At 64.0% G+C, this 57671-nt stretch carries 53 protein-coding genes and 2 pseudogenes (2 of these 55 only partly in view); 28 read left to right on the top strand and 27 right to left on the bottom strand.

Annotation, left to right across the window (positions count from 1 at the left end; translation table 11 throughout):
* Window positions 1–1030 carry the 3' portion of an acetylornithine deacetylase gene (gene argE, locus P9255_RS25820; RefSeq protein WP_309790640.1) on the top strand. The gene continues 194 nt to the left of window position 1, outside the view, so the window shows 1030 of its 1224 coding nt (coding positions 195–1224); its start codon lies off the left edge, out of view; the stop codon is at window positions 1028–1030.
* Window positions 1031–1051: 21 nt separating this feature from the next.
* On the top strand, window positions 1052–2056 hold the full coding sequence (locus P9255_RS25815) for a threonine/serine dehydratase (RefSeq protein ID WP_309764909.1): 1005 nt from the start codon (window positions 1052–1054) through the stop codon (window positions 2054–2056).
* A 43-nt stretch (window positions 2057–2099) separates the two neighbouring features.
* On the opposite strand, the gene P9255_RS25810 is transcribed toward P9255_RS25815, so the two are convergent.
* The 4 genes from P9255_RS25810 to P9255_RS25795 all read right to left on the bottom strand — a co-directional run bounded on the left by P9255_RS25810 (window position 2100) and on the right by P9255_RS25795 (window position 6232).
* Window positions 2100–2918: an ABC transporter permease subunit gene (locus P9255_RS25810; RefSeq protein WP_309765469.1), complete on the bottom strand. Its 819-nt coding sequence runs from the start codon at window positions 2916–2918 to the stop codon at window positions 2100–2102.
* The gene (locus tag P9255_RS25805) at window positions 2918–3823 is read right to left on the bottom strand and encodes an ABC transporter permease subunit (RefSeq protein WP_309790639.1); all 906 of its coding nucleotides are present in this window, start codon (window positions 3821–3823) and stop codon (window positions 2918–2920) included. Before P9255_RS25805 ends, P9255_RS25810 begins: the two co-directional genes overlap by 1 nt.
* Window positions 3820–4977 (bottom strand): polyamine ABC transporter ATP-binding protein, encoded by a 1158-nt coding sequence (locus P9255_RS25800; RefSeq protein ID WP_309790638.1) that lies wholly within the window; start codon window positions 4975–4977, stop codon window positions 3820–3822. Before P9255_RS25800 ends, P9255_RS25805 begins: the two co-directional genes overlap by 4 nt.
* Before the next feature lie 121 nt (window positions 4978–5098).
* Window positions 5099–6232, bottom strand: a complete 1134-nt coding sequence (locus P9255_RS25795; RefSeq protein ID WP_309764912.1) for a polyamine ABC transporter substrate-binding protein — start codon at window positions 6230–6232, stop codon at window positions 5099–5101.
* 498 nt (window positions 6233–6730) lie between these two features.
* On the opposite strand from P9255_RS25795, the gene P9255_RS25790 reads away from it, so the two are divergent.
* From P9255_RS25790 to P9255_RS25780, 3 genes are all read left to right on the top strand, one after another.
* A complete protein-coding gene (locus P9255_RS25790; protein ID WP_309764913.1) occupies window positions 6731–8065 on the top strand; it encodes an Nramp family divalent metal transporter in 1335 nt (444 codons plus the stop codon).
* A gap of 88 nt (window positions 8066–8153) precedes the next feature.
* Window positions 8154–9407 (top strand): phospholipase A, encoded by a 1254-nt coding sequence (locus tag P9255_RS25785; protein ID WP_309790637.1) that lies wholly within the window; start codon window positions 8154–8156, stop codon window positions 9405–9407.
* 26 nt (window positions 9408–9433) lie between these two features.
* Window positions 9434–9637 (top strand): DUF1289 domain-containing protein, encoded by a 204-nt coding sequence (locus tag P9255_RS25780; protein ID WP_309764915.1) that lies wholly within the window; start codon window positions 9434–9436, stop codon window positions 9635–9637.
* A gap of 6 nt (window positions 9638–9643) precedes the next feature.
* On the opposite strand, the gene P9255_RS25775 is transcribed toward P9255_RS25780, so the two are convergent.
* The 5 genes from P9255_RS25775 to P9255_RS25755 all read right to left on the bottom strand — a co-directional run bounded on the left by P9255_RS25775 (window position 9644) and on the right by P9255_RS25755 (window position 16588).
* Window positions 9644–10525, bottom strand: a complete 882-nt coding sequence (locus tag P9255_RS25775; protein WP_309764916.1) for a fatty acid desaturase — start codon at window positions 10523–10525, stop codon at window positions 9644–9646.
* Between the two features lie 205 nt (window positions 10526–10730).
* The gene (locus P9255_RS25770; RefSeq protein ID WP_309764917.1) at window positions 10731–12323 is read right to left on the bottom strand and encodes an ABC-F family ATPase; all 1593 of its coding nucleotides are present in this window, start codon (window positions 12321–12323) and stop codon (window positions 10731–10733) included.
* A gap of 226 nt (window positions 12324–12549) precedes the next feature.
* Window positions 12550–13995, bottom strand: a complete 1446-nt coding sequence (gene thrC, locus P9255_RS25765; RefSeq protein ID WP_309764918.1) for a threonine synthase — start codon at window positions 13993–13995, stop codon at window positions 12550–12552.
* A 13-nt stretch (window positions 13996–14008) separates the two neighbouring features.
* The gene (locus tag P9255_RS25760; protein WP_309764919.1) at window positions 14009–15325 is read right to left on the bottom strand and encodes a homoserine dehydrogenase; all 1317 of its coding nucleotides are present in this window, start codon (window positions 15323–15325) and stop codon (window positions 14009–14011) included.
* A gap of 24 nt (window positions 15326–15349) precedes the next feature.
* Window positions 15350–16588: a pyridoxal phosphate-dependent aminotransferase gene (locus tag P9255_RS25755; protein WP_309764920.1), complete on the bottom strand. Its 1239-nt coding sequence runs from the start codon at window positions 16586–16588 to the stop codon at window positions 15350–15352.
* A 433-nt stretch (window positions 16589–17021) separates the two neighbouring features.
* Here P9255_RS25755 and P9255_RS25750 point away from each other — a divergent pair, with 433 nt between their 5' ends.
* From P9255_RS25750 to P9255_RS25695, 12 genes are all read left to right on the top strand, one after another.
* Window positions 17022–17396 carry an Mth938-like domain-containing protein gene (locus tag P9255_RS25750; RefSeq protein ID WP_309764921.1) on the top strand — a complete coding sequence of 125 codons (375 nt, stop codon included), beginning with the start codon at window positions 17022–17024 and terminating at the stop codon, window positions 17394–17396.
* Window positions 17397–17786: 390 nt separating this feature from the next.
* On the top strand, window positions 17787–19460 hold the full coding sequence (locus P9255_RS25745; RefSeq protein ID WP_309764922.1) for a glycosyltransferase family 39 protein: 1674 nt from the start codon (window positions 17787–17789) through the stop codon (window positions 19458–19460).
* A gap of 60 nt (window positions 19461–19520) precedes the next feature.
* On the top strand, window positions 19521–19892 hold the full coding sequence (locus P9255_RS25740; protein WP_309764923.1) for an SMR family transporter: 372 nt from the start codon (window positions 19521–19523) through the stop codon (window positions 19890–19892).
* Between the two features lie 37 nt (window positions 19893–19929).
* Window positions 19930–21087, top strand: coding sequence for a DegT/DnrJ/EryC1/StrS aminotransferase family protein (locus tag P9255_RS25735; protein ID WP_309764924.1), 1158 nt, complete (start codon window positions 19930–19932; stop codon window positions 21085–21087).
* A gap of 27 nt (window positions 21088–21114) precedes the next feature.
* A complete protein-coding gene (locus P9255_RS25730) occupies window positions 21115–22164 on the top strand; it encodes a glycosyltransferase (protein ID WP_309764925.1) in 1050 nt (349 codons plus the stop codon).
* Window positions 22161–23147: a formyltransferase gene (locus P9255_RS25725; RefSeq protein ID WP_309764926.1), complete on the top strand. Its 987-nt coding sequence runs from the start codon at window positions 22161–22163 to the stop codon at window positions 23145–23147. The genes P9255_RS25730 and P9255_RS25725 overlap by 4 nt, the downstream gene beginning before the upstream one ends.
* Window positions 23144–24199 carry a bifunctional UDP-4-keto-pentose/UDP-xylose synthase gene (locus P9255_RS25720; RefSeq protein ID WP_309764927.1) on the top strand — a complete coding sequence of 352 codons (1056 nt, stop codon included), beginning with the start codon at window positions 23144–23146 and terminating at the stop codon, window positions 24197–24199. Before P9255_RS25725 ends, P9255_RS25720 begins: the two co-directional genes overlap by 4 nt.
* A 9-nt stretch (window positions 24200–24208) precedes the next feature.
* Window positions 24209–25105 carry a polysaccharide deacetylase family protein gene (locus P9255_RS25715; RefSeq protein ID WP_309764928.1) on the top strand — a complete coding sequence of 299 codons (897 nt, stop codon included), beginning with the start codon at window positions 24209–24211 and terminating at the stop codon, window positions 25103–25105.
* Window positions 25106–25169: 64 nt separating this feature from the next.
* Window positions 25170–25631, top strand: a complete 462-nt coding sequence (locus P9255_RS25710) for a peroxiredoxin (RefSeq protein WP_309764929.1) — start codon at window positions 25170–25172, stop codon at window positions 25629–25631.
* A 400-nt stretch (window positions 25632–26031) separates the two neighbouring features.
* Window positions 26032–27897, top strand: coding sequence for a PhoH family protein (locus P9255_RS25705; RefSeq protein WP_309790636.1), 1866 nt, complete (start codon window positions 26032–26034; stop codon window positions 27895–27897).
* Window positions 27898–28095: 198 nt separating this feature from the next.
* The gene (locus P9255_RS25700; RefSeq protein WP_309790804.1) at window positions 28096–29220 is read left to right on the top strand and encodes an NlpC/P60 family protein; all 1125 of its coding nucleotides are present in this window, start codon (window positions 28096–28098) and stop codon (window positions 29218–29220) included.
* Between the two features lie 79 nt (window positions 29221–29299).
* Window positions 29300–30106 carry an SDR family oxidoreductase gene (locus P9255_RS25695; protein ID WP_309764931.1) on the top strand — a complete coding sequence of 269 codons (807 nt, stop codon included), beginning with the start codon at window positions 29300–29302 and terminating at the stop codon, window positions 30104–30106.
* Window positions 30107–30171: 65 nt separating this feature from the next.
* On the opposite strand, the gene P9255_RS25690 is transcribed toward P9255_RS25695, so the two are convergent.
* The 8 genes from P9255_RS25690 to P9255_RS25655 form a co-directional block, all read right to left on the bottom strand.
* The gene (locus P9255_RS25690) at window positions 30172–31182 is read right to left on the bottom strand and encodes an anion permease (protein ID WP_309790635.1); all 1011 of its coding nucleotides are present in this window, start codon (window positions 31180–31182) and stop codon (window positions 30172–30174) included.
* Between the two features lie 103 nt (window positions 31183–31285).
* Window positions 31286–31912 carry a DUF47 domain-containing protein gene (locus tag P9255_RS25685; protein ID WP_309764933.1) on the bottom strand — a complete coding sequence of 209 codons (627 nt, stop codon included), beginning with the start codon at window positions 31910–31912 and terminating at the stop codon, window positions 31286–31288.
* Between the two features lie 146 nt (window positions 31913–32058).
* Window positions 32059–33450: a replicative DNA helicase gene (locus P9255_RS25680; protein ID WP_309764934.1), complete on the bottom strand. Its 1392-nt coding sequence runs from the start codon at window positions 33448–33450 to the stop codon at window positions 32059–32061.
* A 123-nt stretch (window positions 33451–33573) separates the two neighbouring features.
* Complete coding sequence (rplI, locus tag P9255_RS25675) at window positions 33574–34029, bottom strand: 50S ribosomal protein L9 (protein WP_309764935.1); 456 nt, start codon at window positions 34027–34029, stop codon at window positions 33574–33576.
* A gap of 28 nt (window positions 34030–34057) precedes the next feature.
* Window positions 34058–34333 (bottom strand): 30S ribosomal protein S18, encoded by a 276-nt coding sequence (gene rpsR, locus P9255_RS25670; RefSeq protein WP_007000150.1) that lies wholly within the window; start codon window positions 34331–34333, stop codon window positions 34058–34060.
* Window positions 34334–34335: 2 nt separating this feature from the next.
* Window positions 34336–34635: a primosomal replication protein N gene (priB, locus tag P9255_RS25665; protein ID WP_309764936.1), complete on the bottom strand. Its 300-nt coding sequence runs from the start codon at window positions 34633–34635 to the stop codon at window positions 34336–34338.
* A 45-nt stretch (window positions 34636–34680) separates the two neighbouring features.
* On the bottom strand, window positions 34681–35052 hold the full coding sequence (rpsF, locus tag P9255_RS25660; protein ID WP_309764937.1) for a 30S ribosomal protein S6: 372 nt from the start codon (window positions 35050–35052) through the stop codon (window positions 34681–34683).
* A 129-nt stretch (window positions 35053–35181) separates the two neighbouring features.
* The gene (locus P9255_RS25655) at window positions 35182–36135 is read right to left on the bottom strand and encodes a LysR family transcriptional regulator (RefSeq protein ID WP_309764938.1); all 954 of its coding nucleotides are present in this window, start codon (window positions 36133–36135) and stop codon (window positions 35182–35184) included.
* A 176-nt stretch (window positions 36136–36311) separates the two neighbouring features.
* Here P9255_RS25655 and gcl point away from each other — a divergent pair, with 176 nt between their 5' ends.
* The 4 genes from gcl (at window position 36312) to lysM (ending at window position 40662) form a co-directional block, all read left to right on the top strand.
* Window positions 36312–38087, top strand: a complete 1776-nt coding sequence (gene gcl, locus P9255_RS25650; RefSeq protein WP_309764939.1) for a glyoxylate carboligase — start codon at window positions 36312–36314, stop codon at window positions 38085–38087.
* Between the two features lie 48 nt (window positions 38088–38135).
* On the top strand, window positions 38136–38936 hold the full coding sequence (gene hyi, locus P9255_RS25645) for a hydroxypyruvate isomerase (RefSeq protein WP_309764940.1): 801 nt from the start codon (window positions 38136–38138) through the stop codon (window positions 38934–38936).
* Between the two features lie 20 nt (window positions 38937–38956).
* On the top strand, window positions 38957–39862 hold the full coding sequence (locus P9255_RS25640) for a 2-hydroxy-3-oxopropionate reductase (protein ID WP_309764941.1): 906 nt from the start codon (window positions 38957–38959) through the stop codon (window positions 39860–39862).
* 305 nt (window positions 39863–40167) lie between these two features.
* Entirely contained in the window at window positions 40168–40662 is a 495-nt protein-coding gene (gene lysM / locus P9255_RS25635; protein WP_309764942.1) for a peptidoglycan-binding protein LysM, read from the top strand.
* A gap of 60 nt (window positions 40663–40722) precedes the next feature.
* On the opposite strand, the gene P9255_RS25630 is transcribed toward lysM, so the two are convergent.
* The 6 genes and pseudogenes from P9255_RS25630 to P9255_RS25605 all read right to left on the bottom strand — a co-directional run bounded on the left by P9255_RS25630 (window position 40723) and on the right by P9255_RS25605 (window position 46802).
* A complete protein-coding gene (locus P9255_RS25630; protein WP_309764943.1) occupies window positions 40723–41736 on the bottom strand; it encodes an asparaginase in 1014 nt (337 codons plus the stop codon).
* A gap of 29 nt (window positions 41737–41765) precedes the next feature.
* Window positions 41766–42692, bottom strand: coding sequence for a CysB family HTH-type transcriptional regulator (locus P9255_RS25625; RefSeq protein ID WP_309764944.1), 927 nt, complete (start codon window positions 42690–42692; stop codon window positions 41766–41768).
* A 41-nt stretch (window positions 42693–42733) separates the two neighbouring features.
* The gene (locus P9255_RS25620; RefSeq protein WP_309764945.1) at window positions 42734–43804 is read right to left on the bottom strand and encodes a sulfate ABC transporter ATP-binding protein; all 1071 of its coding nucleotides are present in this window, start codon (window positions 43802–43804) and stop codon (window positions 42734–42736) included.
* Between the two features lie 8 nt (window positions 43805–43812).
* The gene (gene cysW, locus P9255_RS25615; RefSeq protein ID WP_404980423.1) at window positions 43813–44796 is read right to left on the bottom strand and encodes a sulfate ABC transporter permease subunit CysW; all 984 of its coding nucleotides are present in this window, start codon (window positions 44794–44796) and stop codon (window positions 43813–43815) included.
* Window positions 44718–45602, bottom strand: coding sequence for a sulfate ABC transporter permease subunit CysT (gene cysT, locus P9255_RS25610; protein ID WP_309764946.1), 885 nt, complete (start codon window positions 45600–45602; stop codon window positions 44718–44720). The genes cysW and cysT overlap by 79 nt, the downstream gene beginning before the upstream one ends.
* A 164-nt stretch (window positions 45603–45766) precedes the next feature.
* Window positions 45767–46802, bottom strand: a pseudogene (locus P9255_RS25605) (sulfate ABC transporter substrate-binding protein).
* A gap of 246 nt (window positions 46803–47048) precedes the next feature.
* Between P9255_RS25605 and lexA the strand changes: the two are divergent.
* From lexA to P9255_RS25590, 3 genes and pseudogenes are all read left to right on the top strand, one after another.
* Complete coding sequence (gene lexA / locus P9255_RS25600) at window positions 47049–47717, top strand: transcriptional repressor LexA (RefSeq protein WP_309790634.1); 669 nt, start codon at window positions 47049–47051, stop codon at window positions 47715–47717.
* A 113-nt stretch (window positions 47718–47830) separates the two neighbouring features.
* A complete protein-coding gene (locus P9255_RS25595; protein ID WP_309790802.1) occupies window positions 47831–48166 on the top strand; it encodes a hypothetical protein in 336 nt (111 codons plus the stop codon).
* A gap of 80 nt (window positions 48167–48246) precedes the next feature.
* Window positions 48247–48836, top strand: a pseudogene (locus P9255_RS25590) (DUF2939 domain-containing protein).
* Window positions 48837–48852: 16 nt separating this feature from the next.
* Here P9255_RS25590 and P9255_RS25585 read toward each other — a convergent pair.
* Window positions 48853–49362, bottom strand: a complete 510-nt coding sequence (locus P9255_RS25585) for a universal stress protein (protein WP_309764951.1) — start codon at window positions 49360–49362, stop codon at window positions 48853–48855.
* 343 nt (window positions 49363–49705) lie between these two features.
* Here P9255_RS25585 and nodI point away from each other — a divergent pair, with 343 nt between their 5' ends.
* Together nodI and P9255_RS25575 are read left to right on the top strand one after the other, a co-directional pair.
* Entirely contained in the window at window positions 49706–50620 is a 915-nt protein-coding gene (gene nodI / locus P9255_RS25580; RefSeq protein WP_309790801.1) for a nodulation factor ABC transporter ATP-binding protein NodI, read from the top strand.
* Window positions 50621–50628: 8 nt separating this feature from the next.
* Window positions 50629–51474 carry an ABC transporter permease gene (locus P9255_RS25575; RefSeq protein ID WP_309790632.1) on the top strand — a complete coding sequence of 282 codons (846 nt, stop codon included), beginning with the start codon at window positions 50629–50631 and terminating at the stop codon, window positions 51472–51474.
* A 53-nt stretch (window positions 51475–51527) separates the two neighbouring features.
* Here P9255_RS25575 and gnd read toward each other — a convergent pair whose 3' ends face one another.
* The 3 genes from gnd to P9255_RS25560 form a co-directional block, all read right to left on the bottom strand.
* Window positions 51528–52508 (bottom strand): phosphogluconate dehydrogenase (NAD(+)-dependent, decarboxylating), encoded by a 981-nt coding sequence (gene gnd, locus P9255_RS25570; RefSeq protein ID WP_309764953.1) that lies wholly within the window; start codon window positions 52506–52508, stop codon window positions 51528–51530.
* Window positions 52509–52515: 7 nt separating this feature from the next.
* Window positions 52516–54615, bottom strand: coding sequence for a transketolase (gene tkt / locus P9255_RS25565; RefSeq protein ID WP_309790631.1), 2100 nt, complete (start codon window positions 54613–54615; stop codon window positions 52516–52518).
* 275 nt (window positions 54616–54890) lie between these two features.
* The gene (locus P9255_RS25560; RefSeq protein WP_309764956.1) at window positions 54891–55943 is read right to left on the bottom strand and encodes an NADP(H)-dependent aldo-keto reductase; all 1053 of its coding nucleotides are present in this window, start codon (window positions 55941–55943) and stop codon (window positions 54891–54893) included.
* A gap of 162 nt (window positions 55944–56105) precedes the next feature.
* On the opposite strand from P9255_RS25560, the gene P9255_RS25555 reads away from it, so the two are divergent.
* Window positions 56106–57554: an MFS transporter gene (locus tag P9255_RS25555; RefSeq protein WP_309790630.1), complete on the top strand. Its 1449-nt coding sequence runs from the start codon at window positions 56106–56108 to the stop codon at window positions 57552–57554.
* Window positions 57555–57591: 37 nt separating this feature from the next.
* Window positions 57592–57671: the start of a hypothetical protein gene (locus P9255_RS25550; protein WP_309764958.1), read on the top strand. The gene runs 112 nt beyond the window's last position; only the first 80 of its 192 coding nucleotides appear in the window; the start codon lies at window positions 57592–57594; its stop codon lies beyond the right edge, outside the window.

Here is a 57671-nt window from a genome sequence, read left to right as displayed (position 1 = left end):
ATGGGCCAACCTCTTCGCAACCGTCCCCGCGCACGACGGCCAAACGAACGGCGGCATCGTACTGTCAGGTCATACGGATGTCGTCCCGGTCGACGGCCAGGACTGGGCGAGCGATCCGTTCAAGCCCGAAGTGCGCGACGGCCTGCTCTACGGCCGCGGAACCTGCGACATGAAAGGCTTCATCGGCGCCGCCCTCGCCATGCTGCCGACAATGCAGGCGACCAGACTCGCGAAGCCTATCCACTTCGCGCTCTCCTTCGATGAAGAAATCGGCTGCGCCGGCGCTCCGCTGATGATCGCCGACCTGCAAAAGCGCGGCGTGCGTCCCGATGGCTGCATCGTCGGCGAACCCACGTCGATGCGCCCCATCATCGCGCACAAGGGCATCAACGCATTCCGATGCTGCGTGCGCGGCGCGGCGGCCCACTCGTCGCTGACGCCGAAAGGCCTCAATGCGATCGAATACGCCGCGCGGCTCATCTGCTTCATCCGCGACGTCGCCGATGAATTCCGCGCCCAGGGTCCGTTCGACGAACTCTACGACGTGCCCTTCACCACCGCGCAAACGAGCACGATCAAGGGCGGCAATGCGCTCAACACCGTGCCCGCCGAATGCAGCTTCGACTTCGAGTTCCGCAACCTGCCGACGATGGACCCCGAGCGCATCTTCGCGCGCATCGAGTCGTATGCGCGCGAGACGCTCGTGCCGAAGATGCTGAAGGAAAACGGCAACGCAGCGATCGAATTCTCGAAGATCGCCTCCGCGCCGGGACTCGACGCGACCGAACAGGCCGCCATCACGCAGCTCGTGCGCGCGCTCACCGAGAACCAGGAGAAACGCAAGGTCGCCTATGGCACCGAAGCGGGCCTCTTCGCGCTCGCCGGTGTACCGAGCATCGTGTGCGGGCCGGGCAACATCGAACAGGCTCACAAAGCGAACGAATACGTCGCGCTCGAACAGCTCGCCGCGTGCGAGGCGTTCCTCGGCAAGTTCATTCACAGCATGTCGGTCGAAGCGCAGGCGCGCTGAACCTTCGGATCAACGAGAGCCATGTCCACAGCCACGCAGCATTCCGACAATACAATCGACGGAACACCCATTCCCACGCTCGACGACATCGCCGAGCAGCACATGGCCCTGATGCCCTGGGTCATGCGCACGCCGGTCTTCGAGCGCCAGGACTTTCCGACGCTCGAAGGCACGCCGGTCACGTTCAAGTTCGAACTGCTGCAGGCGAGCGGCTCGTTCAAGGCGCGCGGCGCGATCTCGAACATCCTCGCACTCAACAGCGACGAGCGCACCGCCGGCGTGACGTGTGTATCGGCGGGCAATCATGCGGTCGCGGTCGCGTACGCGGCGCATCGCATGGAAGTGAGCGCGAAGGTGGTCATCACGAAGAACGCGAGTCCGACGCGCATCGCGCTGTGCCGTCGCTACGGCGCGGAAGTCGTGTTCGCGGAAAACGTCGCCGAAGCATTCGAGATCGTGCGGCGCATCGAAGCGGAAGAAGGACGCTTCTTCGTGCATCCGTTCAATGGCTATCGCACGGTGCTGGGGACGGCGACGCTCGGCTACGAATGGACGTCGCAGGCGCCGGACCTGGAAGCGGTGATTCTGCCGATCGGCGGCGGCGGACTGGCTGCGGGGGTATCGACGGCAATGCGCCTCGCCAATCCGTCACTGCATGTGTACGGCGTGGAGCCGGAAGGCGCCGACGCGATGAGCCGCAGCTTCGCGGCGAACCATACGGTGAAGATGGGCGCGATGCAAAGCATCGCCGATTCGCTGATGGCGCCGCATACCGAGCAGTACAGCTACGAGCTTTGCCGGCGGCATATCGATGAAGTCGTCACCGTGTCGGACGGTGAATTGCGGCGCGGGATGCAGCAGTTGTTCAACGAACTGAAGCTCGCGGTCGAGCCGGCGTGCGCTGCGGCCACGGCGGCTCTCCTCGGCCCGCTGCGCGAGCGCCTGCAAGGCAAGCGCGTGGGCGTGCTGCTGTGCGGAACCAATACGGATGCCGCGACGTTCGGGCGGCATATGGCTCACGCGTGAGCGTCATAGGAAGCGGCCCGTCCCGCACGGGCCGCTTTCGCAATCACATCACCGCCGCGAGCCGCCTTCTCTCGCTCCTTTGCATGAAGTAATTCGCGGCGATCACCCCTACCGTCACCAGCGCGATGAACAACGTCGCGAGCGCGTTCATCTCCGGATTCAATCCGAGCCGCACGCGCGAGAACACCACGAGCGGCAGCGTCGTCGAGCCCGGTCCGGACAGGAACGCCGACAACACGAGATCGTCGATCGACAACGTGAACGACAAAAGCCATCCCGCCACCAGCGCCTGCGAAATCAGCGGCAGCGTAATCGAAAAGAACACGCGCAGCGGCGTCGCGCCGAGATCCAGCGCCGCCTCTTCCAGCGACGGATTCAGCTCCCGCACACGCGATTCCACGATGATCGCCACATACGAGATGCACAGCATCACGTGCCCGACCCAGATAGTGAAGAACCCGCGCCCCGCCGGCCAGCCGATGAGCTTCGCCATCTCGACGAACAGCAGCAGGAGCGAGATGCCCTGGATGACCTCGGGAATCACGAGCGGCGCGTTGATCATGCCCGTGTACAGCGTGAAGCCGCGAAAGCGCCCCATGCGCGCGAGGACGAAGCCCGCCCACGTGCCGATCACGACCGACGCGCACGCCGTCAAGAACGCGATGCGCAGCGACAGCCACGCTGCGTTGATGAGCTCGTCGTCGGTCCACAACGCGCGATACCACTTCAACGAAAACTCCGTCCACACCGTGACGAGCGGCGAGTCGTTGAACGAATAGACGATCAGGCTGATGATCGGGATATACAGGAACGCAAATCCGATCCCGAGCGAGGTGATCTGTAGCGAACGGCTCGGCTTGATCATCGTTTCTGCTCCAGTTGCTTCGCCTGGAAGTGCTGAAAGAGCGCCATCGGCACGAGCAGCAGCAGGACCATCGCGCAGGTGACGGCGGAGGCCATCGGCCAGTCGGCGTTATCGAAGAACTCGTTCCACATGACGCGGCCGATCATCAGCGTATCGGCGCCGCCGAGCAATTCGGGAATCACATACTCGCCCACCGCCGGAATGAACACGAGCAGACAGCCCGCGATAATGCCGTTCTTCGACAGCGGCAGCGTGATCTGCACGAACGCCTTCCACGGCTTCGCGCCGAGATCGTAGGCGGCCTCGAGCAAGGTCAGATCCATTTTCACGAGATGCGCGTAAAGCGGCATCACGAGAAACGGCAAGTACGAATACACCATGCCGATATATACCGCGATATTCGTGTGATACAGCTCGATCGGCGTATGAATCAGTCCGATCGACATCAGGAAGTTATTCAGTAATCCGTTGTTCTTCAGAATGCCGATCCACGCATACACGCGAATCAGAAACGACGTCCAGAACGGCAGCATCACGGCCATCAACAACAGATTGCGCGTTTCGGGATTCGACCGCGCGATGTAATACGCCATCGGATAGCCGATCAGCAGGCACAGCACCGTCGAAACCGCCGCGACCAGCAGCGAATTCATGTAGGTCGCGAAGTACAGGTTGTCGGTCAGCAGGAACGCGTAGTGAGAAAAATCGAGCGCGATGTTCATCACGCCTTCTTTCAGCGTCAGCAGTTCCGTGTACGGCGGAATGCCCAACTGGCTGTCCGCGAAGCTGATCTTCACGACCAGCAGAAACGGCACGAAAAAGAGCAGCAGCAGCCACAGATACGGCCCCGCGATGACCGCCGTGCGGCCCGAAAGCCCAAGACGTTCGGCGATCGTCTTCATGATGTCAGCACCACGCCTGCCTGCGCGCTCCATCGCACGTAGACTTCATCGTCGAAGGTCGGCGAATCGATCTCGCCGAGCGCAAGGCTCGTCACGTTGGCGACCACCGTCTTGCCGCTTTCGAGCAGCACGTGATAGAGCGAATAGCCGCCCATATACGCGATGTTCGTGACCTTGCCGCGGCCCCAGTTGAACGCGCCCTCGGGCGGCTTGCGCGTGAGCGCGATGCGCTCCGGCCGCACCGAGATCGTCACCGGCATGCCGAGCGGCCCGGTGATGCCGTGGCTCACATAGAGACGCACGGGCAGTTCCGTCGATTCGACGAAAATATGATCCGGCTCGTCCTCGACGACATTGCCATCGAAGAGATTGGTCGAGCCGATGAACTGCGCCGAGAAGCGGCTGTTCGGATACTCGTAGACTTCATGCGGCGTGCCAAGCTGGACGATCCGGCCTTCGCTCATCACGGCGATGCGGCTGGCCATCGTCATGGCTTCTTCCTGATCGTGCGTCACCATGATGCACGTGACGCCCACCTGATCGAGAATGTTCACGAGCTCGATCTGCGTGCGCTGGCGAATCTGCTTGTCGAGCGCGGACATGGGTTCGTCGAGGAGCAACAGCTTCGGGCGCTTGACGAGGCTGCGCGCCAGCGCCACGCGCTGCTGCTGCCCGCCCGAAAGCTGATGCGGCTTGCGCTTTGCGTACTGCGCCATCTGCACGAGCTGCAGCGCGTTATGCACGCGGTCCTTCAGCTCGCCGCCCTTCACGCCTTCCTGCTTCAGTCCGAACGCAACATTCGATTCCACGCTCATATGCGGAAAAAGCGCATACGACTGGAACATCATGTTCACCGGCCGGCGATACGGCGGCATCTTCGCCAGGTCGTCGCCGTCGATGAGAATCTGACCTTCCGTCACGGACTCCAGGCCCGCGAGCATGCGCAGAAGCGTTGACTTCCCACAGCCGGAACTGCCGAGCAGCGCGAACAGCTCGCCCTTTCTCACCGACAGATTGACGCCCTTCACGGCCACTGTTTCGCCGAACTTCTTCACGACATCGACGATCCGCACGAAGTCGCCGCCCGTGCTCTGGCCGGATGACGGCCCCCCCGATTGTGGCGCTGCCTTCAACGCGCTCGACTGCTCACTCATGATTGCCTGTTCGACTCCTGCGTCTGTCGTTCGCGAGCCCGCCTTCGTTCGGCGGATCACGAACAAAGCCCCCGGAGGTCCGAGGGCTTCGTCGTTTCAATGAATAACCGGCTGTCCCGACTCAGCGGCCGGACTTGAATTCGGTCCACAGCCGCGTCTGCAGGCGCTGGACCTCCGGCGGCAACGGCTTGAGCAGGAACAAGGTCTTGATGACGTCCTGCGGCGGATACACGGCCGGATCGTTCGCCACGTCCTTGTCCACGTACTTGCGCGCTTCGAGATTGGCGCTCGGGTAATAGACTGCGTTCGTGATCGCGGCGTGCACCTGCGGCGTCTCGATGTAGTTGATCCACTCGTGCGCGGCTTCCTTGTTCTTCGCGTCCTTCGGAATCGCCATCACGTCAAACCACACGGGCGCGCCGCCCTTCGGGATGTAGTACTCGATCTTGAACGGCTTCTTCGCCTCGATCGCGCGATGCTTCGCGATCACGACGTCGCCCGACCAGCCGTAGGCAAAGCAGATGTCGCCGCCGACCATGTCGTTGATATAGCCGGACGAGTTGAACTGCGTGATGTACGGGCGAATCTTCTTGAGCATGGCGAGCGCTTCGCGATAATCGGCCGGATTCGTGCTCATCGGATCCTTGCCCATGTAGTGCAGCGCCGCCGCGAACATCTGGTCGGGCGCATCCAGCACCGACACGCCGCACGCCTTCAGCTTCGAGATGTTCTCGGGCTTGAAGAGAATGTCCCAGTTGTTGAGCGCGGTGTTCGCGCCGAGAATCTGTTTCGCCTTGTCGACGTTATAGCCGAGGCCGGTCGTGCCGTAAGCCCAGGGCACCGAGTACTGGTTGCCGGGGTCCGCGCCCGCGACGAGCTTCATCAGTTCGGGATCCAGATACTTGAGGTTCGGCAGCTTCGACTTGTCGAGCGGCGAGAAGATGTTCGCGGCGATCTGCTTGCCGGCGTAGTTGCTCGTCGGCACGACGATGTCGTAGCCCGAATTGCCAGTCAGCAGCTTGGCCTGCAGGGTGTCGTCGCTGTCGTAGTTGTCGTACTTCACCTTGACGCCGGTCTGCTTGGTGAAGTTGGGAATCGTGTCCTTGGCGATGTAGTCCGACCAGTTGTACACGTTGAGCTGCGTATCTTTCGCCGATGCCGCGAGCGGAAGCAGCGTGGCCGCGCATACTAGCGCACCCGCGAGTTGTCCGAGCTTGGACCGCTTCGAAGCGCAAGCCGCCAGTTTTCCGTTCATCCCGTTTCTCCCTTGTTCCCACTTCTCGACGACGTCGCCGCGCGGGTCCGTCGTGCGCGTGCGGCCCGCGGCTCCCTTAAAAACCCGAAAACTACCATTAAACCGAAGGCAGACAAAAAATAATGCGCCGCCTGTCGCGCAAAGCACACGGGCGAAGCGTCTCGTCCTCGGAAAGTGCGCGCATTTTAGCCCCTAATCCGTCGCCGCGGCACTTCATTAAGCCACACTGCGCAAGTGGAGCGCCGCAGTGCCGGCGCCATGCGATGTCATGATGGATGACGGCCGTTCCTTTCCTGCGATCCCGCTCGCCGGCATCGTCCGAAAGAGGAAGGCCGCCAGCCTGACGAATAGCCAGCGGAACAGTCGTTGCTAGCCATTTCGACGTGCGTCGCAAGAAGCGTCGCCATCCCGCACCCGCAACGCACGCAGCCGTGGCACGGCGCAAGAAGCCGCCTGCCCGCGTGCGCCGTTGCACCGCTATTCGAGGCCAACGTCCGCATGAACACCAATCCGTCCGCGCTTGCCCAGCTTTCCGACGCGAAGTCCGGCGCGCCGTCGTCAACGCCTTCCGCGCGCGACGACCGCCCCCGCCGTTCGCGCGGCCGCTGGTACTCCTTCGCAGGCGCGGGCGCACTCGTCGCCGTCGGCTACATGGACCCCGGCAACTGGGCGACGGCGCTTGCCAGCGGCGCCCGCTACGGCTATCAACTGCTCTTCGTCGTCCTGCTCGCGAGCCTGATGGGGATGCTGCTGCAATGGGTCGCGTCGCGCGTGGGCGTCGTCACCGGGCGCGATCTCGCGCAGCTTTGCCGTGAACGCTATAGCCGGCGCACGACCGTCATGTTATGGCTCGCGTGCGAAGTCGCGATCATCGCGTGCGATGTGGCGGAGGTCGTCGGCAGCGCGGTCGCGTTGCAGATGCTGTTCGGGCTCTCGCTGACGGCGGGCGTGCTGTGCTCGGCGGTCGGCACCTTCGCGATGCTCGCGCTGCAGCGCGGCGGCAAGCGGCCCTTGCAGCGTGCAGTCACCGCGCTGATTCTCTTCGTGAGCTTCTGCTTCGTGGTGCAGCTCGCACTCGCGCATCCCGCCTGGCATGAGGCGCTGACGGGCTTCACACCGCCGCCGGCGCTGCTGCGCGATGCCGGCATGCTCTGGCTCGCGGCCGGCGTGCTCGGCGCGACGGTGATGCCGCACAACCTGTATCTGCACTCGTCGCTGGTCAAGGACCATGCGCCGCAACGCGATGACGAAACCATCGGCGTCGCGCTGAAGGGCGTGAACATCGATACGTTCGCGTCGCTCGCGATTGCGTTCATCGTCAATGCGTCGCTCCTGATCGTCGCCGCTGCGGTGTTCCATACGGCGGGCTACACGAAGGTCGATGATCTCGCGGACGCGCATCGGTTGATCGCGCCGCTCGTCGGAAGTCATTGGGCGGGCATCGCGTTCGCGTCGGCGCTGCTCGCGTGCGGTCTCAACGCGACTGTCACCGGAACGCTCGCCGGTCAGGCCGTGATGGAAGGCTTTCTGAAGCTGAAGGTGGCGCGCTGGGCGCGCGCGCTGCTTACGCGCGGACTGGCGATCGGCCCGGCGCTCGTGGCCGTCGCGAGCTTCGGCCAGCATGGCTCCAACGCGCTGCTCGTCGCTACCCAGGTGGTGCTCAGCCTGCAATTGCCGCTCGCGGTGATTCCGCTCGTGCGTTTCGCGTCCGATGCCGGTCTGATGGGCCGCTGGCGCGTCGCCCGGGTGCCGCTCGCGCTCGCCTGGACGTGCGCGGGGCTGATCGTGGCGCTCAATGCCGCGATGCTGTGGCAGGCTGCCGTCGGGCAATGACGCAGGGCTGTGGCGGGCAAGTTCGGCGTCGCGCAGTTACGATGACGCACTCCGCACCCCGCCGCTTTAGAGAAAGGATGCCCGCCTGATGGCTTTCGGTTCACTCAAGGTCCCTCTTCCGCTTCATCGACGCCACGCGCGTCTCGCGTTGGCCCTCCTCGTGTCGACGACCAGCGCGCAGGCGACGGTCGCGGTGCTGCAACCGCCGCGGGAAGCCGCCGCGGCGCAACCGCTCGAACTGACGCTGCTTTATACCGACGACGATACGAAGCCGCTCACCATCGACGTGCCGAAGCAACTCACCGTGCAACTGACCAACGGCGACTTGCCGGCCGAGCCGCTGGCCCTTCAGCGCGATGCCGCGACGCCCGACCGCCTGCGCCTCGCGCCGGGGCAGTATCGCCGGGTGCGCTATTCGGCGCCGTGGCCCGAGTCGGCGCGCGGCACCGTCAAGATCGATCCGGTCGGCTTCGATGTATCGCCGATGCTCGTCACGCTGAACCGCGGCGAGAACCAGACGCAGGTCGTCGCGGCAGAAAAGCGCGAGGCGCAGGCGGCGACGCCCGCGCAACTGGCGAGCGCCGCCGCGCAGGCCGATACGTCGTCCGCAACCGTCGATACGATGCTCGCGGGCCGCTTCTCGACCTTCGAGCCGATCTATTTCGCCGACGGCAAGAACGGCGACAACCTCGCCAAGTTCCAGTTCAGCTTCAAATACCGGCTGCATCTGCCCGACGATCCGCGCTCGCGCGGCTTCCTCGACAACCTGTATTTCGCGTACACGCAGACGTCCATCTGGAACCTGTCAGCGCCGTCCGCGCCGTTCCGCGACACGAGCTATCAGCCGCAAGTGTTCTATTCCGTCGACGACACCGGCTGGAAGAGTCCGCTCTTCTCGCGCATGGGCGTGGCGGCGGGCATCGGGCATGAATCGAACGGCAAGAGCGGGGACGACTCGCGGGCGATCAACATCGCGTTCGTGCGTCCGACGTGGGAGTTTGGCGATGTCACGCGCAATCACCTGACGCTGTCGCCGAAGTTTTACTACTACCTGTCGAAGAGCGGCAACGAGGACATCGCCGATTATCGCGGCTATGTGGACTTTCTCGTGAAGTACGGCAGCCCCGATGGCTGGCAGCTCGCGACCACGCTGCGCAAGGGCACGAAGCACTGGTACGGCAGCATCGATTCGAACGTGACGTATCCGCTCGCCAAGCTGTTCGGCAGCGCCTGGGGTGGCTACGTCTTCGTCAGCTATTTCAACGGCTACGGCGAGGACATACTGGATTACAACCAGCGCCATCACTGGATCGCGCGGATAGGCTACAGTATCGCCCGCTGAACCTTCTTTCACCGACTTCTCCGCTCATGTCTTCGATCCTCCACGACCTTCCCGACAGCCCGTGCATCGGCGTCTGCTCCACGCTTTTCGACGACGTCTGCAAGGGCTGCGGCCGCACGGCGGGCGAAGTATCGAATTGGGTGTTTCTCAGCGACGACGAGAAGCGCGCGATCTGGGAGCGCATCACGCGCGAGGGAACGGCGATGCGGTTCAGGAACGACAAGCTGTGACGCAGCCTAGATCACCATTTTGAGCGGCGAGCCTTTGGAGGCCGCATCGATACGCGCGGCGAGGCGCGGCAGATTGCATGTCGGCACGCGCGGAAACAGGTGATGCTCCATGTGCATGAAGATGTTATAGCTGACGAGTGAGCGTAACTTGCCCCGCACCGTGCGCGACCTGGCGAGCGCATCGTCTGCATCGTGATGCACCGCCCAGACCGCGAAGAAGGAGGTGAGGCACTGGCCCATTGCCATTGCGATGACGTGATACTTCAGGAACGCGCAATCGAAAACACCGAATACGAGCGCGATCCACGCCACGTTCGCCACCGTCTCCGCGATGATCCACGCACGCGTGCGCTGATCGGCCTTGCGGATCGCGTTGCGATAAAGGCATAAAGGGAATAGCGGCCCCATCGAAATCGCCTGCCACCACGGCATGTACGCGCTGGCCGCTTCGAGGTCGTCCGGTCCGAGGGACTTGGCGTGGTGGCGAAGGTGATTGTATTTCACCGAATGCATCGCGCCGAGCAACAGCACGCTCATTACGAACATGAGGAGATCCGTCGCCCTTCGCGATACGCCGAGCGCACCGTGATACGCGTCGTGCACCTGTCGAGCGCCGGTCAGAAAGAACATGAACGACAAGCCGAGCGCGACGACGATCCACCCCCGGTAAGCCGCGAACCAGGATGCCAGCAGCCAGGGCAGCGGAATCGACAGTTCGCGGAGACTTTGCATCCGGGTGAGCGGCACCAGGTCTTTCCATTCGACGGCACGCAGCCAGTCGGGCCGCTGCATTGCAGCGTTGGGTGTGGCGGCCGAGTTGTCCCCCGCCACCCGGCGCTTTCCGCGCTTCACGAGCGATTCGCTCCGACTGCAAGCAGAGATGCTCATTTATCAAGACTCCTGTGCATATGGCGGCAAGTCGATACGCGACATGCGTCGCTCGACGCCGTTTCGAAGTATGCATGCAGGCAGAAAATACAGCCGGGGCATGGACGCTTTATTACGTTGACCGGAAGCAAATTCGCGGACCGCAAACGAAAAAGCCGCACATCGTGCGGCTTTTCCTTGAATTACGACTGAAACAGCGAGACCGTTACTGAATCCCCTGGCTCGCCAGAAAATCCTCGTAATTGCCGCCGAAGTCGCGCAGCGTGCCATCGGTACGGACTTCGATGATGCGATTCGCCAGCCCGCTCACGAACTCGCGATCGTGCGACACGAAAATCAGCGTGCCCTCGTACTTTTCCAGCGCGATCTGCAGCGATTCGATCGACTCCATGTCCATGTGATTGGTCGGCTCGTCCATCAGCAGCACGTTGTGGCGGCCGAGCATCAGCTTGCCCCAGATCATGCGGCCCTTCTCGCCGCCCGACAGCACCTTCACGTTCTTCCGAATGTCGTCCGCATTGAAAAGCAGCCGGCCGAGCGTGCCGCGCACCATCTGGTCGTCGTCGCCTTCCTGGCGATACTGATCAACCCACTCGGTCAGCGTTTCGTCCTTCGGGAACTCTTCGTACGTGTCCTGCGGCATGTAGCCGACGTTGGCGTTCTCCGCCCACTTGACCGTGCCGCCGTCCAGCTCGACGGCGCCCTTCAGCGATTTCAGCAGCGTGGTCTTGCCCGCGCCGTTCTCGCCGATGATCGCGATGCGCTCGCCCGGCTGCACGCTCAGATTGAAATTGTGGAAGATGGTCCGGTCGTATTTCTTCGTGATGCCGTCGGCCACGACCGCGATGTTATGCAGCTTCTTCTCGAAGTCGAAGCGGATGAACGGATTCTGCCGCGACGACGGCTTGAATTCCTCGATCTTGATCTTGTCGATCATCTTGAGACGGCTGGTTGCCTGACGCGCCTTGGACTTGTTCGCCGAGAAGCGGCGCACGAAGTCCTGCAGGTCGGCCACGCGCTCCTTCGCCTTCGCGTTCGCGGCCTGCTGACGCTCGCGCGCCTGCGTGCTGGCGAGCATGTAGTCATCGTAGTTGCCCGGATACACCTTCAGCGTGCCGTAATCCATGTCCGCCATGTGCGTGCAGACCTGGTTCAGGAAGTGCCGATCGTGCGAGATGATGATCATCGTCGAGTTGTACTGGTTCAGCACGTCTTCCAGCCAACGGATCGAGTTGATGTCGAGGTTGTTGGTCGGCTCGTCCAGCAGCAGCACGTCCGGCTTCGAGAACAACGCTTGCGCGAGCAGCACGCGCAGCTTCCAGCCGGGCGCGACGTTGCTCATCGGCCCGTTGTGATCGGCGATATTGATGCCGATGCCGAGCAGCAGTTCACCCGCGCGCGCTTCGGCCGTATAGCCGTCGTACTCGGCGAACTTCGCTTCGAGTTCGGCGGCGCGCATGTAGTCGTCGTCGGTGGCGTCGGGGTTCGCGTAGATCGCGTCGCGCTCGGTCATCGCGGCCCACATTTCCGTGTGGCCCATCATCACGACATCCAGCACGCGCATGTCTTCGTACGCGAACTGGTCCTGGCGCAGCTTGCCGAGCCGCACGTTCGGCTCGAGCATGACGTTGCCGGAACTCGGCTCCAGATCGCCGCCGAGGATCTTCATGAAGGTCGACTTGCCGCAGCCGTTCGCCCCGATCAGTCCATAGCGGTTTCCTTCGCCGAACTTGACCGAAATGTTCTCGAAGAGAGGCTTCGGCCCGAATTGCATGGTGATATTGGCGGTAGACAGCACGGCGCGTCCTTTGAATGATGTACGACGAAAAACCTGAGATTTTAGCAGCTTTTAGCCGCGATTTCCGGCGCGGCCGCGCGAGTCCGGCCGTTCACGGAGCGCACGCGCCAAACATGACTGAACGCGGCGCCAAACGAGGCATCAAAAGCGGCATCAAAACCGGCGCGGGGCGCGGCCCTCGTCGAACCGCGCCCCGCGCGCCGCGCCGAATTGGCGAACCGAACGCTCAGGTGCGCTCGGCGATGAACGCTTTCACGACGGCTGCGTCCGCCGCAACGATATCGAACCGCTGCGGCAGTTTTTCAAGGCCGACGAACGCCGCCGGGCGTTCCGGCTCGCGACTGAGCGCCTCCCGTATGGTCTCGCCGAATTTGATGGGCTGCGCGGTCTCGAGCACGATCATCGGCACGCCGGGTTTGAGGTTCTCGCGCGCAACCTTCACGCCGTCGGCTGTGTGGGTGTCGATCATCGTGTCGTAGCGCTCGAACACGTCGCGGATGGTCTGCACGCGATCGTCATGGCCGCTCTTGCCCGACACGAAGCCGAATTCCCTCACGCGCGGGAAATCGCCGCTCGCCGTCAGATCGAAGCCGCCCTTCTCTTCGACATCGCGGAAAAGTTGAACGACGCGCGCCGGATCGCGGCCCAGCAGGTCATACACGAAGCGCTCGAAGTTCGACGCCTTCGAAATGTCCATGCTCGGCGACGTCGTGTGATACGTCTCCGCCGCGCCCCGCACCCGATACACGCCGGTGCGGAAGAATTCGTCGAGCACGTCGTTTTCGTTCGTGGCGACGACGAGCTGGTCGATCGGCAGCCCCATCATCCGCGCGATGTGTCCCGCGCACACGTTGCCGAAGTTGCCCGAGGGCACCGTGAACGACACGCGCTCGTCGTTGCTCTTCGTCGCGGCGAAATAGCCCTTGAAGTAGTAGACGACCTGCGCGACAACGCGCGCCCAGTTGATCGAATTGACCGTGCCAATCTTGTGCTTCGCCTTGAACGCGTGATCGTTCGACACCGCTTTCACGATGTCCTGGCAGTTGTCGAAGTTGCCTTCCACGGCCAGATTGAAGATGTTTGGGTCCTGCAGCGAGAACATCTGCGCCGTCTGGAACGCGCTCATTTTCTTGTGCGGCGAAAGCATGAAGACGCGCACGCCGGCCTTGCCGCGCATTGCGTATTCGGCGGCGCTGCCGGTATCGCCCGATGTCGCGCCGAGAATGTTCAGCGTTTCGCCGTGCTTCGCGAGCGCGTACTCGAAGAGATTGCCGAGCAGTTGCATCGCCATGTCCTTGAAGGCGAGCGTCGGCCCGTTCGACAATTCCAGCAGCGACAGCGGCGCACCGTTCTCGACGCCGAGGGTCTTCAACGGCGTGATCTGCACGGCGGCTTCTTCGTGGCGCACGTTGCTGTAGACCTGTGCGGTGTACGTCTTGCGCGTGAGCGAGCGCAGGTCGTCGGCGGGAATGTCGTCGCTGAATCTGGACAGCACTTCGAACGCGAGGTCCGCATACGACAGCGTGCGCCAGCGCGCGAGTTCATCGGCGGACACGCGCGGGTACTCGGCGGGCAGATAAAGACCGCCGTCTTTCGCGAGGCCGCCCAGCAGGATGTCGGAAAACGTGTGGCGCTCGTTCATGCCGGCGCCGCGCGTCGAAATGTAGTTCATGTCGCGTACCTGTTTAGTGCAGCACTGCCATGCGCAGCTTCGTGACCTTCGAGACGACCGTGGACAGCGCTTCGATCTCCGCGATCGCCGCGTTCGCGTTCTTTTCCACCGTCTCGTGCGTGATGAGGATGATGTCCGTCTCGCCCTTGTTGCCGCCGTCGACCTGTTCGGATTCCTTTTGCAGGAGCGCGTCGATGGAGATGCCCTTGTCCGCGAGAATGCGGGTGATGTCGGCGAGCACGCCGGTCACGTCGGCCACGCGCAGGCGCAGGTAATAGCCGCTCGTGATGTCTTCGATTGGCAGGATCGGCGTGTTCGACAGGCTGTCGGGCTGGAAAGCCAGATGCGGGACGCGATGCTCCGGATCGGCCGTATGCAGGCGTGTCACGTCGACGAGGTCCGCGACCACGGCGGAGGCCGTCGGCTCCGCGCCCGCGCCCTTGCCATAGTAGAGCGTCGTGCCGACGGCATCGCCCTGAACGACGACCGCGTTCATCGCCCCTTCGACATTGGCGAGCAGGCGCTTTTCCGGCACGAGCGTCGGATGCGTGCGCAACTCGATGCCCTTCTCCGTGCGCCGCGCGATGCCGAGCAGCTTGATGCGATAACCGAGCTCGCCCGCATAGCGAATGTCGATGGCGGCCAGCTTGCTGATGCCTTCCACATACGCGCGATCGAACTGCACCGGCACGCCGAACGCGATCGCGCTCATGATCGTGACCTTGTGCGCGGCGTCGACGCCTTCGATGTCGAAGGTCGGGTCGGCTTCCGCGTAGCCCAGTTCCTGCGCGCCCTTCAGCGCGGTCGCGAAGTCGATGCCGCGGTCGCGCATCTCCGACAGAATGTAGTTCGTCGTGCCGTTGATGATGCCCGCGATGGCCTCGATGCGATTCGCCGTCAGCCCTTCGCGCAGCGCCTTGATGATCGGAATGCCGCCCGCGACGGCCGCCTCGAACGCGACCATCACGCCCTTGGCGCGCGCCGCTTCGAAAATCTCGGTGCCGTGGACCGCGAGCAGCGCCTTGTTCGCCGTCACGACATGCTTGCCGTTGGCGATCGCGCGCAGCACGAGTTCGCGCGCGAAGCCCGTTCCGCCGATCATTTCGCACACGATGTCGATGGAGGGATCGTCGACGACGGCGTGGAAGTCATCGGTGATCGCGACGCCCGCCGCGCCCTGCGCCTTCGCCGGCGTGCGCACGGCAATGCGCGAGATTTCGATGCCGCGGCCCGCGCGCCGTTTGATTTCTTCCTGATTGCGCCGCAGCACCGTGAACGTGCCGCTGCCTACCGTGCCGAAGCCCAAGAGTCCTACTTTGATCGGTTCCATACTGCGCGAGTCTTTAGAGAGAGATTAAGCGGAGTGCCGTTTGCGATAGCCGTCGAGGAAGCGCGCGATGCGGTTGACCGAATCGGCCAGATCGTCGACGTTCGGCAGGAAGACCACGCGGAAGTGGTCCGGCGTCGGCCAGTTGAAACCCGTGCCCTGCACCAGCAGGACGCGCTCTTCGAGCAGCAGGTCGGTGATGAACTGCTGGTCGTCGGCGATGGGGTACATCTTCGGGTCGAGCTTCGGAAACATGTAGAGCGCGGCCTGCGGCTTCACGCACGTAACGCCCGGAATGGCCGTGAGCATCTCATACGCGAGGTCGCGCTGCTTGAAAAGACGCCCGCCCGGCACGATCAGGTCGTTGATGCTCTGATAGCCGCCGAGCGCCGTCTGAATGGCGTACTGGCCGGGCACGTTCGGGCAGAGCCGCATGGACGCGAGAATGCCGAGCCCTTCCAGATAGTCCCTGGCGCGCCGGCGATTTTCTTCGATGAGCCCGGAAATCGCCATCCAGCCCGCGCGATACCCGCACGAGCGATAGCTCTTCGACAAGCTGTTGAACGTCACCGTGATGACGTCTTCGGAGAGCGCGGCCATCGACGTGTGCGTCTTGCCGTCGTACACGATCTTGTCGTAGACCTCGTCGGCGAAGACGATGAGCCCGTGTTCCCGCGCGATGCCGATGAGTTCCTGCAGCAGCTCGTCCGAATACAGCGCGCCGGTCGGATTGTTCGGGTTGATCACGACGAGCGCCTTCGTATTCGGCGTGATCTTCGCGCGAATGTCGTCGAGGTCGGGCATCCAGCCGTTGCCCTCGTCGCACATGTAGTGGCGCGGCGTGCCCGATGACAGGCTCACCGCCGCCGTCCACAGCGGATAGTCCGGCGCGGGGAGCAACACCTCGTCGCCGTCGTTGAGCAGCGCCTGCATCGCCATGACGATCAGCTCCGACGCGCCATTGCCGATGTAGATATCGTCCAGTTCCACGCCCGTCACGCCCTTTTGCTGCGTGTAGTGCATGATCGCCTTGCGAGCGGCGAAGACGCCCTTCGAATCCGAATAGCCCGAGGAGCCCGGCAGGTTGCGGATCATGTCCTGAATGATCTCGTCCGGCGCTTCGAAGCCGAACGGCGCGAGATTGCCGATGTTGAGCTTGATGATGCGATGCCCTTCTTCCTCGAGGCGCTTCGCGTGTTCGAGCACGGGTCCGCGAATGTCGTAACAGACGTTTTGCAGCTTATTGGATTTGAGGATCGGTTTCACGGCGGGCGGCTCTGATGATGGACGAATACGGTGCGGTTCTTGCGGCGTGCGTTCGGCGCAGCTCGCCGCGGCTTGCCGGGGCCTGCCGCGACGATACGCGCGGACGCCGGCGCACCGCTTGGAAGTATCGACGAAAGCGGGTGAAACGGGGTTGTGCGGAACCGACACGGCCGGGATTATCGCGCCTTGCGGCGCTCGCGGATGACGCCTCGCCAGATAGGGCGCGGGCGCTGCCGGCCGGATTGCGTGTCGATGGCGGCTTGTGGCGGCAGGCGAGCGCAACGGTTGCCGCGCAAGCAGACCGTGCGGCCGGAAAGTTATAATTTACCGATTATGGCCCGGTTCCGCAATGCACCAAAGCGCGGCGCGAAGTCTGCCGCGCGGCCTTGTTTGGCAGCCGTGTCCGCCCTTCTTCTCTTGCCGGATCTTCGTTTTGAAACTTCATCAGGAATCGAGCGGCGCACTCAATACGATCACGAGCTACGGAGACGGTTTCGTCGCCATCAATCTGCAGCGGCACGAAGGCAGCGTCATCGTGATCCCCGATGCGCCCGTCGCCGACTGGCCGGTTTCGTCGTTCGACGCGCTCACCCCCGAACATTTCGAGGTCCTCGTTCAGGCCGCGCCGGAAGTCGTGATCTTCGGCAGCGGCGGGAAGCTGCGCTTTCCGCATCCGCGCCTCGTCGCGCGGCTCGCGAAGCACCGCATCGGCGTGGAAACGATGGACTTCGGCGCGGCCTGCCGCACGTACAACATTCTGATGTCCGAAGGGCGGCGCGTCGCCGCCGCGCTGCTGATCGAAGCGTGACGGGATAAGCAGCGTGCCGATAAGCGTCCGTTAAGGCGCCATCGGCGACACTCGCGCGGCGCGGGCGGACGCCGTCCGATCCGGTCCAGTGCGCCAAAATGACGAATCGGGGTCAGGCGTGCGATACACTCCCGCCCGGCGTGCGTCACGCGCCCGTGCCGAGGCACGTGCGCGGCGGCGCGACGCCCCTTTCACCGGGCTTTCCGCTGGTTTCCCGTTGCTTTCCGTCGCGCTTCCCACTTCGAGCGCCGTGCGCGGAAACTTGCGCCGCATTTTCGTGCCTGAGGATGCGGAACGCGCGGGTCGCGCCCTGGCAGGCGGGCACGGCAGCGTCAAACAGCCCATCTCGATTCACTAGCGCCGCATCGCGGCATCGGACAGGTCGACTTCATGAACGATACGCCTTCGCGGCTACCGCTCACACGCCTTTCGCTCACGCTTCTCGTCATCGCGCTCGCGATCGTCTGGTTCGCGCCGCTCGGGCTGCGCCATCTCGTCCCGAGCGACGAAGGCCGCTACGCCGAAATGGCGCGTGAGATGTTCGTCACCGGCGACTGGATCACGCCGCGCTACAACGGCTACAAGTATTTCGAGAAGCCGCCGCTGCAGACCTGGGCGAATGCGCTCACGTTCGCATGGTTCGGCATCGGCGAATGGCAGGCGCGTCTCTATACGGCGCTGACGGGTTTCGCCGGCGTGCTGCTGATCGGCTTCACCGGCAAGCGCGTGTTCAACGCGATGACGGGCTTCGCCGCCGCGGTCATCCTCGCGACGTGCCCGTACTGGAGCCTGATGGGCCACTTCAACGCGCTGGACATGGGCCTTTCGTTCTGGATGGAGCTCACGCTCTGCGCGCTGCTGCTCGCCCAGCGCCCCGGCCTGCCCGCGCGCCACGTGCGCCTCTGGATGTGGCTCTGCTGGGCCGCGATGGCCGCCGCGGTGCTGTCCAAAGGGCTCGTCGGCCTGATCCTGCCCGGCGCCGTGCTCGTCCTCTATTCGATCGTTTCGCGCGACTGGGCGCTCTGGAAGCGCCTCTATATCGGCAGCGGGCTGATCGTCTTCCTGATCGTCGCCGCGCCGTGGTTCGTGCTCGTGCAGATGAAGAATCCCGAGTTCTTCGACTTCTTCTTCATCGTGCAGCAGTTCAAGCGCTATCTGACGCCCGAGCAGAACCGCCCGGGCCCCTTCTATTACTTCGTGCCCGTGCTGATCGTAGGCTTTCTGCCGTGGCTGTCCGTCGTGGTGCAGAGCGTGCGCCACGGCGTGAAGACGCCACGCCAGCCCAACGGCTTCGCGCCCGTCACGATGCTGCTCGTCTGGTCCGCGTTCATCTTCCTGTTCTTCAGCGCGTCGCATTCGAAGCTGCTGTCGTATGTGCTGCCGATCGCACCGGCTATCGCGCTCGTCATCGGGCTGTACTTGCCCTCGCTCACGAAGAGCCAGTACCGCATGCATCTGATCGGCTATGCGGTGTTCCTGATCGCGGCGGCGTTCGGCGCGATTTTCATCGGCCGGGCGGGAAGCGCGGGCACGCCGAACGCGTTGTATCGCGCATTTCAGGTCTGGGTGTATGCGGGCATCGCGGTTGCGTTCGTCGTGACGGTCTTCGCGCTCTGGCTGAACCGGCGCAGCGTGCTGGCGGGCGCGGCGGGGCTCGGCGCGGCGTGGCTGCTGCTCGGCACGATCGCCGGCACCGGGCACGACGTCTTCGGCGCCGAGAGTTCCGGCGTGAAGCTCGTGCCGGCCGTGAAAGCCGCGATGGCGAAGCTGCCGCCGGACACGCCTTTCTATTCGGTCGCCAAGCTCGATCACACGATGCCCTTCTACCTCGGCCGCACGATGACGATGGTGCAGGAAGCCGACGAACTGAAGTTCGGCGTCACGACCGAGCCGCAGAAGTGGCTTCCGACCATCGACGAGTGGGTGCGGCGCTGGAACGCTGATCGTTACGCGCTCGCGCTGCTGCCGCCCGCGCGCTACGACGAGATGCTCGCGCGCGGCGTGCCGATGCAGGTCATCGCCCGCGACGCGCGACGCGTCATCGTGGAGAAGCCGCAGCCGTGACGGCGCACATCGCTCGCGCCGGCATCAGCCATTGAACCGAGTATCCTTATTGTCCAATCGATGAATCCGATTTCCTTCACTTGCATCGTCATCGGCGTATTGTTGAACGCGTGCGCCCAGTTGTTGCTCAAGGCCGGCGTCAATGCCGTCGGCCATTTCGATATGACCCCCGCGAACATCGTGCCGGTCGGTTTCAAGATTGCGACGCAATGGCCCATCATCGGCGGACTCGCGTGCTACGTGATCAGCGTCGTCGTGTGGATCGTGGGACTGTCGCGGGTTGACGTGTCGGTCGCGTATCCGATGCTCTCGCTCGGCTACGTCGTCAACGCTTTCGCGGCATGGTATTTGTTCGGCGAAGTGCTGTCGGTGCAGCGGCTCGTCGGTATCGGCATCATTCTCGTCGGCGTGGCCGTGCTCGCGCGCGGCTGATTCCCGTTTCACTCCCTTTTTGTTAAGCAGACATTCCATGACTCAGACCTCGCGGCCGTTCCTGCCCTTCGTCAAGCCTGAGATCGACGAGGAAACCATTCAGGGCGTCGTCGACGTGCTGCGTTCCGGCTGGATCACCACCGGCCCGCAGAACCAGCAATTCGAAGCCGAGTTGTCGGCGTATTTCGGCGGCCGTCCGGTGCGCGCATTCAATTCCGGCACCTGCACGATGGAAATCGCGCTGCGCATCGCGGGCGTCGGTGCGGGCGACGAAGTCATCACCACGCCGATGACGTGGGTCTCGACCGCGAACGTGATTCTCGAAGTCGGCGCGACGCCGGTCTTCGTCGATATCGATCCGCTCACGCGCAACATGGACCTGAACTTGCTTGAAAAGGCCATCACGCCGCGCACGAAAGCGATCATGCCCGTTTATCTCGCGGGCCTGCCGGTGGACATGGACCGGCTCTACGACATCGCGCGCGCCCACAAGCTGCGCGTGATCGAAGACGCGGCACAGGCCTTCGGCTCGACGTGGAACGGCAAGCGCATCGGCTCGTTCGGCGATCTGGTGTCGATCAGCTTCCACGCGAACAAGAACGTGACGTCGATCGAAGGCGGCGCGCTCATCCTGAACAACGAGGACGAAGCGGAACTCGCGCGCAAGTACCGGCTGCAGGGCATCACGCGCACGGGCTTCGACGGCATGGACTGCGACGTGCTCGGCGGCAAGTACAACCTGACCGATGTCGCGGCGCGCGTCGGACTCGGCCAGTTGCGGCAGGTCGAACGCTTCACGGAAAAGCGCCGGGAACTTGCGCGCGCCTACTTCGATGCGTTCGAAGGCGGCGCGGCGGTCCGGCTCGGCGTCGGGCTGCCGCCGCGCAATTTCACCGACAGCAACTGGCACATGTTTCAGATCGCGCTGCCGCTCGACAGGCTGGAACTGACGCGCGCGCAATTCATGGAGCAACTGAAGGAGCGCGGCGTCGGCGCGGGCGTGCACTATCCGGCGCTGCATCTGTTTTCGCTGTATCGCGCGCGCGGCTTCTCAGAAGGCATGTTTCCGCACGCCGAGCGATACGGCGCATCGACGGTCACGCTGCCGCTCTTCACGCTGATGAGCAAGGACGATGTCGCGCACGTCGTGAAGTCGGTCGACGAAATCTGCGCGCAGCATGGCCTCAACCGTTAATGAAATGCACAGGAAATGCACAGCCACATGAGTCATACGGAGTTTCCGGCGAATTCGCCCGAAGTCTCGATCGTCATTCCGGTGTACAACGAGGCGGACGGTCTCGCCGCCCTCTTCGAGCGCCTGTACCCGGCGCTCGATGCGCTCGGCACGTCGTATGAAGTCATCTTCATCAACGACGGCAGCCGCGACAAGTCGGCGGCGCTGCTCGCCCAGCAGTTCCACGTGCGTCCGGATACCACGCGCGTGATCCTTCTCAACGGCAATTACGGCCAGCACATGGCGATTCTCGCGGGCTTCGAGCAATCGCGCGGCGAGATCGTCGTCACGCTCGACGCCGACCTGCAGAATCCGCCCGAAGAGATCGGCAAGCTCGTCGCGAAGATGCGCGAAGGCTACGACTACGTCGGCACGATCCGCCAGCAGCGCCAGGACAGCCTGTGGCGCAAGAAGGCGTCGCGCGCGATGAACCGCCTGCGCGAGCGCATCACCAAGATCAAGATGACGGACCAGGGTTGCATGTTGCGCGCATACAGCCGGCACATCATCGACACGATCAACCGGTGCGGCGAAATCAACACGTTCATTCCCGCGCTCGCGTACACCTTCGCGCAGAACCCGATCGAAGTGGACGTGGCGCACGAGGAGCGCTTCGCGGGCGAATCGAAGTATTCGCTCTATAGCCTCATTCGCCTCAACTTCGACCTCGTCACCGGCTTCTCGGTCGTGCCGCTGCAATGGCTGTCGTTCATCGGCGTGATCCTCTCGGTCGGCTCAGCCGGACTCTTCGTGCTGCTGCTGATTCGCCGCTTCATGTTCGGCGCGGAAGTTCAGGGTGTGTTCACGCTGTTCGCCATCACGTTCTTCATGCTCGGCGTGATCATCTTCGCGCTCGGGCTGCTCGGCGAATACATCGGCCGCATCTATCAGCAAGTGCGCGCACGGCCGCGCTATCTGGTGCAGACCATCCTCGAACAGCGCGACGGCCTGCCCGTCGCGGACCAGCCGATGCAGACCGTGATGCGGCCGGTCCAGCCGGTTGCGGCCGTCGTCAGCCGCGAGGACAACGGCCGATGAAGCCGCGCGCCGTCGTTTTCGCCTATCACAACGTCGGCGTGCGCTGCCTGCAGGTGCTGCTCGCACGCGGCGTCGATGTCGCGCTCGTCGTCACGCACGAGGACAGCGCCACCGAGAACATCTGGTTCGGCAGCGTCGCGCAGGTCGCGGCGGAGCATGGCATCGACGTCATCACGCCCGCCGATCCGGCGTCGCCCGACGTGCACGCCGCCGTCGCCAAAGCCGCGCCCGACTTCATCTTCTCGTTTTACTACCGGCACATGCTGCCGGTGACGCTGCTCGCGCTCGCCCGGCGCGGCGCATACAACATGCATGGCTCGCTGCTGCCGAAGTATCGCGGCCGCGTGCCGACCAACTGGGCGGTCATCAACGGCGAGACGGAAACCGGCGCGACGCTGCACGAGATGGCGGCGAAGCCCGACGCCGGCGCCATCGTCGCGCAGACGCCCGTGCCGATTCTCCCCGACGACACCGCCGCCCAGGTCTTCGATAAAACCGTGGTCGCCGCCGAACAGACGCTCTGGCGCGCGCTGCCCGCGCTACTGGCCGGGGAAGCGCCGCATCTGCCGAACGATCTCTCCGCCGGAAGCTATTACGGCGGACGCAAGCCGGAGGACGGGCGCATCGACTGGACGCAGCCCGCGCAGCGCGTCTACAACCTGATTCGCGCGGTCGCCCCGCCCTATCCCGGCGCGTTCACGGATATCGACGAGCATCGCTTCATCGTGGCGCGCGCGCGCCTCGTGTCCGAAACCGGCGCGCCCGGCGTGCCGGCGCACAAGCTGGCCGAACTGCGGAGTTTGCCGCCAGGCCTAAGGGTGACGGATAATGCGCTGTTTGGCGTCTGCGGCGACGGCCGCGTGATCGCCGTGCACGAACTGCGCCATCGGCTGCTCGACGCCGCTTCGCAACCCCTGGGCGAAGAACGCGCTATCGATCCCGCCGAATTCGGCCGACTCATTCAATCCACTCGTCATTCATGAAAAAAGTCCTCATCCTGGGTGTCAACGGCTTTATCGGCCATCACCTGTCCAAGCGCATCCTCGAAACCACCGACTGGGAAGTCTTCGGGATGGACATGCAAACCGATCGCCTGGGCGAGCTCGCGAATCACGAGCGGATGCACTTCTTCGAAGGCGACATCACCATCAACAAGGAGTGGGTCGAGTATCACGTGAAGAAGTGCGACGTGATCCTGCCGCTCGTCGCCATCGCCACGCCCGCGACCTACGTGAAGCAGCCGCTGCGCGTGTTCGAACTGGACTTCGAGGCGAACCTGCCGATCGTGCGTTCGGCCGTGAAGTACGGCAAGCATCTGGTGTTTCCGTCGACTTCCGAGGTCTACGGCATGTGCACTGACGAGCAGTTCGACCCGGAGAACTCCACGCTTTCCTACGGCCCCATCAACAAGCCGCGCTGGATCTACGCGTGCTCGAAGCAGCTCATGGACCGTGTGATCTGGGGCTACGGCATGGAAGGTCTCAACTTCACGCTGTTCCGTCCGTTCAACTGGATCGGCCCGGGCCTCGACTCCATCTACACGCCGAAGGAAGGTTCGTCGCGCGTGGTCACGCAGTTTCTCGGCCACATCGTGCGCGGCGAGAACATCAGTCTCGTCGATGGCGGCGCGCAGAAGCGTGCGTTCACGGACATCGACGACGGCATCGGCGCGCTGATGAAGATCATCGAGAACAAGGGCGGCGTAGCCACGGGCAAGATCTATAACATCGGCAATCCGACGAACAACTTCTCGGTGCGCGAGCTCGCCAACAAGATGCTGGCGCTCGCGAACGAGTTCCCCGAATACGCCGAAACCGCGAAGCAGGTGCAGCTCGTCGAAACCTCGTCGGGCGCGTACTACGGCGCAGGCTATCAGGACGTGCAGAACCGCGTGCCGAAGATCGACAACACGATGCAGGACCTCGGCTGGGCACCGCAAGCCACGATGGACGACGCCCTGCGCAAGATCTTCGAAGCGTATCGCGGCATCGTGGGCGAGGCGCGCAAGCTGGTCGAACAGGCCGATCAGAACTGAGGCCGGCGCGTGGCTCGCATCGTCCTTAAGATCGACGTGGATACGCTGCGCGGCACGCGTGAAGGCGTGCCCAACCTCGGGCGTCTGCTCGACAAGTACAGCGCCCGTGCGACCTTCCTGTTCAGCCTCGGCCCCGATCACACCGGCTGGGCGCTGCGCCGCGTGTTCCGGCCGGGGTTTCTGAAGAAGGTGTCGCGCACGTCGGTGGTCGAGCACTACGGCATCAGGACGCTCATGTATGGCGTGCTGCTGCCGGGGCCGGATATCGGCAGGCAGGCGGTATCGGAGATGCGCGCGATCCACGAGGCCGGCTTCGAATGCGGCATTCACACCTGGGATCACGTGTACTGGCAGGACAACGTGCGCGCACGCGACCGCGCGTGGACCGTCGCGCAGATGCAGCGGAGCCATGCGCGCTTCATCGAGATTTTCGGCGCACCGCCCGTCACGCACGGCGCGGCAGGCTGGCAGATGAACGGCTACGCGTTCGAGCAGATCGACGCATGGGGCATGCGCTATGCATCCGACGGACGCGGGCATACGCCGTATATCCCGGTGCTGGATGGCCGCACGCTCGATCACATCCAGATGCCGACCACGCTGCCGACGCTCGACGAAGTGCTCGGCGTGGATGGCGTCGACGTGAGCAACGTCGCGGCGCATCTCTTGCGGCATACGATGAACAACCCGCACGATCAGGTGTTCACGCTGCACGCGGAACTCGAAGGGCAGAAGCTCGCGCCGGTGTTCGAGCAGTTGCTCGCCGGCTGGCGTGCGCAGGGACACAGCTTCGCCACGATGGGCGACTATCATGCGACGCTGGATCGCGCCACGCTGCCCTCGTATCCGGTGACGTGGGGCGAGATTCCCGGCCGCGCGGGCGAACTCATCGTGCAGCCGGGCTGAACGAGCGTTATCGAAGCGCCGCGCGCCCCGTTCCACAAGAATCAACGACAAAGGAGAAACCTACGTGCCAGTCGCAGTCGGCCAGCCCGTTCCCGATTTCACCGCGCCCGCAACGGGCGGCGAGTTCACGCTCTCGAGCCTGCGCGGCCAGAAGGTCGTGCTGTTCTTCTATCCGAAGGACAACACGCCCGGCTGCACGACGGAAAGCCTCGGCTTCCGCGATAGCTACGAGCAGTTCAAGGCCGCGGGTGCGGAAATCGTCGGCATCTCGCGCGACAGCGTGAAGTCGCACGACAACTTCAAGGCGAAGCTGGAGCTGCCGTACACGCTCGTCTCCGATTCCGACGAAGCCATCTGCGCGCTGTTCGACGTCATCAAGATGAAGAAGATGTATGGCAAGGAAGTGCGCGGCATCGAGCGCTCGACCTTCCTCGTGGACGCCGACGGCGTGCTGCGCCGCGAGTTCCGCGGCATCAAGGTGCCAGGGCACGTAGAGGCCATCGTCGAGGCTGTACAAGCGATTTGAGGCACGTTATATTGGTTCGCAATGAGCGCCTGTCCACCCCATTCCCTTTGCCTTCGCGCCTGCCGCCGTGCGCCTTTCGGCGCCGTCGGCATGGACCCGGGCTACGTGGGACGGGCACGGCGCAGGCGCTCCGAAAGAGAAGTCAGCCGCTGGTTCCGCTAACACGGACGGCGGCTTTTTTATTTGCGTCGCGCGCGGGCCGGGTTGGCCGGCCGGGCGCGCGTCGCGAGTTACGCATCGAGGAGCAGATCGAAACCTAGGCGAACCGGCGTTTTCGACAACGAAGCGCGCCACCAGGCGCAAACTGCGGGACACTTAGCGCTAAACGCTAGATGGGCGAACGAGCAGGATGCGACAGGCGGCGCACGATACATGACCCGATTCCTTCTGAGGGAACACCATGCCTTTGCCTACCGCCCCGGCCAAGCTCGGCCATCTCCTTCCGGCCGAAGAGTACAAGGCCAAAGCCCGGCCGTCGAAGCAATCCAGAAAAGCCGCGACGAGCGATGACGACGCGAACGGCGCGGTCGATACCGTCGCCGCGGAGCGTCCCCAGGCAGCCAATGCGGCGCATACGCTGCGCGCCATCGCGAGCGACGTGCTGACGCAGCCGCCGCAGGAGCCGTCGGCGCAAGCACCCGCGCCCGCCACGCGCGGACGTCGCACGAAACAGACCGCCGCGCTCTTGCAGCCGGTGCCGGACGCGCGCGCCAGAGCCGAAAAGCAGGACGATGCGGCCCAAGAGCCGCGTGCGCCCAAACGCGAAGCGCGCACCGAAGCGCCCGCCACGACGCCTGCCGCTCCGGCCGCCGCGCCCGCAAGCGACGCGCGCACCCAGACGAAGCGCCGCCAGCGCGGCGCTGTCGAGGACGAACTGCGCAAGCTCTTCGTGCTCGATACCAACGTGCTGATGCACGACCCGAGTTCCCTGTTCCGCTTCGAGGAACACGACATCTATCTGCCGATGATGACGCTGGAGGAACTCGACAATCACAAAAAGGGCATGTCCGAAGTGGCGCGCAATGCGCGTCAGGTGAGCCGCACGCTCGATGCGCTCGTGGCCAACGGCGGGCAGATGTCCGAAGGCATCGCGCTCGCCGCGCAAGGCAATCGGGATGCGCTCGGCCGCCTCTACTTCCAGACGACGCTCACCGATATCGAGCCGGTCGAAGGCCTGCCCGTCGGCAAGGCGGACAACCAGATTCTCGGCGTCGTGCGCGCGCTGCAGAAGGAGCGGCAGGATCGTCAGGTGGTGCTGGTGTCGAAAGACATCAACATGCGCATCAAGGCGCACGCCCTCGGCCTGCCCGCCGAGGACTACTTCAACGATCAGGTTCTCGAAGACAAGGACCTGCTCTATTCCGGCGTGCGCCCGCTGCCCCAGGACTTCTGGACGAAGCACGCGAAGGGCATGGAAAGCTGGCAGGACACGAAGACCGGCACCACGTATTACCGCGTGACCGGACCGCTCTGCCCGTCGATGCTCGTCAACGAGTTCGTCTACCTAGAGCCACAGAACGGCGAGCCGTCGTTCCATGCCGTCGTGCGCGAGCTGAACGGCAAGACCGCGCTCCTTCAGACGCTGCGTGACTACGGGCATCACAAGAACAACGTGTGGGGCATCACGGCGCGCAATCGCGAGCAGAACTTCGCGCTCAACCTGCTGATGAACCCGGAAGTCGATTTCGTCACGCTGCTCGGTCAGGCCGGCACCGGCAAGACGCTGATGGCGCTCGCCGCCGGCCTCGCGCAAGTGCTCGACGACAAGCGCTACAACGAGATCATCGTGACGCGGGCGACGGTGCCGGTCGGCGAGGACATCGGCTTTCTGCCGGGCACCGAGGAAGAGAAGATGCAGCCGTGGATGGGCGCGTTCGACGACAACCTCGAAGTCCTGCAGAAGACCGACGATGCCGCCGGCGAGTGGGGCCGCGCCGCGACGCAGGAGCTCATCCGTTCGCGCCTGAAGGTGAAGAGCATGAACTTCATGCGCGGCCGGACCTTCGTCGATAAATACGTGATCATCGACGAAGCGCAGAACCTGACGCCCAAGCAGATGAAGACGCTCGTCACGCGCGCGGGTCCGGGGACGAAGATCGTGTGTCTCGGCAACATCGCGCAGATCGATACGCCGTATCTGACCGAGGGCAGTTCGGGGCTCACGTATGTCGTGGACCGCTTCAAGGGGTGGACGCATAGCGGTCACGTGACGCTGGCGCGTGGCGAGCGCTCGCGTCTCGCGGACTACGCTTCGGACATTCTCTAAGCGCGCTGCACGCAGTCGAATCGAAGCCCGGCCGGAGCCATCCCGCCGGGCTTTTTTGCGGCTGGACGTTCCGCGCCAGCAACAGTTATCGCGCGAACTTAAAGTGAAGTGTCACGAACTGTTGCGGCACGGCCGTGCGGCGGGCTAGTATCGGCGGATTGATCCGTTCTGGCGAGCGTGGCTCGCCGCCTGCTCGAAATGCGTCGAATCTGGCTGCCGCTCATCGTCACCATCCTGCTTGCCGCGTGTGGAACCGCGCCGCAGCAGGCCGCGCGCAAGCCTGCTTCAGCCGGGGCAAGCACCGGCCACGGCGCCGCTTCCCGCACCTACGCGCCGCCCGCGGGCTTTCCCAATTTCGTCGATCACAGCGTCGGGCGCGAGGAAATCTCCATTCAGGCGATGTCGCTCGTCGGCGTGCCGTATCGCTGGGGTGGCAACACGCCGGACGCGGGCTTCGATTGCAGCGGGCTCGTGCGTTATGTCGTCGACCGGGCCGCGTCCGTCAATCTGCCGCGCACGACCGCCGAAATGAGCGGACGCGGCGAGTCCATTCAGCCCGATGAAGTCGCGCCCGGCGACCTGATCTTTTTCAACACGACAGGCCGCCCGCATTCCCATGTCGGCATCTATGTGGGCAAGCTGCGTTTTGTGAATGCACCATCGACGGGCGGGACCGTGCGGCTCGATTACCTGACCAATCCTTACTGGGCCAAGCGCTTCGACGGAATCCGCCGTGTCGCGCCGGCGAAGGCTGCGCCGACGCCGTTCGATGCGCCGACGTATGTGGCGTCGCAGCCTCAGTCGGGCGCGCAGGCGGTTCAAGCGTCGGCGTCGGTCGTCGCTCGCGCCGATGGCTTCGCGCCTGAGTCTTCGTCTGCGGGCGCGCCTCGGAGCCAGACGTCAGGCCCCGATCCCTTCGAGCCACCGCCGTCGCCAGCCGCGGCGCAACGTCAATCATCCGCGATGGCGGCGGCTTCCGCGCGGCAATCGGTTAGCGTCGACCGGCAGTCGCCGCCCAGTGTACGCGCCGACGCGTTCGAACCCCCGCCATCGACCTCCACTGCGGCACGACGCCAGGCGCAAGGCGCGGCGGTCATCGACGCCGCGCCCGATCCGATCCAGGCCGCCGCCGACGCGTTCGAACCGCCGCCGCCCACCTCGCGCGCCGCACGCCTGCAGGCCCGCGCCGCACAAGCCACCGCGCCGGCCGATTCCGCCGAGGCACCGGTCCGCGCGATGCGGGCCTCGACCGGCTCGCTCGCCGCGCCGCGGCCTGCCGCAAGCGACGACCCCATCGCCCGCTTCGCCGACGGCCTCGACTGACACTCGCCTCGCCTCTCTGCTATCGTGTTCCGGTTCATCGTCAACAGCGGCACGAAAGAACCGATAGGAGCGAATTACCATGGACCTGGGTCTTGCGGGCAAGGTCGTCCTGATCACGGGCGGCAGCAAGGGCATCGGCTTTGCCTGTGCGAAAGCGTTCGCGCGTGAAGGCGCAAGAGTCGCCATCGTCTCGCGCGATGCCGCCAATCTCGCCCGGGCGCGAGAGCAACTCGCCGCCGACGGCCATCACGTGCATCTCGCCCGCGCCGATCTGCACGAAGCGCACAGCGCCGAGGACGTCGTCGAGGAAGCGAGCGCGGCGCTCGGCCCCATCGATATTCTCGTCAACAGCGCCGGCGCGGCGCGCCGCTACGATCCCGATTCGCTCGATGCCGCCGCCTACAAGGCCGCGATGGACGCCAAGTATTTCTCCTACGTCTACCCGCAGCAGGTCGTACTGAAGCGCATGGCCGAGCGCGTGCGCAATGAGCCGGACGCCGAGCCGGGCGCGATCGTGAATATCGTCGGAATGGGCGGCAAGATCGCGACGGATATCCACATCGCGGGCGGCGCGGCCAACGCGGCGCTGATGCTCAACACGGTCGGCCTCGCGCATCACTATGCGAAGCTCGGCATTCGCATCAACGCGATCAATCCCGGCGCGACGCTCACCGAGCGCGTCGAGGAGGCGCTGGAACTGGAGGCGCAACGGCAAGGCGTCACGCGCGAGCAGGTGCTCGCCGACAGCCAGGCCAAAGTGCCGCTCGGGCGTTACGCGAAACCGGAGGAAATTGCCGACGTCGCGCTGTTCCTGGCGAGCCGCCGCGCGAGTTATGTGTCGGGCGCGATCATCCCGATGGACGGGGTGTCGTCGCCGATCATTTGATGCGCTGCGGCCCCGGATGACCGGGGCCGCAGGCGAATGTGAAGCAGAGGCTCAGAAGCAGAGGCTCAGAAGATGTGATGACCGACCCACCAGCCGGCAGCGGCAAGCGCAGCCGAGGCCGGAATGGTCAGCACCCACGCCCACACGATGTTGCCCGCAACGCCCCAGCGCACTGCGCTGAACTTCTGCGTCGCCCCGACGCCGACGATCGCGCCGGTGATGGTGTGCGTCGTGGAAACGGGAATGCCGAGCAACGACGCGACGAATAGCGTGATCGCCCCGCCCGTCTCCGCGCAGAAGCCGCCGACGGGCTTGAGCTTCGTGATCTTCTGACCCATCGTGCGAACGATGCGCCAGCCGCCGAACAGCGTGCCGAGCCCCATCGACAGATAGCACAGCGCGATCACCCAGATGGGCGGTGCGTCCGCTGTGACCGAGGCGTAGCCGCTGGCGATCAGCAGCATCCAGATGATGCCGATGGTCTTCTGCGCATCGTTGCCGCCGTGACCGAGCGAATACAGACCCGCCGAGACGAGCTGCATGCGGCGAAAGCGCCGGTTGACTTTCGACGGCGGCGTGCGGAAGAACATCCACGACACGAGGAGCATGAAGAACGAGCCGAGGATGAAGCCCAGCAGCGGCGAGATGAAGATGAACGCGACGGTCTTCAGCAGCCCGTCCCAGTTCAGCGATCCCCAGCCCGACTTGGCGAGCGCGGCGCCGACGAGCCCGCCGATCAGCGCGTGCGACGAACTCGACGGAATGCCGTACACCCACGTCACGATGTTCCAGCCGATGGCCCCGACGAGCGCGCCGAAGATGACGTAGTGATCGACGATGTTGGGATCGATCGTTCCCTTGCCGACGGTGGCGGCGACCTTCAGATGGAAAATGAAATACGCGATGACGTTGAATGCGGCCGCGAACGCGACGGCTTGCTGCGGCTTGAGCACGCCGGTCGATACGACCGTCGCGATGGAGTTGGCCGCGTCGTGGAAGCCGTTCATGAAGTCGAACACGAGTGCGACTATGACGAGCGTGGCGACGGCCCAGAGGGCGAGTTGAATCGAATGCATCAGTTGGTGTTGTTTTGACCGGCTTCAAATGCGGGCCGGTCTGTGTCGTCAGCACCCGCCGCGCGCGATTCGTCCTGCGCGAGCGCGGGCTCGGGCGGCATGATCAGGCGTTTTCCAGCACGATGCCTTCGATGATGTTGGCGACATCCTCGCACTTGTCGGTGATCGTCTCCAGGAGCTCGTAGATCGCCTTGAGCTTGATGAGCGTCTTCACGTCGTCTTCCTCACGGAACAGCTTCGACATGGCCGAACGCAGCACGCGGTCCGCGTCCGACTCGAGGCGATCGATCTCCTCGCAAATCTTGAGAATTTCGCTCGCGCGCTTCATGTCTTCGAGCAGGCCGACCGCGTTCTGCACGCGCAGGCACGTGGCCGTGCAGATATGCGCAAGCTGGCTCGCTTCCGAGGTCACCGCGCGCACGTCGTACAGTGAAATGGCGGTGGCGACGTCCTCCATGAGATCGAGGATGTCGTCCATCGTCGTGATCAGCTTGTGGATTTCGTCACGGTCGAGCGGCGTGATGAACGTCTTGTGCAGCAGGTCGATGGTTTCGTGCGTGAGCTTGTCAGCGCGCTTCTCGTTCGCCTGGACGTTCTGCTTGTGGACCTCGGCTTCGTGGAGGTTGTCTATCAGCAGTTCGAGCTCGCGGCTGGCGTCGACCATGCATTTCGCGTGGGCGTTGAAGATCTCGAAGAATTTGCCCTCGGTGGGCATGAAACGACCGAACATGAAAATCCCGATAGATGGGTCAATGAGGCTGTCATCAAACCGTCGTATTGTACCTGCGCCCAGCACCCCGCGCACCGCGCCATGCGCCACGCGCGAAGGAGGTGTCGCAACGGTCTGACAGTTCGACGGCGAACGGTTGGTTCGCCTTATTCGCCGCCGTAAAAGTTTTGCACGCCGGCGAAGTTGTCGAACTTCGTGTACTGCCCGTGGAACGTCAGGCGCACCGGTCCGATCGGGCCGTTACGCTGCTTGCCGATGATGATCTCGGCCGTGCCTTTGTCCGGGCTGTCGGGATTGTAGACCTCATCGCGGTAGATGAAGAGAATCACGTCGGCGTCCTGCTCGATAGCGCCGGATTCGCGCAGGTCGGACATGATCGGGCGCTTGTTCGGGCGCTGTTCGAGACCGCGGTTCAGCTGCGACAGCGCGATCACGGGCACGTCCAGTTCCTTTGCAAGACTCTTGAGCGAGCGCGAGATTTCGGAGATTTCGGTCGCGCGGTTTTCACCGCCGCTGCCGGAGCCGGACATCAGCTGCAGGTAATCGACGATGATGAGCCCGAGCTTTCCGCATTGCCGCGACAGGCGCCGCGCGCGCGAACGCAGTTCCATCGGATTCAGGCCGCCTGTTTCGTCGATGAAAAGCTGGGCCTCGCTCATTTTCTGCACCGCGTGCGTGAGCTTCGGCCAGTCCTCGTCGGTGAGGCGGCCCGTGCGCATGCGATGCTGGTCGAGCCGGCCGACCGAGCCGAGCATACGCATCGTCAGTTGCGTGCCAGGCATTTCCATCGAGAACACGGCAACCGGCAGCCCGTATTCGACCGCCACGTATTCGCCGATGTTCATCGAGAACGCGGTCTTACCCATGGACGGGCGCCCCGCCACGATGATCAGTTCGCCGCCGTGCATGCCCGACGTCATGCGGTCGAGGTCGACGAAGCCCGTCGGCGTGCCGGTGACATCGCTCGGATTGGCCGTGTGGTAAAGCGTGTCGATGCGCTCGACCACCTGCGTCAGAAGCGGCCCGATTTCCAGAAAGCCCTGCGTGCCGCGCGCGCCGTCCTCGGCGATGGAAAACACGCGCGATTCGGCCTCGTCGAGAATCTGCCGGACTTCCTTGCCTTGCGGATTGAACGCGTCGGCGGAGATTTCATCGGCGACGGAAACGAGGCGGCGCAGCACCGCGCGGTCGCGCACGATTTCGGCATAACGGCGGATGTTCGCCGCGCTCGGCGTGTTTTGCGCGAGCGCGTTCAGATACGCGAGCCCGCCGACTTCCTCGGCCTTGCCGGCCATGTTGAGCGCTTCGTAGACGGTGATCACGTCCGCCGGGCGCGTGGCCGCGATCAGCTTGCCGATGTGCTCATAAATGATGCGATGGTCGTAGCGATAAAAGTCGCTCTGCGCCATGACGTCGGCGATGCGGTCCCATGCCGCATTGTCCAGTAACAGACCGCCGATGACCGATTGCTCGGCTTCGATCGAGTGCGGCGGGACCTTCAGCGCGTCGAGTTGCGGATCTTTGGACGGTGCGTTCATGGGGTGGAATTATCGACGAAATAAGACGGCCGGTGCTTCAATCAGACAACAAAAAAGGCAGGACCCGATGGAGGTTCCTGCCCTTCTTTTCCTGCTCGCGAGGCGCGGGGCCTCGCTTGTGCCTTACGCGTGTTCGCCGAGCACCGACACGTTCACGTCGACGAGGACGTCCGTGTGCAGCGCCACTTGAACCGGATGGTCGCCGACCATCTTGAGCGGACCTTGCGGCAGACGCACTTGCGCCTTTTCGACTTCGGCGAAGCCTTGCTTCTTCAGCGCATCCGCGATGTCCGCGTTCGTGACCGAACCGAACAGACGGCCGTCGACGCCAGCCTTCTGCGAGATCTGCACGGTGAAACCGCTCAGCTTTTCGCCTTGCGCTTGCGCGGCAGCCAGCTTTTCAGCGGCGTTCTTTTCGAGATCGGCGCGGCGAACTTCGAATTCGGCGATCGCGTCCTTCGTTGCACGGCGGGCCTTCTTGCCGGGGATCAGGAAGTTACGTGCGTAGCCGTCCTTGACCTTGACGATGTCGCCCAGGTTGCCCAGGTTGACGACCTTTTCCAAAAGAATGATTTGCATTTTTGGCTTTCCTTATTGCGTCGTCTGATTAGGCCTTGTGCAGGTCGGTGTACGGCAGCAGCGCGAGGAAACGCGCGCGCTTGATTGCCGTGTCGAGCTGGCGCTGATAGTGCGCCTTCGTGCCAGTCAGACGAGCCGGCGTGATCTTGCCGTTTTCGCCGATGAAGTCCTTCAGCGTTTCCGTGTCCTTGTAGTCGATGTACTCGACACCGGCTGCCGTGAAACGGCAGAACTTCTTTCGCTTGAAGAGCGGGTTTTGTTGCTGACGACGCTTGTCGAATTTCTTACCAGTCGGGCGGGGCATGTTCAGTCCTTTCCAATGTCCTGCAATTCTGTGATGTGAAACACCAGGGTTCGCGCGTTACGGCTTCGTTTCGCCAGAAAGCCGGTGAAGCGTGTTTCGACGCCCATCGGACAGCTTTCCAGCTTGCCGCTCGCTTCGCCGGCCGCGACCGCCTGCATGGTCAGTTCGATCTTGCGGACGATGCCCGCTTCGACGACTTCCGCGGCGTGTTGCAAGGTGCAGCTTGCGATCGGGATGCCGGCGGGCGTGTACCGCACCGGTTCGCGTTCCACGACGCTCGCTGTCAGTTGCAGCCGGTTCACGAGATGATTCTGCTTCCCTGGTGGCTTGACAGTGATGAACTGTCGTTAAGCCTGCGCTTCGGTCGGCTGAGCAGCCGCCTTCTTGGCTTCTTCGCGCTGCACTTCCTTCATCATCGGCGACGGGCCGGTTTCGGCCTTCTTCATCTTGACGATCAGATGGCGCAGAACGGCGTCGTTGAACTTGAACGCGTGTTCCAGTTCTTCGAGCGTCGCCTGGTCGCATTCGATGTTCATGCAGACGTAGTGAGCCTTCGCGAGTTTCTCGATCATGTAGGCCAGTTGGCGGCGGCCCCAGTCCTCGATGCGGTGGATCTGGCCACCGTGCGACGTGATCGTGGCCTTGTAGCGCTCGATCATGGCGGGCACTTGCTCGCTCTGATCGGGATGCACGATAAAGACGATTTCGTAATGACGCATATTCACTCCTTGGGCTACTTGTGGATTAGAGCCGCCCGGGCGTCGGACCGGTGCGGCAAGTGAGAAGCCGAAGATTATAGCTTTTTGTATGCGCTCGCGCAAATCCGATTTGAACGCGTTTTCAAGCAGTTAGCTTGCGTGCGCGTGAATCGGCTGCGGCTCGCCTGGCCACGTGAGGCGGCGGCTCCAGTATCCCGGCTGCGCGTAGATTTCCTTAAGGTAATCAATGAAGTAGCGCACCCGCGCGGGGACATAACGCTGCTGCGGGTAAACGGCGAGGATGTCGTAAGCGGGCAGTTCGAAGTCGTCGAGCACGGTTTCGAGTTCGCCCGCCTCCAGTTGCCGCTGGATTTCCCACGTCGATCGCCAGCCGAGCCCCAGCCCTTCCGATACCCAGCGATGCAGCAGTTCGCCGTCGTTGCAATCGAGGTTGCCGGCCACGCGCACGGTCGCGAGCTTGCCGTTGCGCTGAAAGTACCAGCCGCGGTTCTGCCCGCCCTGCAGGTTGAAGGCGAGGCAGTTGTGATTGGGCAGATCGTCCAGCGTCTTCGGCTTGCCGTGCTTCCTGAAGTACGCGGGCGTGCCGCAGACGACGCGCCGGTTGCCCGCGAGCTTCACCGCGACGAAGTTCGGATCGACCGCCCCGCCGATGCGGATCGACAGATCGTAGCCCTCGCGCACGAGATCGACGACGCGATCGGTCAGATTGAACGACATCTGCAATTCGGGCTTGTCGGCGATGAATGCCGGCGCGTGCGGCGCGACGTGCATCCGGCCGAACGCCGCCGGCGCCGACACGATCAGATGGCCGCCCACCGCGCGGCGCCCCGCCGCCAGTTCGTTCTCCGCCTGGTCCCACTCCGCGAGCAGATTCTTGCAGCGGTCGAGAAACGCGGCGCCGTCCTCGCTCACGACGAGACGCCGCGTCGAGCGATACATCAGCTTGACGCCGAGACGCTTTTCGAGCGCATCGATGCGCCGTCCCAGAATCACCGGCGACACCCCCTCCTCCAGCGCCGCAGCCGCGAGGCTGCCCGCCTCGGCTACTCGCACGAACGTCTCGATCTGTTTGAAGCGGTCCATTTGCGTGTCTCCTGGCTCAAAAGCGAGCCGCACAGCATGGGCATTCGATACTTTTGGTTTGGGAAAAAGCGACTCGTGCTGATCTTATCAAACCTTTTTCACAGTTCTAAAGTGCAACGGAACCCTGCTTCGATGCAGACAGCATTCACGGATAGAGACAAACGAAGGAGACATTCATGGCCAAGATGAGAGCCGTCGACGCAGCCGTTCTCGTGCTGGAAAAAGAAGGGATCGACACCGCGTTCGGCGTGCCGGGCGCCGCGATCAACCCGTTCTACTCGGCGATGAAGAAGTCGGGCAGCATCAGCCACGTGCTCGCGCGTCACGTCGAAGGCGCGTCGCATATGGCCGAAGGGTATACGCGCGCCGCGGCCGGCAACATCGGGGTATGCATCGGCACGTCGGGACCTGCGGGGACGGACATGATCACGGGCCTCTACTCCGCTTCCGCCGATTCCATCCCGATTCTCGCGATCACCGGCCAGGCGCCGCGCGCGCGTCTCTACAAGGAAGACTTTCAGGCGGTCGATATCGAATCGATCGCGAAGCCGGTCACGAAGTGGGCCGTCACGGTGCGCGAGCCCGCGCTCGTGCCGCGCGTGTTCCAGCAGGCGTTCCATCTGATGCGCTCGGGCCGTCCGGGTCCGGTGCTGGTCGATCTGCCGATCGACGTGCAGGTCGCCGAAATCGAGTTCGATATCGATACGTACGAACCGCTGCCGGTCTACAAGCCGAAGGCGACGCGTGCGCAGATCGAGAAGGCGCTCACGATGCTCAACGAAGCCGAGAAGCCGCTCATCGTCTCCGGCGGCGGCGTGCTCAACGCGGCTGCGGAGGACCTGCTCGTCACCTTCGCGGAAACGCTCGGCGTGCCGGTCATCCCGACGCTGATGTCGTGGGGCGCGATTCCCGACGATCACCCGCTGATGGCCGGCATGGTCGGCTTGCAGACGTCGCATCGATACGGCAACGCGACGATGCTCGCATCCGACTTCGTGCTCGGCATCGGCAATCGCTGGGCAAACCGTCATACGGGCAGTGTCGAGGTCTATACGAAGGGCCGTAAGTTCGTGCACGTGGATATCGAGCCGACGCAGATCGGCCGCGTGTTCGGACCGGATCTCGGCATCGTGTCGGATGCGAAGGCGGCGCTCGAACTCTTCGTGGAAGTGGCGAAGGAATGGAAGGCCGCGGGCAAGCTCAGGGACCGCAGCGCGTGGGTCGCCGATTGCCAGCAGCGCAAGCGCACGATGCTGCGCAAGACGCACTTCGACAACGTCCCGATGAAGCCCCAGCGCGTGTACGAAGAGATGAATCTCGCGTTCGACCGCGACACCTGCTTCGTGACGACGATCGGTCTTTCGCAGATCGCCGGTGCGCAGTTCCTGCACGTGTTCAAGGCGCGCAACTGGATCAACTGCGGTCAGGCGGGGCCGCTCGGCTGGACGATTCCGGCTGCGCTCGGCGTTCGCGCGGCGGACCCGCAGCGCAAGATCGTCGCGCTTTCGGGCGATTACGACTTTCAGTTCATGATCGAAGAGCTGGCCGTCGGCGCGCAGTTCAAGCTGCCTTATGTGCACGTCGTCGTGAACAACTCGTATCTCGGACTGATCCGTCAGGCGCAGCGCGGCTTCGATATGGACTACTGCGTGCAGCTTGCCTTCGACAACATCAACGCGCCGGAACTCGAAGGCTATGGCGTGGATCACGTCGCGGTTGCCGAAGGCCTCGGCTGCAAGGCGCTGCGCGTGCACAAGCCGGAAGACATCGCCGGCGCGCTGAAGCAAGCGCAGGCGCTGGCCGCGGAGCATCAGGTGCCGGTCGTCGTCGAGATGATTCTCGAACGTGTGACGAACATCGCGATGGGCACGGAGATCGATGCGATCAACGAGTTCGAAGAGCTCGCCGAAAGCCACGCCGATGCGCCCACCGCCGTGATGCCGCTCGACTGAACACGTTCACCCGCTGACCGACCATCAGCAAGACAATCAGGAAGACACATGCCGAAATTTGCCGCGAATCTGACGATGCTGTTCAACGAAGTCCCCTTCCTCGACCGCTTCGCCGCGGCCGCGAACGCGGGCTTCAAAGCGGTCGAGTTCCTGTTCCCCTACGCCTGCTCGATCGGCGACATTCAGACGCGCCTCAGGGACAACGATCTTCAGATCGTTCTGCATAACCTTCCCGCCGGCAACTGGGATGCGGGCGAGCGCGGCATCGCCTGCCTGCCCGATCGCGTCGCCGAGTTCCGCGAAGGCGTGCCCCGCGCGATCGAATATGCGAAGGCGCTGAACGTGCCGCAACTGAACTGCCTCGTCGGCATTCCGACGGCGGGCGTATCGGCGGACGAGGCGCGCGCGACGATCATCGAGAACCTGCGCTTCGCCGCCGACGCGCTGAAGAAGGAAGGCATCAGGCTGCTCGTCGAACCGTGCAATGCGTACGACATTCCGGGCTTCGCGCTGAACCGGTCGCAGGAAGGACTCGACGTGATCCGCGCGGTCGGATCGGACAATCTGTTCCTGCAGTACGACATCTATCACATGCAGCGAATGGAAGGCGAACTGGCCGCGACGATCAAAAAGAATCTGCCGTCGATCGCGCACATTCAGCTTGCCGACAACCCCGGCCGCAACGAGCCGGGCACCGGCGAAATCAACTACCCGTTCCTCTTCGGGCTGCTCGATTCGATCGGCTATGAAGGATGGATCGGCTGCGAATACAAGCCGCTCAACGGCACCGAAGCGGGCCTGGGCTGGCTGCAAAACGTCGGCGGTGTGGAAGCTGCCGTTACCGCGTGAATAAAGGAGGAGCACACAGTATGGCAACGATCGGTTTCATCGGGCTCGGCATCATGGGCGCCCACATGGCGCGCAATCTTCTGAAGGGCGGCCACACGCTTGTCGTGAACGGCAAGTATCCGGTTCCCGACGATATCCGCGCGCAAACGCAGGTCGTCGCGGACTCGACGGCCGTCGCACGAGCCAGCGAGATCGTCATCACGATGGTGCCCGACACGCCCGATGTCGCCAACGTACTCTTCGCCGACGATGGCGTCGCGAACGGTCTGACGAAGGGCAAGGTCGTAATCGACATGAGTTCGATCAGCCCGCTGGATACACAGGAGTTCGCGAAGAAGATCAACGCGCTCGGGTGCGATTATCTCGATGCGCCCGTGTCCGGCGGCGAAGTCGGCGCACGCGAAGCCACGCTGACGATCATGGTCGGCGGCCCGCAGAAATCGTTCGATCTGGCAAAGCCCCTGTTCGAACTGATGGGCAAGAACATCTCGCTCATCGGCGATAACGGCGCGGGCCAAACAACGAAGGTTGCGAATCAGATCATCGTCGCGCTGAACATCGAAGCGGTGGCGGAAGCGCTGCTGTTCGCATCGCGTTCGGGCGCCGATCCGGAGCGCGTGCGCCGTGCGCTGATGGGCGGCTTCGCGTCGTCGCGCATTCTCGAAGTGCACGGCGAGCGCATGACGAAGCGCACGTTCGATCCGGGCTTCCGGATCGAACTGCATCAAAAGGATCTGAATCTCGCGCTCGATGGCGCGCGCAAGATGGGCCTTACCCTGCCGCATACCGCGAGCGCGCAGCAGTTGTTCAGCGTGTGCGCGGCGAACGGCGGCAAGGCGTGGGATCACTCGGCGCTCGTGCGTGCGCTCGAGATCATGTCGAACTATCAGGTGGCGGAAGAGCCGCAGCAAGCCAAGGCTGCGTGAAGCTTTCCTGCCTGAACCGTGGGGCGTCCCGCGTATGGGCACGCGGGACAAATGCCGCTCTGGGCTGAGGGCGGCAAGTGGGGTCCGAGAGCGGCATCCGGCGGTGCGCCGGGTAAGCCTTGGTCGGTCAGACGGTTTGCCGTCGGGTGTCCGCGTCGGATTGCTGTGTGAGTTTTTATCGATGCGCGCGCGGTGCGGCGTGCGACGAAATACCTTGTTCGAACCGAGAACTATCTGGTGACGCGCGGGACTAATGTGCCTCTAGTTCGCAAGCGGCGCCACTTAGTCATTCAAGGAGTTGAACAATGGGAATCCTCAGTTTCATCAAGGAAGCAGGCGAGAAACTGTTCGGTGCTACGACGCCGTCCGCTCAGGCCGCACCGGCGAATGCGCCCGTGGATGTCGCCGCGCTGAATCAGAAGGCCGGCGAAGCGATCGCCACGTATATCCGCTCGCAAGGGTTGAATGCGGACAACCTGCAGGTCAGGTATGACGGCGCATCCCATACCGTCACGGTCTCGGGCCAGGCGGCGGACCAGGCCACGAAGGAGAAGATTCTGGTCGCAGCGGGCAACGTGCAGCACGTCGACAAGGTCGATGACCAGTTGACCGTGCCGAACGCCGCGCCCGAGTCGCAATATCACACGGTCGCATCGGGCGACAATCTGTGGAAGATCGCGGAAAAGTATTACGGCAGCGGCGCTAGGAACGATCTCATCTTCGAGGCGAACAAGCCGATGCTGAAGAGTCCGGACAAGATCTATCCCGGTCAGGTGCTGCGCATTCCGCCGGCTAACTGATTGTTTTTGCCGCTTATGGATGAACGGAAAACGCGAACCTTGGTTCGCGTTTTCTTCTTGTCAGTACCGGTCGAACACGCCCTGCAATCCCCCTGCCTCCGTCACCCCCGCCGCAAGCGCGAGCATCAACAGCACGCGCGCCTTGTACGGATTGAGCGTACCCGCGCTGACGCTGCCCAGCGCATCATCCGACGCCGCGCCGTTTCGCATGACATGGCCCGAGCCCACGCGCGATGCCCGCACGACCGCGACGCCCGCCTTCACCGCATCGACGAGGGCTTGCGTCATGCTCGCATGGATGGACCCGTTACCCGTCCCCGCCACGACGATGCCCTTCACCCCGGCCGCAACGAGCGCGTCAACCGTGATGCGCGAAACGCCCGCATGGCTCGTCACGATCTCCACCATCGGCCACTGTGCGCCGATCGTGAATTCGCTGGCCTGCGTATGCGGCTTCGTCACCGCGCGCTGGAACTCCACGCGGCCGTCCTGCACGAAACCGAGCACGCCGACTTCCGGCGAGCGAAACGCATCGACGGCATAGGTGCTCGTCTTGGTCACGTCGCGTGCGCTGTGAATCTGGTTGTTGAACGCGACGAGCACGCCCTGCCCCTTCGCATCGGCTGAGGCGGCGACCGTGACCGCGTTGAGCAAGTTCAGCGGACCGTCGGCGGAAAGCGCGCTCGACGGACGCATTGCAGCCGTCAGCACGACGGGCTTCGCGGTCTTCACCGTCAGATGCAGCAGATACGCGGTTTCTTCGAGCGTATCCGTGCCATGCGTGACGACGATGCCCGCGATATCGTCCTGCGCCGCGAGTTCGTCGATGCGTTGCACAAGCGTCGTCCAGAGCGCGTGGCTCATGTCCTTGCTGTCGACGCTCGCAATCTGCTCTGCCTGAATGCGTGCGACGTTGCCGAGCGCGGGCACGGCGTCGAGCAGGTCGTTCACTCCGACGACGCCCGCCTTGTAGCCCGCCGTCACGGAAGCATCGCCGGCGCGTCCGGCGATCGTGCCACCCGTTGCGAGGACGGCAATCAGAGGAAGATGTTCGGGAAGAGAGTCAGGTTTCATGCCGGCGATTGTAAATCAGCCGGCGCTATTCACGCGGTCTCGCGCAGCTGCGCGGCGATCTGCGTTTCATCGAGCTGCGGCGCGAACATCTCGATCAGCCGGTATGCATAAGCACGCAAGAATGCACCACGGCGCAAGCCCACACGCGTCGTGCTCGCTTCGAACAAATGCTGCGTATCCAGCGCGACGAGTTCCGTATCGCGTTTCGCGTCATACGCCATCGCCGCCACGATGCCGATGCCCATCCCGAGCTCGACATACGTCTTGATGACGTCGGCATCGATGGCGGTCAGCACGATATCGGGCATCGCGCCGGCGCTCGCGAACGCCTGGTCCACATGAGAGCGACCGGTGAAGTCGTTGTCATAGGTGACGATCGGATATTCCGCGATCTGGTCGAGCGTGATGTTCGCGCGCCCGACGAGCGGATGATCCTTCGGCACGACCACCGTGTGATGCCACGAATAGCACGGAAACGTGACGATGTCGGGATAGCGGTCGAGCGCCTCCGTCGAGATGCCGATATCCGCCTCGCCGTTGATGATCATCTGCGCGATCTGCTGCGGGCTGCCCTGCCGCAGCGCGAGGTGCACTTTCGGAAATACTTCGGTGAACTGTCGAATCACTTTGGGCAGCGCGTAACGGGCTTGCGTGTGCGTCGTCGCGACGACGAGATGGCCGTTGTCCTGATCCGCGAACTGACGCGCGACGCGCCGCAGATTTTCGGCATCGAGCAACATCCGCTCGATTACCTGATGCACCTGCTTGCCCGGCTCCGTCAGCCCCGTCAGGCGCTTGCCGCGACGAATGAAGATATCGACGCCGAGTTCGTCCTCGAGGTCCTTGATCTGTTTCGACACGCCCGATTGCGACGTATAGAGCACGTTGGCGACTTCCGTCAGATTCATGTTCTGACGCACCGCCTCGCGCACGAAGCGCAGTTGCTGGAAGTTCATTCTCTGCCTCTCTTGTCTGCTGTCTTTGTTCTATCTTCGTGTCATTGCGCCGGGAAAACGCGCAGCGCGCGCGGCACGGCGCGTACACCATCGCCGATATCGACCCGCAGCGCACGCCACGCTTCCCGGTCCAGTTCGGCTTCGAGCACACCGCCCGCATCGCCGGCGAGCTCCACGCGCACGGAGCCGCCCAGCGTCACCACGCGCCGCACGCCGACCACGATGCCATCAGGATGCGCGACGCCTTCTGCATCGTCGGCGCGATACAGCGCGAGATCGTGCGGGCGCACATAAGCGAGCGCGCGCCCGCTGAAATGCGCCTGCGCGGTGATCGCTTTCGCGGCGCCATCGGCGATGAAACCGCTCGCATCCACGTTGCCCTGTAGGCGGTTGGCGGCGCCGAGGAACTCGTAGACGAACGACGTCTGCGGATGGTCGTAGACATCCTGCGGGCTGCCCACTTGCTCGACGCGTCCATGATTCATCACCACGATGCGATCCGCCACTTCGAGCGCCTCTTCCTGATCGTGCGTGACGAAGAGCGTCGAGATATGCAGGTCGTCGTGCAGGCGGCGCAGCCAGCTACGGAGTTCCTTGCGGACCTTGGCGTCGAGCGCGCCGAACGGCTCGTCGAGCAGCAGCACTTTCGGTTCGACGGCAAGCGCGCGCGCCAGCGCGATACGCTGCCGCTGACCGCCCGACAGCTCCGACGGAAAGCGCTGCGCGAGCCAGTCCAGTTGCACGAGCTTGAGCAATTCATGCACTTTCTCGCGGATGGCCGCTTCGGTCGGGCGCTCGCGGCGCGGCTTCACGCGCAAACCGAACGCGACGTTCTCGAACACCGTCATGTGCCTGAACAGCGCGTAATGCTGAAACACGAAGCCCACTTGCCGATCGCGTGCGCCGACATGCGCGACGTCTTCGCCGTTCAGCATGACCTGGCCCGCATCGGCGTGTTCGAGGCCGGCGATCACGCGCAGCAGCGTGGTCTTGCCGCATCCCGACGGCCCGAGCAGCGCGACCAGTTCGCCCGCCGGAAAGTCGAGCGTGACGTTGTCGAGCGCGGTGAAGTCGCCGAAGCGCTTTTGCAGATTACGAACGATGATGCTCATGATGATCCTCAGTTCTGTGCGCCTTGTTTCGCATCGTCGAGCGACTGCGACATGCGCCGCTCCGCGATCAGCTTCAGCCCGAGCGTGACGAGCGCGAGCAGGGCCAGCAGCGACGCCACCGCGAACGCGGCCGAGAAGTTGTATTCGTTGTAGAGAATTTCGACATGCAGCGGCATCGTGTCGGTCTGTCCGCGGATATGACCCGAGACCACCGACACCGCGCCGAACTCGCCCATCGCGCGGGCGTTGCAGAGAATCACGCCGTAGAGCAGGCCCCACTTCACGTTCGGCAGCGTCACGCGCCGGAAGATCTGCCAGCCGGATGCCCCCAGCACGTGCGCGGCTTCCTCTTCGTCGTTGCCTTGCGCCTGCATCAGCGGAATCAGCTCGCGTGCGACGAACGGAAACGTGACGAAGATCGTCGCGAGCACGATGCCCGGCACCGCGAAGATGATCTGCACGTCATGCGATGCGAGCCACGGCCCGAACCAGCCCTGCGCGCCGAACATCAGCACGTAGATGAGGCCGGAGATGACCGGCGAGACCGAGAACGGCAAATCGATGAGCGTCGTCAGGAGCGCCTTGCCGCGAAACTCGAACTTCGCGATCGCCCAGGACGCCGCGAGACCGAACACGAGATTCAGCGGCACGGCGATCGCGGCGGTCATCAGCGTGAGCTTGATCGCGGACCACGCGTCCGGGTCCTTCAACGAATCGAAGTAATAGTCGATGCCCTTCGCGAATGCCTGCGCGAACACCGCAACGAGCGGCACGACGAGAAAGAGCGCGAGAAAAAGAAGCGCGATCGCGGTAAGCAGCCAGCGTATCGCGCGCGGCTCCGTCACCGGATTGAGCGCAGGAACTTCGCGCTGGTCAGCGGTGTTCATCGCGATCGCCTTGCTGTCGGGCGTGCTCATGCGCGGCCTCCGTCGACATGCAGCGTCGGGACCGGCGGTGCGACCGTCCTGCTCGTGCGCCGTTGCAGAAACCATTGCAGCGTATTGATGAACAGCAGCATCAGGAACGATACGCACAGCATCACCACCGCAAGCGCCGTTGCACCGGCATAGTCGTACTGCTCGAGCTTCGTGATGATGAGTAGCGACGTGATTTCCGACTTCATCGGCACGTTGCCGGCGATGAAAATCACCGACCCGTATTCGCCGAGCGCGCGCGCAAACGCGAGCGCGAAGCCCGTCAGCAGCGCGGGGAAAAGCGATGGCAGCACGACGCGGCGAAACGTCAGCCAGCGGGTCGCGCCGAGGCACGCAGCGGCCTCTTCCTGCTCGCGCTCGAATTCCTCGAGCACCGGCTGCACCGTGCGCACGACGAACGGCAAGCCGATGAACGTCAGCGCCACCAGCACGCCGAGCGGCGTGAACGCCACCTTGATGCCGAGCGGCGCGAGCAATTGCCCGATCCAGCCGTTGCCCGCATAGACCGCGGCGAGCGAAATGCCCGCGACGGAAGTCGGCAGCGCGAACGGGAGATCGACGATGGCGTCAACGATACGCTTGAACGGAAACGTATAGCGCACCAGCACCCACGCGACGAGAAAGCCGAACACCGCGTTGATGAGCGCCCCGCCGAGCGCGGCGAAGAACGTCAGCCGGTACGACGCCAGCACGCGCGGCGAGCTGACCGCGCGCACGAACTGCGCCCAGTCGAGCGTCGCCGTCTTGGCGAAAGTAGCCGCAAGCGGTATGAGCACGATGAGGCTCAGATACGCGAGCGTGATGCCGAGCGTCAAGCCGAAGCCCGGTAGCGCGCTCGGCTTGCGCAGGTTGAAAGTGGTCATGCTCGAATTGTCCTGTCCAGTGCGCCGGGGCGGGCGCTTGTTGCTGCACGTGCGACGAGCGGCGTCATGGCGCGCCGCTTGGTCATTTGCCGATCCGGCTCGATGCTCCATCATCGAGCCGCCCTGCTCCGTGTCGTTACTGCCTTGCCGTTACTGCCGTGCCATTATTGCGGCTGATAGATCGAGTCGAACACGCCGCCATCCGCGAAGTGCGTCTTCTGCGCCTTCGTCCAGCCGCCGAAGGTATCGTCGATGGTGTAGAGCTTCAGCTTCGGAAACTGCTTCGTCAGATCGGCCGGAACCGTGTTCGAACGCGGGCGATAGAAGTTGCGCGCCGCAATCTGCTGTCCTTCGTCGCTGTACAGATACTTCAGATACGCCTCGGCGAGCTTGCGCGTGCCGTGCTTGTCGAACGACCTTGTCGACCACCGCGACCGGCGGCTCCGCCAGGATGCTCACCGACGGCACGACGATCTCGAACTTGTCCGGCCCGAACTCCTTGAGCGACAAGAACGCCTCGTTCTCCCACGCGATCAGCACGTCGCCCTGCCCGCGCTGCACGAAGCTCGTCGTCGCGCCGCGCGCGCCGGAATCGAGCACGCCCGCGTTCTTGTAGAGCTTCGAGACGAAGTCCTTCGCGGTCTGCTCGTTGCCGCCGGGCTTGTGCTGCGCATACGCCCACGCCGCGAGATAGTTCCAGCGCGCGCCGCCCGAGGTCTTCGGGTTCGGCGTAACGATGGATACGCCCGGCTTCGTCAGGTCGTCCCAGTCCTTGATGTGCTTCGGATTGCCCTTGCGCACGAGGAACACGATCGTCAACGTGTACGGCGACGCGTTATCCGGTAGGCGCTTCTGCCAGTCGCCGCTGACGAGCCCCTTGCCGGCGAGCGCGTCGATGTCATAGGCGAGCGCGAGCGTTACGACGTCGGCCTGCAGTCCGTCGAGGACCGCGCGGGCCTGGCCGCCCGAACCGCCGTGCGACTGCTTGAAAGTGACCGTTTCGCCGGTGTCGGCCTTCCATTTCTTCGCGAACGCCTGATTGAAGTCCTGGTACAGCTCGCGCGTCGGATCGTAGGAGACGTTCAGAAACGATGTCTGTGCGTGCGCCTGAACACCGATGCCAATCGTCGCCGCCGCCAGCGCCAACGCGGTGAGCAGCTTTCTTCCCCTGGTCCCCAATCCCGCTTTCGTGCTTTGCATTCCCCGTTCTCCGTCTTATCCAATTGACGGAATCAGTCTATCGGCGCGACTATATGATTAGAAATAATCGTTTTTCATCTTTTTATACGGAAACGTGCTAACGACCGGCGCTTTGGCGTCTTTCCATCGAAAACGCCCGCTGCGGGGCGCTGCCGGGGCGAAGTTAAAGTAATGCTTGAAAAGTATGAAATACTGTATAAAAATACAGTCATCTGTTCATCCATACAGCGCAGCAGGGGCCAGCCAGTGACTAGAACCTCAAAACTTACCGCTCGCCAGCAGCAGGTCTTCGAACTCCTGCAGCGCGCTATCGAGCGCACCGGTTTCCCGCCCACGCGCGCCGAAATCGCTGCGGAACTCGGCTTCAGTTCGGCCAATTCCGCCGAGGAGCATCTTCGGGCGCTGGCGCGCAAGGGCGTGATCGAATTGGCCGCAGGGTCGTCGCGAGGCATCCGGCTGATCAGCGAAGCCGCACGCTCCGACGAGCTTCCGCATCAGTTCACGCTGCCGCATCCGAGCATCATGCAATTGTCTCTGCCGCTCGTCGGCCGGGTGGCGGCCGGCAGTCCCATCCTCGCGCAGGAGCACATTTCACAGCACTACGCGTGCGATCCGGCGCTCTTTTCCAGCAAGCCGGACTATCTGCTGAAGGTGCGCGGGTTGTCCATGCGCGACGCCGGCATCCTCGATGGCGACCTGCTCGCGGTGCAAAAACGCACCGAAGCCAAAGACGGGCAGATCGTGGTCGCGCGTCTCGGCGACGACGTCACGGTCAAGCGCTGGAAGCGTCGTTCGGACGGCGTCGAACTGATCGCCGAGAACCCGGACTACGAGAACATTTTCGTGCGCTCCGGCAGCGGTGAATTCGCGCTGGAAGGCATCGCGGTCGGTCTGATCCGCTCGGGCGAGTTTTAGCGCGCCCGCTTCCCCCACGCCACGCACGACGCGGCGCGTTTCGAGTACATCAAAGCATGACGGCAGCCGTTCGCGGCTTGGCCGCAGTGCGTCCTATCGCCTGGAGAGTCATCATGGAACGTTTTGCCCGTTTGTTGCCCTTCCGCCAGTTCGGCCGCCTGCGTCATCTGCGTGCGTTGATTCCCTGCGGCGTCGCGGCGCGTCCGCTTGCTGAAGCCACGCCGGATCTGTTCGATGAAATGCCGTTGCTGCCGTCGCGTCAGCCGGCGTTCGCCCGGGTGTCGCTTGCCAAGACGGTCCATGCGGAGCCGGCGCAGCGCGCCCCGGTGCGGGTCTATCGCAGCGAATCGCGCGTCATCATGGTCGGCAAGATCAGCGAGGTGTCGCGCATGCTCGACCGCTGCATCGACGAGGAACGTGCCGGCGGCGCGGGCGGGTTTCTGGCGTGAACGTCGCGGGTTGCGGGATCGTTCTTTCACCGGCACGGTCAATGTGAGTCAGACCGACGCTCGAGAGGCTCGTGCACCGCATGTCGCGAACTACCCGTCTTGTCGCTATTGCACTCGCTGTCGTCCTGTGCGGCGCGGCGCTGGCATTCATGTATGCGTCGCCGTATCTGGCGCTGGATCGCGTCAAGCGCGCGGCTGATGCGCGCGATGCAGAGACTGTCAGCGAGTACGTCGATTTTCCGGCGTTGCGCAGCAGCCTGAAGGAACAGGTCGCGGCGCTGCTGACGCGTCGCATCGACATCAGAAGAGCGGCAATCCGCTCGCGATTCTCGGGGCGATGATCGGCGCGGCGCTCGTCGGGCCGCTGGTCGACTCCTATGCGACACCCGATGGCGTCGCCGCGATACTCAACGGCATTCCGCCGCGCGGCGTTCCTGGCGAACGGCCGCCCGCATCGCCACGAAGCGGCGCCAGCGTCACGGCGGCGTCCGGTCCGCTGCCGCAACCGCCCGGTCCGCCGCAGCCGCCACAGACGACCGCCGGATACCGCGACATCAATACCTTCGTCGTGACCTATCAGCACGGCGCTGGCGATGCACGGTATTCGGCCATCTTCCGCCGCAGCGGTCTCGTGTCATGGAAGCTCGTCGCCGTCGATCTGAACGGCTGACGAGCGCGACGCCGAACTACGCGCCCTCTTCCGCCTTGACCGGCTTGGCGGCATACGCGGCGGCGTCTTCGGCTTCGGCGGATTCGCCTGCCTGACAGACCGCCACCAGAATGCTGCACGACACGCGATCGAGCAGCGGCGTGTTGCCCGCGCCCATCCACCATCGCGCCAGTCCGCTGCGGCAGCGATGCCCCACCACGACGAGATCGACCTTGAGGTTATCGGCGAGCGCGGCAATTTCGTCGATCGGATGCCCGAACGCGAAGTGCCCCTGCGCCTGCAGTCCGCGCTCACGCAGCCAGTCGACGCCCTCCTGCAGGATGTCGCGCGCCGCATCCTCGAAACGTCCGCAAGCCACGTCGGTCAGCAGACCGGCGCTCTGCGCAATGCTCGATCGCATGTCGACCACGGCGAGCACATGCGTTTCCGCGTTCAGATCGAGCGCGAGGTTCGCGCCCTGGCGCAGCGCTTTGCGGCCTTCTCGGGAGCCGTCGTAGCAGAGCAGAATTTTTCGGTAGCTTGTCATCATGCCTCCCTGCCGCATCGCAAGAGTGCGGCGTAACTTGATGATCGTGTGCCGCGACCCGCGTCGCAACGATGGAAAACGCTAATCTTGCGCAACGCCACACCGTATTAGCTTTAGCCGTGCCAGTTGCTGCCCGCCTTGTCCCGCAAGGCCGGGCACTTGTCGCCCGACACGTGCCTGACGCATACGGCACGCGGTTGAATCGCGCGTGCAGCATGCGGTTGCATGCAAAGCGCCGCACTGGTGCATTGGATTACACTAGCCCGCTGGATTCCCTTCTGCCAGGCGATGCATGACGAGCGACATCCCGCGCGGCGCAGCCGACGCACCCGACGACACTTCAGTGCCCGCGCCCGCCATCGAATTCACCGAAGTCAGAAAACGATACGGCGGAAAGAATGTCGTCAACGGACTGACCTTCGACGTGCGCCCCGGCGAATGCTTCGGTCTGCTCGGCCCCAATGGCGCGGGCAAGACGACGACCCTCAAGATGCTGCTCGGCATGACGTCGCCGGATAGCGGCACGATTCGCCTCGTCGGCGAGCCCGTGCCGGCCCGTGCACGTTTCGCCCGGCAGCGCGTCGGGGTCGTGCCGCAGTTCGACAATCTCGATCCCGACTTCACCGTGCGCGAGAACCTGCTCGTCTTCGGCCGCTACTTCGGGCTGACGGGCGCGCGGATGGCCGCGCTGGTGCCGTCGCTACTGGAGTTCGCGCGGCTGGAGAGCAAGGCGGATGCGCGCGTCGGCGAACTGTCGGGCGGCATGAAACGGCGGCTGACGCTGGCCCGCGCGCTCGTCAACGATCCCGACGTCCTCGTGATGGACGAGCCTACGACCGGCCTCGATCCGCAGGCGCGGCACCTGATCTGGGAGCGCCTGCGCTCGCTGCTCGCGCGCGGCAAGACCATTCTGCTGACGACGCACTTCATGGAGGAAGCCGAGCGCCTTTGCGACCGCCTGTGCGTGATCGAAGAGGGACACAAGATCGCGGAAGGCCGGCCGCACGACCTGATCGCATCGGTGATCGGCTCGGACGTCATCGAGATCTACGGGCCGGACCCGCGTGCGCTTGCTGCCGAGCTGGAGCCGCTCGTCGAGCGAATCGAAGTAAGCGGCGAGACGATCTTCTGCTACGTCAACGATCCGCAGCCCGTGCACGCGCGCGTGAAGGGCCGCGCGGACGTGCGCTACCTGCATCGTCCGGCGAATCTGGAAGACGTGTTTTTGCGCCTGACCGGGCGCGAGATGGTGGATTGACAGAAACAATGGACACTTTCGACCAGTCCGGCGTACGCGCCGGCAATCTCCCTGAGCAGGCCGGCCACCTGACGCCGCTTTCGAGCGCCCTGCCCGCCAACGCGACGCACTGGATAGCGGTGTGGCGGCGCAACTACCTCGTCTGGAAGAAGCTCGCGGTGGCGTCGATGATCGGCAATCTCGCCGATCCGATGATCTATCTCTTCGGCCTCGGGCTCGGTCTCGGGCTGATGGTCGGGCGCGTCAACGGCGTGTCGTATATCGCGTTTCTCGCAGCGGGCACGGTGGCCTCGAGCGTGATGATGTCCGCGAGCTTCGAAGCGATGTACTCGGGCTTCTCGCGGATGCAGGTTCAGCGCACCTGGGAAGCAATCATGCACACGCCGCTCACGCTCGGCGATATCGTGCTTGGCGAGATCGTGTGGGCCGCGAGCAAGTCGGTGCTTTCGGGCGTGGCGATCATGGTGGTCGCGGGCGTGCTCGGCTATGCGAATTTTCCGTCGATGCTGCTCGCGGTGCCGGTGATCGTGCTGACCGGACTGGCGTTCGCGAGCACCGCGATGATCGTCACCGCCATCGCGCCGAGCTACGACTTCTTCATGTTCTATCAGACGCTTGCGCTCACGCCGATGCTGCTGCTCTCCGGCGTGTTCTTTCCGGTGACGCAACTGCCGGCGCTCGCGCAGCACGCGACGCAGGCGCTGCCGCTCTTTCACGCAGTCGAGCTGATTCGTCCCGCGATGCTCGGACGCGCGCCCGATGGCGTCGCGCTGCACCTGGGCGTGCTGATCGCCTATTCGGTGCTGCCGTTTTTTGCGTGCGCGTGGCTTTTCAGGCGGCGCATCATGAAATGAAAAACGGCGATGAAGTCATCGCCGTTTGCCGCGACGCACCGTAACGCAGGCGCTCACTTCACCGGAAACTCCTTGTGTCCGCCGAAGCCGAAGCGCATCGCGGACAACATGCGCTCGGGGAACAGATCGGCGTCGCGCGAGCGAAAACGCGTGTAGAGCGCCGCGGACAGCACTTGCGCCGGCACCGCTTCCTCGATCGCCGCTTCGATCGTCCAGCGCCCTTCGCCGCTGTCGGCCACTTCCGTCGAGAACCGCTCGAGTCCGTCGTCGCTGGCGAGCGCGCCCGCCGTGAGATCGAGCAGCCATGACGACACGACACTGCCGCGCCGCCACACTTCCGCGATATCGGCGAGATCGAGGGTGTATCGCTCGTTCTCCGGCAACTCGGCCGACTCCTTGTGCTTCAGGATGTGAAAGCCCTCCGCGTACGCCTGCATCAGCCCGTACTCGATGCCGTTATGCACCATCTTCACGAAATGGCCGGACCCGACGGCGCCGCAATGCATGTAGCCGTTCTCGACGCGCGGATCGCGTCCTTCGCGGCCCGGCGTTTCCGGGATGTCCCCGCGTCCGGGCGCGAGCGTCGCGAGAATCGGATCGAGCCGGCGGACCACGGCTTCATCGCCGCCGATCATCATGCAATAGCCGCGCGTCAGGCCCCACACGCCGCCCGACGTGCCGACATCGACGTAATGCACGCCCTGCTCCCGGAACTGCGCGGCGCGGCGGATATCGTCCTTGTAAAAGCTGTTGCCGCCGTCGATCACCACGTCGTCCGCGTGAAGAATCTCGTGGAGGTCCGTGAGCGTGTCCTCGGTGATCTTGCCCGCGGGGAGCATGAGCCAGATGACGCGCGGCGCGGCGAGCTTCGAGACGAGATCGCCCAGGTCCTTCGCACCGGTGGCGCCTTCCGTTGCGAGCGCGTCGGTGGCCTGCGGATTGTGATCGTAGACGACGCATTCGTGCCCGCCCCGCAAGAGCCGCCTGGCGATATTGCCGCCCATGCGTCCCAGCCCAACGATGCCGATCTGCATGGTGTGGTCACTCCTTGCCGTTGGCGTCGGCTTTCACGCGCGCGATTTGCTTCTTCGCCGCTTCGTAGACGCCTTCGAGCGTGAAGCCGAACTTGGTCTTGAGCGCCTTGAGCGGCGCGGACGCACCGAACGTATGCATCACGATCTGCGCGCCGAGACGCCCCGTGTAGCGGTCCCAGCCGAGCGTCGCCGCCTGCTCGACCGCCACGCGGGCATTCACGTCCGACGGGAGCACGGATTCCTTGTACGCCTCGTCCTGCTTCTCGAAGATATCCCACGATGGCATCGACACGACGCGCGCCGCGATGCCTTCGCCCTTCAGCTTCTCATACGCCTCGATGCACAGCGAAACTTCGCTGCCGGTGGCGAGCAGCAGCACTTCGGGCTTCTTGCCATCGGCGGCGTCGGCGAGGACGTACGCGCCGCGCCGCACGCCTTCGGCCGACGCGTACTTCGTGCGGTCGAAGGTCGGCAGCGGCTGACGCGTCACGACGATGCACGACGGCTCCTTGTTATGCGACAGCGCCACGCGCCACGCTTCGCTCACCTCGTTCGCATCGGCGGGGCGCAGCGTCGTGAGACCGGGCACGCCGCGCAGCGACGCGAGCTGCTCGATCGGCTGATGCGTCGGACCGTCTTCGCCGACGCCGATCGAATCGTGCGTGAACACGTAGATCACCGGCACTTCCATGATCGCCGAGAGCCGGATCGGCGGCTTCATGTAGTCGCTGAAAATCAGGAACGTCGATGCGAACGGCCGCACCCCTGACAGCGCGAGTCCGTTGGCGACCGCGCCCATGCCGTGCTCACGGATGCCGAAGTGTAGATTGCGCCCGCCGTAGTTGTCGTGCTCGAAGCTGCCCGCGCCTTCGAACTTGAGATTCGTTTTCGTCGATGGCGCGAGGTCAGCCGCCCCGCCGATCATCCACGGAATGCGCCGGGCGATCGCGTTCAGCACCTTGCCCGACGATTCGCGCGTCGCGATGCCCTTTTCGTCCGGCTCGAACGTGGGAATGTCGGCGTCCCAGCCTTCCGGGAGCTTGTTCTCGAGCATCAGCCAGGCTTCTTTCGCGAGTTCCGGATTGGCCTTTTCGTAGGCGTCGAAACGCTGCTTCCATTCGGCGTGCGCCGCCTTGCCGCGCGCGCCCATGCCATTGGCGAAGTGCTGCATTACGCCGTCCGGGACGAGAAACTGCGCGTCTTCCGGCCAGCCGTAGAACTTCTTCGCGAGCTTGATTTCCGCGTCGCCGAGCGGCTCGCCGTGCGCGCCCGCGGTGTCCTGCTTGTTCGGCGCGCCCCAGCCGATGATGCTCTTCACCACGATCAGCGTCGGCTTGTCCGTCGACGCCTTCGCTTGGTTGAACGCGGCTTCGAGCGCGGACGCGTCGTTGGCGTCGTCGACATGCAGCGTGTTCCAGTTGTAGCCGCGAAAGCGGGCTTCGACGTCGTCGCTATACGCGAGGTCCGTGTGGCCTTCGATCGTCACGCGGTTGCTGTCGTAGATCCAGATGAGGTTCGACAGTTGCAGATGCCCCGCAAGCGAAGCCGCCTCGTGCGAAACGCCTTCCATCATGTCGCCGTCGCCGCATAGCGCGTAGACGCGGTAATCGAAAAGCGCCGTGTCGGGCTTGTTGAAGTGCGTTTCCTTCCAGCGCGCGGCCATCGCCATGCCGACGCTGTTGCCGAGACCCTGGCCGAGCGGACCGGTCGTGGTTTCGACGCCGGTCGTCATGCGGAACTCGGGGTGGCCCGGCGTCTTGCTGTCGAGCTGGCGGAACTGCCGGATATCGTCGATGGAGACGGCGGGCTTGCCGGTCGGCTTGCCGTTTTCATCGACCTCTTTCACGCCCGCGAGATGCAGGAGCGAATACAGCAGCATCGACGCGTGGCCGACGGACAGCACGAAGCGGTCGCGATTCGGCCATAGCGGCGCATCCGGGTCGTAGCGAAGGTGGTTCTGCCAGAGATGGAACGCGACGGGCGCGAGCGCCATCGGCGTGCCGGGGTGGCCGGAATTGGCTTTCTGCACGGCGTCCATCGACAGCGTGCGGATCGTGTCGATTGTGAGGCGATCCAGATCCTGGGACTGCTGCGTGACTTGCGACATGAGCGACGACTCCTTTCTCGAAGAGCGCGCTGTGGCGAGAGGCGCCGCAGCGGGCAACCAGAACCATCGAGCAAGTGCGGTGCCCTGGCAAGCGGCATCGCACGCGAGTAAGACAGAAAGCGCGCGAACAGGCGCGGCTTTCGCATTCGGCAGACGCACACGCGAGGCGCGTGCGTCCGGTGATTCGGCCGGGCGGCGTCGCGGTGACGAACCACCCGGTTCATGCATCAATGCTGACACATCCGCGGCCCGATCACTCGAACCGCGTTGCGGCGTTACGGCGCGGGGTTCGGCTGACGCTCGTGCAAGGCCTCGATTTCCGCGAGGATCTCATCGGACAGTTCGATGTCCACGCTCGCGACATTCTCCTGCAACTGCGCCATCGACGTCGCGCCGATCAGCGTGCTCGTCGTGAACGGACGCGTGTTGACGAAGGCGAGGGCGAGTTGCGTCGGCGTCAGGCCGTGGCGCTTCGCGAGTTCGACGTAAGACGTGGTCGCGGCGATCGCCTGCGGCTTGCTGTAGCGCTGGAATCGCTCGAACAGCGTGATGCGCGCGCCCGCCGGACGCGCGCCGCCTTCGTACTTCCCCGACAGCCAGCCGAAAGCGAGCGGCGAATACGCGAGTAGCCCGACGCCTTCCTTGTGCGTGAATTCGGACAGCCCCAGTTCGTATGTGCGGTTGACGAGACTGTAGGGATTCTGAATGCTGACGATACGCGGAAGCCCCGCCTTCTCCGCCGCGCGCAGGAATTGCGCGACGCCCCACGGCGTTTCGTTCGACACGCCAACGTAGCGGATCTTGCCCGCCTTCACGAGATCGCCGAGCGCGGCGAGCGTTTCCTCGATGGGCACCGTGTATTCGTCGTCGATGTACGGATACGCGCCGCGGCCGAAGGTCATAGTGCTGCGGTCGGGCCAGTGCAGCTGATACAGATCGACGTAATCCGTCTGCAGGCGCGCGAGGCTGCTGTCGATCGCCTCGTTGATGTTCTTGCGATCGAACTGGTTGCCCGCGCCGCGAATGTGACGCGGATTGTGCGGCTGTCGCGCCGGCCCCGCGATCTTCGTCGCGAGCACGATATCGCCGCGCTTGCCCGCGTTTTTCGCGAGCCACGTGCCGATGTATTCCTCGGTGCGCCCCTGCGTTTCGGGGCGCGGCGGCACCGGGTACATCTCGGCCGCATCGATCAGGTTCACGCCTTGCGCGAGCGCGTAGTCGATCTGCTCGTGCGCTTCGCTCTCCGTGTTCTGCTCGCCCCAGGTCATCGTGCCGAGCCCGATCAGACTGACGTCGACGCCCGAATCGCCCAGTTTCCGATACTTCATCGTTTGGTTTCCTTGTATTGAAGCCTGCTGTTGACGCCTGCCGGCGAACTGTCCACGGCGGACCATGCCGACCAACCGCAGAAACTACCATAGGCGCGCGACGTCTGCTTCCACGGCTAGACTTCACGCACCGCGCTTTCCAACCTTCGAACAATCCTGCCGATGTCCTCTTCCACTGCTTCCAGCGGACCCGAACACGCGAAACGAGGCGCCTCGATCATCGTCATGCTGGTCGCCGCGACGTTCTTCATGGAGAACCTCGACGGCACGATCATCGCGACCGCGCTGCCGCAGATGGCGCATTCGTTCGGGGTGCATCCCGCCGACATGAGCCTCGGCATCACGGCGTATCTGCTCACGCTCGCCGTGTTCATCCCGATCAGCGGATGGGCCGCCGACCGCTTCGGCCTGCGCACCGTGTTCGGCAGCGCGATTGCCGTGTTCACGGCGGCGTCGGTGCTGTGCGCGACGACATCGACGCTGCCCGCGTTCGCCGCGGCGCGCGTGCTGCAGGGCATCGGCGGAGCGATGATGGTGCCGGTCGGACGACTGGCCGTGCTGCGCGCGACGCCGAAGGACGGGCTGATGCGCGCCATCGCGATCATCACCTGGCCGGGACTCGTCGCGCCGGTCATCGGGCCGCCGCTCGGCGGCTTCATCACGACGTATTCCTCCTGGCGATGGATCTTCTATCTGAACGTGCCGCTCGGTCTGATCGGCTTGTTGCTGACCTGGCGCTTCGTCGACAACGTGCGTGAAGATGCAAAGCGCCGCTTCGATTTCGTCGGCTTCGTGCTGTGCGGCATCGCCTGCGTGACGCTGCTCTATGCGATGGAACTCGTCGGCCGCAACGATGCGTCGTGGCCGCTCGCGGGCGCGCTCGTCGCCGTGGGCGGCGTGGCGGGCGTCGCGTCGTGGCGGCATCTGCGGCGCACGGAGCAGCCGGTCGTCGATCTGGCGGCGCTTCGCATCCAGACCTTCGCCGTGGCGATGGGCGGCGGCTCGCTGTTTCGCATCGCCATCAGCGCCGCGCCTTTTCTGCTGCCGCTGATGTTTCAGGTCGGCTTCGGCATGAACGCATTCGATTCGGGCCTCCTGACGCTGGCGGTATTCGCGGGCAACCTGTCCATGAAGGTCGTCACCACGCCGGTGATGCGGCGCTTCGGCTTTCGTCCGGTGCTGATCGTCAACGGCGTGATCGCCGCCCTCTCGCTCGCCGCGATGAGCCTGCTGGCCCCATCGACGCCTACCTTCGTCATCGTCGTGGTGCTGTTCGCTAGTGGCCTGTCGCGCTCGTTGCAGTTCACGGCGTTGAATACGCTCAGTTTCGCCGACGTGCCGAAGGCACAGATGAGCGGCGCGTCGGCGCTATCGAGCACGCTCTTTCAGATGACGATGGGCGTCGGCGTCGCGGTCGGCGCGATTGCGCTGCGCATCGGCGAGTGGCTGCACGGGCACGATGCGCAGTCCATCGCACCGGAGGATTTCAGCGTCGCATTTCTGATCGTGGGGTTCGTGGGTCTCGCCGCCGTGATCGACCTGCTCAGGCTGCCGAAAGACGCGGGGGCGCTCGTGTCGGGGCATGGCAAGGCGAACGAGACGCGGCGCTAAATCTTGCGCGTTGCGTGCCGTAAACCACGGTATGAACATGCAAAGTCTGGAATCGATCGCCGCCGTGAGCGAAGCGGTCGCCGTCATCCGCCATGCGCGCGGCCTCAAGAACCCGAA

Origin of the sequence: Caballeronia sp. LZ019, assembly GCF_031450825.1 — a bacterium.
GTDB lineage: Bacteria > Pseudomonadota > Gammaproteobacteria > Burkholderiales > Burkholderiaceae > Caballeronia.
This window is presented reverse-complemented; position numbering and strand designations above follow the sequence as displayed.

Bases quoted from the DNA above. Each gene is read 5' to 3' on its own strand.
- P9255_RS25815 (WP_309764909.1), top strand. From the start codon at position 1,052: ATGTCCACAGCCACGCAGCATTCCGACAATACAATCGACGGAACACCC.
- P9255_RS25805 (WP_309790639.1), bottom strand. From the start codon at position 3,823: ATGAAGACGATCGCCGAACGTCTTGGGCTTTCGGGCCGCACGGCGGTC.
- P9255_RS25800 (WP_309790638.1), bottom strand. From the start codon at position 4,977: ATGAGTGAGCAGTCGAGCGCGTTGAAGGCAGCGCCACAATCGGGGGGG.
- P9255_RS25795 (WP_309764912.1), bottom strand. From the start codon at position 6,232: ATGAACGGAAAACTGGCGGCTTGCGCTTCGAAGCGGTCCAAGCTCGGA.
- P9255_RS25790 (WP_309764913.1), top strand. From the start codon at position 6,731: ATGAACACCAATCCGTCCGCGCTTGCCCAGCTTTCCGACGCGAAGTCC.
- P9255_RS25785 (WP_309790637.1), top strand. From the start codon at position 8,154: ATGGCTTTCGGTTCACTCAAGGTCCCTCTTCCGCTTCATCGACGCCAC.
- P9255_RS25780 (WP_309764915.1), top strand. From the start codon at position 9,434: ATGTCTTCGATCCTCCACGACCTTCCCGACAGCCCGTGCATCGGCGTC.
- P9255_RS25775 (WP_309764916.1), bottom strand. From the start codon at position 10,525: ATGAGCATCTCTGCTTGCAGTCGGAGCGAATCGCTCGTGAAGCGCGGA.
- thrC (WP_309764918.1), bottom strand. From the start codon at position 13,995: ATGAACTACATTTCGACGCGCGGCGCCGGCATGAACGAGCGCCACACG.
- P9255_RS25760 (WP_309764919.1), bottom strand. From the start codon at position 15,325: ATGGAACCGATCAAAGTAGGACTCTTGGGCTTCGGCACGGTAGGCAGC.
- P9255_RS25745 (WP_309764922.1), top strand. From the start codon at position 17,787: ATGAACGATACGCCTTCGCGGCTACCGCTCACACGCCTTTCGCTCACG.
- P9255_RS25740 (WP_309764923.1), top strand. From the start codon at position 19,521: ATGAATCCGATTTCCTTCACTTGCATCGTCATCGGCGTATTGTTGAAC.
- P9255_RS25735 (WP_309764924.1), top strand. From the start codon at position 19,930: ATGACTCAGACCTCGCGGCCGTTCCTGCCCTTCGTCAAGCCTGAGATC.
- P9255_RS25730 (WP_309764925.1), top strand. From the start codon at position 21,115: ATGAGTCATACGGAGTTTCCGGCGAATTCGCCCGAAGTCTCGATCGTC.
- P9255_RS25725 (WP_309764926.1), top strand. From the start codon at position 22,161: ATGAAGCCGCGCGCCGTCGTTTTCGCCTATCACAACGTCGGCGTGCGC.
- P9255_RS25720 (WP_309764927.1), top strand. From the start codon at position 23,144: ATGAAAAAAGTCCTCATCCTGGGTGTCAACGGCTTTATCGGCCATCAC.
- P9255_RS25705 (WP_309790636.1), top strand. From the start codon at position 26,032: ATGCCTTTGCCTACCGCCCCGGCCAAGCTCGGCCATCTCCTTCCGGCC.
- P9255_RS25700 (WP_309790804.1), top strand. From the start codon at position 28,096: ATGCGTCGAATCTGGCTGCCGCTCATCGTCACCATCCTGCTTGCCGCG.
- P9255_RS25695 (WP_309764931.1), top strand. From the start codon at position 29,300: ATGGACCTGGGTCTTGCGGGCAAGGTCGTCCTGATCACGGGCGGCAGC.
- P9255_RS25690 (WP_309790635.1), bottom strand. From the start codon at position 31,182: ATGCATTCGATTCAACTCGCCCTCTGGGCCGTCGCCACGCTCGTCATA.
- P9255_RS25685 (WP_309764933.1), bottom strand. From the start codon at position 31,912: ATGTTCGGTCGTTTCATGCCCACCGAGGGCAAATTCTTCGAGATCTTC.
- P9255_RS25680 (WP_309764934.1), bottom strand. From the start codon at position 33,450: ATGAACGCACCGTCCAAAGATCCGCAACTCGACGCGCTGAAGGTCCCG.
- rplI (WP_309764935.1), bottom strand. From the start codon at position 34,029: ATGCAAATCATTCTTTTGGAAAAGGTCGTCAACCTGGGCAACCTGGGC.
- rpsR (WP_007000150.1), bottom strand. From the start codon at position 34,333: ATGCCCCGCCCGACTGGTAAGAAATTCGACAAGCGTCGTCAGCAACAA.
- rpsF (WP_309764937.1), bottom strand. From the start codon at position 35,052: ATGCGTCATTACGAAATCGTCTTTATCGTGCATCCCGATCAGAGCGAG.
- P9255_RS25655 (WP_309764938.1), bottom strand. From the start codon at position 36,135: ATGGACCGCTTCAAACAGATCGAGACGTTCGTGCGAGTAGCCGAGGCG.
- gcl (WP_309764939.1), top strand. From the start codon at position 36,312: ATGGCCAAGATGAGAGCCGTCGACGCAGCCGTTCTCGTGCTGGAAAAA.
- hyi (WP_309764940.1), top strand. From the start codon at position 38,136: ATGCCGAAATTTGCCGCGAATCTGACGATGCTGTTCAACGAAGTCCCC.
- P9255_RS25640 (WP_309764941.1), top strand. From the start codon at position 38,957: ATGGCAACGATCGGTTTCATCGGGCTCGGCATCATGGGCGCCCACATG.
- lysM (WP_309764942.1), top strand. From the start codon at position 40,168: ATGGGAATCCTCAGTTTCATCAAGGAAGCAGGCGAGAAACTGTTCGGT.
- P9255_RS25630 (WP_309764943.1), bottom strand. From the start codon at position 41,736: ATGAAACCTGACTCTCTTCCCGAACATCTTCCTCTGATTGCCGTCCTC.
- P9255_RS25625 (WP_309764944.1), bottom strand. From the start codon at position 42,692: ATGAACTTCCAGCAACTGCGCTTCGTGCGCGAGGCGGTGCGTCAGAAC.
- P9255_RS25620 (WP_309764945.1), bottom strand. From the start codon at position 43,804: ATGAGCATCATCGTTCGTAATCTGCAAAAGCGCTTCGGCGACTTCACC.
- cysW (WP_404980423.1), bottom strand. From the start codon at position 44,796: ATGGTTTCTGCAACGGCGCACGAGCAGGACGGTCGCACCGCCGGTCCC.
- cysT (WP_309764946.1), bottom strand. From the start codon at position 45,602: ATGACCACTTTCAACCTGCGCAAGCCGAGCGCGCTACCGGGCTTCGGC.
- P9255_RS25595 (WP_309790802.1), top strand. From the start codon at position 47,831: ATGGAACGTTTTGCCCGTTTGTTGCCCTTCCGCCAGTTCGGCCGCCTG.
- P9255_RS25585 (WP_309764951.1), bottom strand. From the start codon at position 49,362: ATGACAAGCTACCGAAAAATTCTGCTCTGCTACGACGGCTCCCGAGAA.
- P9255_RS25575 (WP_309790632.1), top strand. From the start codon at position 50,629: ATGGACACTTTCGACCAGTCCGGCGTACGCGCCGGCAATCTCCCTGAG.
- gnd (WP_309764953.1), bottom strand. From the start codon at position 52,508: ATGCAGATCGGCATCGTTGGGCTGGGACGCATGGGCGGCAATATCGCC.
- tkt (WP_309790631.1), bottom strand. From the start codon at position 54,615: ATGTCGCAAGTCACGCAGCAGTCCCAGGATCTGGATCGCCTCACAATC.
- P9255_RS25560 (WP_309764956.1), bottom strand. From the start codon at position 55,943: ATGAAGTATCGGAAACTGGGCGATTCGGGCGTCGACGTCAGTCTGATC.
- P9255_RS25555 (WP_309790630.1), top strand. From the start codon at position 56,106: ATGTCCTCTTCCACTGCTTCCAGCGGACCCGAACACGCGAAACGAGGC.